At 53.6% G+C, this 56,959-nt stretch carries 56 protein-coding genes, 3 tRNA genes and 1 other RNA gene (1 of these 60 only partly in view); 20 read left to right on the top strand and 40 right to left on the bottom strand.

Annotated elements, in window-relative coordinates; all coding sequences use genetic code 11:
- The first annotated feature begins 641 nt into the window (after nt 1-641).
- Nucleotides 642-1,352, top strand: a complete 711-nt coding sequence (locus M2403_RS03255) for an ABC transporter ATP-binding protein (RefSeq protein WP_152325482.1) — start codon at nt 642-644, stop codon at nt 1,350-1,352.
- Nucleotides 1,353-1,361: 9 nt separating this feature from the next.
- Here M2403_RS03255 and bioD read toward each other — a convergent pair whose 3' ends face one another.
- The 4 genes from bioD to bioB form a co-directional block, all read right to left on the bottom strand.
- Nucleotides 1,362-2,051, bottom strand: a complete 690-nt coding sequence (gene bioD, locus M2403_RS03260) for a dethiobiotin synthase (RefSeq protein ID WP_152325481.1) — start codon at nt 2,049-2,051, stop codon at nt 1,362-1,364.
- 126 nt (nt 2,052-2,177) lie between these two features.
- Nucleotides 2,178-2,969: a malonyl-ACP O-methyltransferase BioC gene (gene bioC / locus M2403_RS03265; RefSeq protein WP_259228554.1), complete on the bottom strand. Its 792-nt coding sequence runs from the start codon at nt 2,967-2,969 to the stop codon at nt 2,178-2,180.
- Complete coding sequence (gene bioF, locus M2403_RS03270) at nt 2,953-4,104, bottom strand: 8-amino-7-oxononanoate synthase (protein ID WP_152325479.1); 1,152 nt, start codon at nt 4,102-4,104, stop codon at nt 2,953-2,955. The genes bioC and bioF overlap by 17 nt, the downstream gene beginning before the upstream one ends.
- 2 nt (nt 4,105-4,106) lie before the next feature.
- The gene (gene bioB / locus M2403_RS03275) at nt 4,107-5,144 is read right to left on the bottom strand and encodes a biotin synthase BioB (protein WP_259228555.1); all 1,038 of its coding nucleotides are present in this window, start codon (nt 5,142-5,144) and stop codon (nt 4,107-4,109) included.
- A gap of 136 nt (nt 5,145-5,280) precedes the next feature.
- On the opposite strand from bioB, the gene bioA reads away from it, so the two are divergent.
- Nucleotides 5,281-6,549 (top strand): adenosylmethionine--8-amino-7-oxononanoate transaminase, encoded by a 1,269-nt coding sequence (gene bioA / locus M2403_RS03280; RefSeq protein WP_259228556.1) that lies wholly within the window; start codon nt 5,281-5,283, stop codon nt 6,547-6,549.
- Here bioA and M2403_RS03285 read toward each other — a convergent pair whose 3' ends face one another.
- On the bottom strand, nt 6,550-7,512 hold the full coding sequence (locus M2403_RS03285; RefSeq protein WP_152325476.1) for a LysR substrate-binding domain-containing protein: 963 nt from the start codon (nt 7,510-7,512) through the stop codon (nt 6,550-6,552).
- 157 nt (nt 7,513-7,669) lie between these two features.
- Here M2403_RS03285 and M2403_RS03290 point away from each other — a divergent pair, with 157 nt between their 5' ends.
- Nucleotides 7,670-8,824 (top strand): methionine aminotransferase, encoded by a 1,155-nt coding sequence (locus M2403_RS03290; RefSeq protein WP_259228557.1) that lies wholly within the window; start codon nt 7,670-7,672, stop codon nt 8,822-8,824.
- A 35-nt stretch (nt 8,825-8,859) separates the two neighbouring features.
- Entirely contained in the window at nt 8,860-9,639 is a 780-nt protein-coding gene (locus M2403_RS03295) for an ABC transporter substrate-binding protein (RefSeq protein WP_208951617.1), read from the top strand.
- Between the two features lie 65 nt (nt 9,640-9,704).
- Here the strand turns inward: M2403_RS03295 and aphA are convergent, their stop codons facing one another.
- A complete protein-coding gene (gene aphA / locus M2403_RS03300) occupies nt 9,705-10,418 on the bottom strand; it encodes an acid phosphatase AphA (protein WP_208951616.1) in 714 nt (237 codons plus the stop codon).
- A gap of 270 nt (nt 10,419-10,688) precedes the next feature.
- Between aphA and M2403_RS03305 the strand changes: the two genes are divergently transcribed.
- The 3 genes from M2403_RS03305 to M2403_RS03315 all read left to right on the top strand — a co-directional run bounded on the left by M2403_RS03305 (nt 10,689) and on the right by M2403_RS03315 (nt 13,899).
- A complete protein-coding gene (locus M2403_RS03305) occupies nt 10,689-11,726 on the top strand; it encodes an NADP-dependent oxidoreductase (protein WP_208951615.1) in 1,038 nt (345 codons plus the stop codon).
- Nucleotides 11,727-11,753: 27 nt separating this feature from the next.
- On the top strand, nt 11,754-12,449 hold the full coding sequence (locus M2403_RS03310) for a type 1 glutamine amidotransferase domain-containing protein (protein WP_259228558.1): 696 nt from the start codon (nt 11,754-11,756) through the stop codon (nt 12,447-12,449).
- 169 nt (nt 12,450-12,618) lie between these two features.
- Nucleotides 12,619-13,899 carry a putative acyl-CoA thioester hydrolase gene (locus M2403_RS03315; protein ID WP_195814144.1) on the top strand — a complete coding sequence of 427 codons (1,281 nt, stop codon included), beginning with the start codon at nt 12,619-12,621 and terminating at the stop codon, nt 13,897-13,899.
- Nucleotides 13,900-13,972: 73 nt separating this feature from the next.
- On the opposite strand, the gene M2403_RS03320 is transcribed toward M2403_RS03315, so the two are convergent.
- Entirely contained in the window at nt 13,973-15,484 is a 1,512-nt protein-coding gene (locus M2403_RS03320; protein WP_195814145.1) for a methyl-accepting chemotaxis protein, read from the bottom strand.
- Between the two features lie 254 nt (nt 15,485-15,738).
- Nucleotides 15,739-16,740: a 6-phosphogluconolactonase gene (gene pgl / locus M2403_RS03325; protein WP_152325468.1), complete on the bottom strand. Its 1,002-nt coding sequence runs from the start codon at nt 16,738-16,740 to the stop codon at nt 15,739-15,741.
- A gap of 182 nt (nt 16,741-16,922) precedes the next feature.
- Between pgl and M2403_RS03330 the strand changes: the two genes are divergently transcribed.
- Nucleotides 16,923-17,744 carry a pyridoxal phosphatase gene (locus tag M2403_RS03330; protein WP_152325467.1) on the top strand — a complete coding sequence of 274 codons (822 nt, stop codon included), beginning with the start codon at nt 16,923-16,925 and terminating at the stop codon, nt 17,742-17,744.
- Between the two features lie 64 nt (nt 17,745-17,808).
- Here M2403_RS03330 and M2403_RS03335 read toward each other — a convergent pair whose 3' ends face one another.
- Nucleotides 17,809-18,081 (bottom strand): helix-turn-helix transcriptional regulator, encoded by a 273-nt coding sequence (locus tag M2403_RS03335; protein WP_217152996.1) that lies wholly within the window; start codon nt 18,079-18,081, stop codon nt 17,809-17,811.
- Between the two features lie 143 nt (nt 18,082-18,224).
- Between M2403_RS03335 and M2403_RS03340 the strand changes: the two genes are divergently transcribed.
- Nucleotides 18,225-18,479: a helix-turn-helix domain-containing protein gene (locus M2403_RS03340; RefSeq protein ID WP_152325466.1), complete on the top strand. Its 255-nt coding sequence runs from the start codon at nt 18,225-18,227 to the stop codon at nt 18,477-18,479.
- Here M2403_RS03340 and modC read toward each other — a convergent pair.
- The 4 genes from modC to M2403_RS03360 all read right to left on the bottom strand — a co-directional run bounded on the left by modC (nt 18,476) and on the right by M2403_RS03360 (nt 21,573).
- Nucleotides 18,476-19,537: a molybdenum ABC transporter ATP-binding protein ModC gene (gene modC / locus M2403_RS03345; RefSeq protein WP_152325465.1), complete on the bottom strand. Its 1,062-nt coding sequence runs from the start codon at nt 19,535-19,537 to the stop codon at nt 18,476-18,478. The genes M2403_RS03340 and modC overlap by 4 nt on opposite strands.
- A gap of 1 nt (nt 19,538) precedes the next feature.
- Nucleotides 19,539-20,228, bottom strand: coding sequence for a molybdate ABC transporter permease subunit (gene modB, locus M2403_RS03350; protein ID WP_104922867.1), 690 nt, complete (start codon nt 20,226-20,228; stop codon nt 19,539-19,541).
- Nucleotides 20,229-20,455: 227 nt separating this feature from the next.
- Nucleotides 20,456-21,229, bottom strand: coding sequence for a molybdate ABC transporter substrate-binding protein (gene modA / locus M2403_RS03355; protein ID WP_165059500.1), 774 nt, complete (start codon nt 21,227-21,229; stop codon nt 20,456-20,458).
- Nucleotides 21,230-21,414: 185 nt separating this feature from the next.
- Nucleotides 21,415-21,573, bottom strand: coding sequence for an AcrZ family multidrug efflux pump-associated protein (locus M2403_RS03360; protein WP_152325463.1), 159 nt, complete (start codon nt 21,571-21,573; stop codon nt 21,415-21,417).
- Nucleotides 21,574-21,761: 188 nt separating this feature from the next.
- Here M2403_RS03360 and modE point away from each other — a divergent pair, with 188 nt between their 5' ends.
- Both modE and modF read left to right on the top strand, forming a co-directional pair.
- On the top strand, nt 21,762-22,544 hold the full coding sequence (gene modE, locus M2403_RS03365) for a molybdenum-dependent transcriptional regulator (RefSeq protein WP_217152980.1): 783 nt from the start codon (nt 21,762-21,764) through the stop codon (nt 22,542-22,544).
- A 248-nt stretch (nt 22,545-22,792) separates the two neighbouring features.
- The gene (modF, locus tag M2403_RS03370; RefSeq protein WP_259228559.1) at nt 22,793-24,259 is read left to right on the top strand and encodes a molybdate ABC transporter ATP-binding protein ModF; all 1,467 of its coding nucleotides are present in this window, start codon (nt 22,793-22,795) and stop codon (nt 24,257-24,259) included.
- A 36-nt stretch (nt 24,260-24,295) separates the two neighbouring features.
- On the opposite strand, the gene M2403_RS03375 is transcribed toward modF, so the two are convergent.
- Entirely contained in the window at nt 24,296-25,060 is a 765-nt protein-coding gene (locus tag M2403_RS03375) for a hypothetical protein (protein ID WP_259228560.1), read from the bottom strand.
- A gap of 137 nt (nt 25,061-25,197) precedes the next feature.
- Here M2403_RS03375 and M2403_RS03380 point away from each other — a divergent pair, with 137 nt between their 5' ends.
- From M2403_RS03380 to gpmA, 7 genes are all read left to right on the top strand, one after another.
- The gene (locus tag M2403_RS03380; protein ID WP_217152977.1) at nt 25,198-26,103 is read left to right on the top strand and encodes a LysR substrate-binding domain-containing protein; all 906 of its coding nucleotides are present in this window, start codon (nt 25,198-25,200) and stop codon (nt 26,101-26,103) included.
- Nucleotides 26,104-26,346: 243 nt separating this feature from the next.
- Complete coding sequence (galE, locus tag M2403_RS03385; RefSeq protein ID WP_208951610.1) at nt 26,347-27,363, top strand: UDP-glucose 4-epimerase GalE; 1,017 nt, start codon at nt 26,347-26,349, stop codon at nt 27,361-27,363.
- Nucleotides 27,364-27,382: 19 nt separating this feature from the next.
- Complete coding sequence (gene galT / locus M2403_RS03390) at nt 27,383-28,435, top strand: galactose-1-phosphate uridylyltransferase (protein ID WP_152325457.1); 1,053 nt, start codon at nt 27,383-27,385, stop codon at nt 28,433-28,435.
- A complete protein-coding gene (gene galK, locus M2403_RS03395; protein WP_152325456.1) occupies nt 28,432-29,580 on the top strand; it encodes a galactokinase in 1,149 nt (382 codons plus the stop codon). Before galT ends, galK begins: the two co-directional genes overlap by 4 nt.
- On the top strand, nt 29,574-30,620 hold the full coding sequence (gene galM / locus M2403_RS03400) for a galactose-1-epimerase (RefSeq protein WP_259228561.1): 1,047 nt from the start codon (nt 29,574-29,576) through the stop codon (nt 30,618-30,620). The genes galK and galM overlap by 7 nt, the downstream gene beginning before the upstream one ends.
- Nucleotides 30,621-30,782: 162 nt before the next feature.
- Complete coding sequence (locus tag M2403_RS03405; RefSeq protein ID WP_152325454.1) at nt 30,783-31,115, top strand: PsiF family protein; 333 nt, start codon at nt 30,783-30,785, stop codon at nt 31,113-31,115.
- A gap of 205 nt (nt 31,116-31,320) precedes the next feature.
- Nucleotides 31,321-32,073: a 2,3-diphosphoglycerate-dependent phosphoglycerate mutase gene (gpmA, locus tag M2403_RS03410; RefSeq protein ID WP_259228562.1), complete on the top strand. Its 753-nt coding sequence runs from the start codon at nt 31,321-31,323 to the stop codon at nt 32,071-32,073.
- Between the two features lie 88 nt (nt 32,074-32,161).
- Here gpmA and M2403_RS03415 read toward each other — a convergent pair whose 3' ends face one another.
- Together M2403_RS03415 and aroG are read right to left on the bottom strand one after the other, a co-directional pair.
- Nucleotides 32,162-32,380, bottom strand: coding sequence for a hypothetical protein (locus M2403_RS03415; protein WP_152325452.1), 219 nt, complete (start codon nt 32,378-32,380; stop codon nt 32,162-32,164).
- 95 nt (nt 32,381-32,475) lie between these two features.
- The gene (aroG, locus tag M2403_RS03420) at nt 32,476-33,528 is read right to left on the bottom strand and encodes a 3-deoxy-7-phosphoheptulonate synthase AroG (RefSeq protein WP_152325451.1); all 1,053 of its coding nucleotides are present in this window, start codon (nt 33,526-33,528) and stop codon (nt 32,476-32,478) included.
- A 205-nt stretch (nt 33,529-33,733) separates the two neighbouring features.
- On the opposite strand from aroG, the gene M2403_RS03425 reads away from it, so the two are divergent.
- Both M2403_RS03425 and zitB read left to right on the top strand, forming a co-directional pair.
- Nucleotides 33,734-34,075, top strand: a complete 342-nt coding sequence (locus M2403_RS03425; protein WP_165059485.1) for a protein YbgS — start codon at nt 33,734-33,736, stop codon at nt 34,073-34,075.
- Nucleotides 34,076-34,195: 120 nt separating this feature from the next.
- Nucleotides 34,196-35,149 carry a CDF family zinc transporter ZitB gene (zitB, locus tag M2403_RS03430; protein WP_165059483.1) on the top strand — a complete coding sequence of 318 codons (954 nt, stop codon included), beginning with the start codon at nt 34,196-34,198 and terminating at the stop codon, nt 35,147-35,149.
- Nucleotides 35,150-35,210: 61 nt separating this feature from the next.
- Here zitB and pnuC read toward each other — a convergent pair whose 3' ends face one another.
- The 24 genes from pnuC to sdhD all read right to left on the bottom strand — a co-directional run.
- Nucleotides 35,211-35,933, bottom strand: a complete 723-nt coding sequence (pnuC, locus tag M2403_RS03435; protein ID WP_165059732.1) for a nicotinamide riboside transporter PnuC — start codon at nt 35,931-35,933, stop codon at nt 35,211-35,213.
- A gap of 41 nt (nt 35,934-35,974) precedes the next feature.
- The gene (gene nadA, locus M2403_RS03440) at nt 35,975-37,039 is read right to left on the bottom strand and encodes a quinolinate synthase NadA (RefSeq protein WP_217152973.1); all 1,065 of its coding nucleotides are present in this window, start codon (nt 37,037-37,039) and stop codon (nt 35,975-35,977) included.
- A 314-nt stretch (nt 37,040-37,353) separates the two neighbouring features.
- Nucleotides 37,354-37,474: non-coding RNA, RtT sRNA (locus M2403_RS03445), on the bottom strand.
- 14 nt (nt 37,475-37,488) lie between these two features.
- A tRNA-Lys gene (locus tag M2403_RS03450) sits at nt 37,489-37,564 on the bottom strand.
- 46 nt (nt 37,565-37,610) lie between these two features.
- A tRNA-Lys gene (locus tag M2403_RS03455) sits at nt 37,611-37,686 on the bottom strand.
- An 86-nt stretch (nt 37,687-37,772) separates the two neighbouring features.
- Nucleotides 37,773-37,848: transfer RNA gene (locus M2403_RS03460), tRNA-Lys, on the bottom strand.
- A 197-nt stretch (nt 37,849-38,045) separates the two neighbouring features.
- The gene (cpoB, locus tag M2403_RS03465; protein ID WP_152326500.1) at nt 38,046-38,840 is read right to left on the bottom strand and encodes a cell division protein CpoB; all 795 of its coding nucleotides are present in this window, start codon (nt 38,838-38,840) and stop codon (nt 38,046-38,048) included.
- 9 nt (nt 38,841-38,849) lie between these two features.
- On the bottom strand, nt 38,850-39,359 hold the full coding sequence (gene pal / locus M2403_RS03470) for a peptidoglycan-associated lipoprotein Pal (RefSeq protein ID WP_152326499.1): 510 nt from the start codon (nt 39,357-39,359) through the stop codon (nt 38,850-38,852).
- Nucleotides 39,360-39,406: 47 nt separating this feature from the next.
- Nucleotides 39,407-40,699, bottom strand: a complete 1,293-nt coding sequence (gene tolB / locus M2403_RS03475; RefSeq protein WP_104922885.1) for a Tol-Pal system beta propeller repeat protein TolB — start codon at nt 40,697-40,699, stop codon at nt 39,407-39,409.
- Nucleotides 40,700-40,829: 130 nt separating this feature from the next.
- Nucleotides 40,830-42,083: a cell envelope integrity protein TolA gene (tolA, locus tag M2403_RS03480; protein ID WP_217152817.1), complete on the bottom strand. Its 1,254-nt coding sequence runs from the start codon at nt 42,081-42,083 to the stop codon at nt 40,830-40,832.
- Nucleotides 42,084-42,198: 115 nt separating this feature from the next.
- Complete coding sequence (gene tolR / locus M2403_RS03485) at nt 42,199-42,630, bottom strand: colicin uptake protein TolR (protein WP_165059476.1); 432 nt, start codon at nt 42,628-42,630, stop codon at nt 42,199-42,201.
- 11 nt (nt 42,631-42,641) lie between these two features.
- Nucleotides 42,642-43,331 (bottom strand): Tol-Pal system protein TolQ, encoded by a 690-nt coding sequence (gene tolQ / locus M2403_RS03490; RefSeq protein ID WP_013576430.1) that lies wholly within the window; start codon nt 43,329-43,331, stop codon nt 42,642-42,644.
- Entirely contained in the window at nt 43,328-43,732 is a 405-nt protein-coding gene (ybgC, locus tag M2403_RS03495; RefSeq protein WP_165059474.1) for a tol-pal system-associated acyl-CoA thioesterase, read from the bottom strand. The genes tolQ and ybgC overlap by 4 nt, the downstream gene beginning before the upstream one ends.
- Nucleotides 43,733-43,883: 151 nt before the next feature.
- Nucleotides 43,884-44,177 carry a cyd operon protein YbgE gene (ybgE, locus tag M2403_RS03500; protein ID WP_152326497.1) on the bottom strand — a complete coding sequence of 98 codons (294 nt, stop codon included), beginning with the start codon at nt 44,175-44,177 and terminating at the stop codon, nt 43,884-43,886.
- A gap of 2 nt (nt 44,178-44,179) precedes the next feature.
- Nucleotides 44,180-44,293: a cytochrome bd-I oxidase subunit CydX gene (cydX, locus tag M2403_RS03505; RefSeq protein ID WP_101077375.1), complete on the bottom strand. Its 114-nt coding sequence runs from the start codon at nt 44,291-44,293 to the stop codon at nt 44,180-44,182.
- Nucleotides 44,294-44,303: 10 nt separating this feature from the next.
- Nucleotides 44,304-45,443 carry a cytochrome d ubiquinol oxidase subunit II gene (cydB, locus tag M2403_RS03510; RefSeq protein ID WP_165059472.1) on the bottom strand — a complete coding sequence of 380 codons (1,140 nt, stop codon included), beginning with the start codon at nt 45,441-45,443 and terminating at the stop codon, nt 44,304-44,306.
- Between the two features lie 15 nt (nt 45,444-45,458).
- Complete coding sequence (gene cydA, locus M2403_RS03515) at nt 45,459-47,027, bottom strand: cytochrome ubiquinol oxidase subunit I (protein WP_165059470.1); 1,569 nt, start codon at nt 47,025-47,027, stop codon at nt 45,459-45,461.
- A 720-nt stretch (nt 47,028-47,747) separates the two neighbouring features.
- Complete coding sequence (gene sucD, locus M2403_RS03520; RefSeq protein ID WP_101077378.1) at nt 47,748-48,620, bottom strand: succinate--CoA ligase subunit alpha; 873 nt, start codon at nt 48,618-48,620, stop codon at nt 47,748-47,750.
- A complete protein-coding gene (gene sucC / locus M2403_RS03525) occupies nt 48,620-49,786 on the bottom strand; it encodes an ADP-forming succinate--CoA ligase subunit beta (protein ID WP_101077379.1) in 1,167 nt (388 codons plus the stop codon). The genes sucD and sucC overlap by 1 nt, the downstream gene beginning before the upstream one ends.
- Before the next feature lie 96 nt (nt 49,787-49,882).
- Complete coding sequence (odhB, locus tag M2403_RS03530) at nt 49,883-51,112, bottom strand: 2-oxoglutarate dehydrogenase complex dihydrolipoyllysine-residue succinyltransferase (protein WP_259228563.1); 1,230 nt, start codon at nt 51,110-51,112, stop codon at nt 49,883-49,885.
- A gap of 45 nt (nt 51,113-51,157) precedes the next feature.
- Entirely contained in the window at nt 51,158-53,965 is a 2,808-nt protein-coding gene (sucA, locus tag M2403_RS03535) for a 2-oxoglutarate dehydrogenase E1 component (RefSeq protein WP_152326493.1), read from the bottom strand.
- A 392-nt stretch (nt 53,966-54,357) separates the two neighbouring features.
- Nucleotides 54,358-55,074, bottom strand: coding sequence for a succinate dehydrogenase iron-sulfur subunit (locus tag M2403_RS03540; protein WP_152326492.1), 717 nt, complete (start codon nt 55,072-55,074; stop codon nt 54,358-54,360).
- A gap of 19 nt (nt 55,075-55,093) precedes the next feature.
- On the bottom strand, nt 55,094-56,860 hold the full coding sequence (gene sdhA / locus M2403_RS03545; RefSeq protein ID WP_152326491.1) for a succinate dehydrogenase flavoprotein subunit: 1,767 nt from the start codon (nt 56,858-56,860) through the stop codon (nt 55,094-55,096).
- Between the two features lie 3 nt (nt 56,861-56,863).
- A protein-coding gene (gene sdhD / locus M2403_RS03550) for a succinate dehydrogenase membrane anchor subunit (protein WP_152326490.1) crosses the window boundary here: on the bottom strand, nt 56,864-56,959 show its 3' end. 252 nt of this gene lie beyond the right edge of the window; the window shows 96 of its 348 coding nt (coding positions 253-348); the start codon falls outside the window, past its right edge — the gene reads right to left on this strand; the stop codon is at nt 56,864-56,866.

Below are 56,959 nucleotides of genomic sequence, written 5' to 3' on the forward strand. Positions count from 1 at the left end.
CGGACGCCGGAGGGGGGATCAGCATCTTTTTTAGTTATTTTTTCCCTTTTTTCAGACTTTATTTATGCCTATTTTGCCTAGATTTCTGGTCGGATGTTTCTTGCAAAATCCAAAAGTGCATCTCATCAGGATTTTTTTGCTTCTTACTCCCCTTACGTTTGCACCAAAATCAGAGAGAGCGGCACTGGCAAAGTGCAGTTGCCCTTTTCCCGCGTCTGACCGGTTCTGTTAAAACCTGAGCAACACTAATGAATAATCCTAAATCGCCGTGCGCCCCGCTGTTAACACCCCTGTAACTTCTCTTTTCCCCGGCACTTTTACAAACTTGGCCTGAGAGTTGCAGTGTCACTGTAGGAAGCGTTTCCTGTAGCCGGAACCGCTTTTTTCACCTGAAAGTGAAATCTGATGATTACCCTGTTTTTTGCTAAGCAAAGTCATTTTTAGTGCAAGGAAAAAGCGGTTAACCCCATTTATCACTGGTTAATGGCTGTTTATCTATAATTGATGCTGAGAGGTTGGCCGGTAATCAACGGGATTTAATTCTGTGTTACGGCGTTAACAGCGGAACATAAATGTCAGAAATGTGACAGTGGCGGTCAAAGCGAAGTTCAGCGGAATGCTCCGTGCGGGAGGGAGGTCTGATGTTAAGTGTAAAATCAGTTAATCAGTATTATGGGCAAAAACATATTCTGTGGGATATCAATCTCGAACTGTACCGCGGTCAATGTACGTGTCTGATCGGCCGAAATGGCGTGGGGAAAACCACGCTGGTGAACTGCATTATGGGCCATCTTCCGGTGAAAAGCGGGGCGATCTCCTGGCAGTCGCGCGACGAAGAGCCTCAGAGTTTGTTAAATCTGCCAGTGGAAAGCCGTGCGCAAATCGGTATCGGTTATGTGCCACAGGGCCGGCAGATTTTTTCGCAGATGAGTGTCGATGAAAACCTGCAAATTGCCATGATGGCCAGCCGGAATAAGACGCGTCGCGTGCCTGAAGAGGTCTACGACCTGTTTCCGACGCTTAAGGAAATGGGAATGCGTAAAGCGGGAGAGCTCGATGAGAGCCAGCAGCAGCAACTGGCGATCAGCCGCGCGCTGGTTCAGGAGCCCGAACTTCTGATCCTCGACGAACCGACCGAACACACCAGCGCGTCAATGGCGGCGAATATGGGTAACATCATTCACCGCCTGAACCGTGACCTTGGTCTGACGCTGCTTCTGGTCGGGCATAAATTGCCGTTCATCCGCAGCGTCGCTGACCGGTTTTGTCTGGTGGACGGCGGGCGCAACGTAGCGCAAGGCACGCTGGCACAGCTTGACGAGACGTTAATCAAAAATTATCTGACGGTCTGACGTCGCGCTTCATTCACCACAAGGAAGCAGACGTTCGAGATCCAGATATTGCCCCAGATTTACGTCCAGACCGGCGATCAGGAACGGGATCTCGCCCAGCAGTGGCGCAGGCAACATACGCGTGAGCGTCTCCATGTATGCCGGATGATGCTTCCCCGTTTCCTGCACATCATTGGCAATCCAGCCCGCAAGATGCAACCCACTTTGCGCGATGGCCTGCGCCGTCAGCACGGCGTGATTGATGCAGCCCAGCCGCATTCCCACCACCAACACCACCGGCAGTTGCTCGGCAATCACCCAGTCCGCAAACGTGTAATCTGCGGTCAGCGGCGTGTACCAGCCACCCGCCCCTTCCACCACTACCCAGTCAGCCAGCGGTTCGAGATGGCGCAATCCGGCGGATAACACCTGCGGATCAATCGGGCGCTTTTCCAGCTCGCTGACGATATGCGGCGACGTCGGCTCGATAAACGTACACGGATTCACTTCGTCATAACGCAGTCCGACGGTGCTGTAAGCCTGAAGCGCCAGCGCGTCGCTGTTGCGCGGCCCTTCTGCCGTCATTTCACTGCCTGATGCCACCGGTTTGTATCCGGCGGTTTTGTGTCCGGCGCGCGCTGCCGCCTGCAAAAATGCGGTTGTGGCAACGGTTTTTCCGACTTCTGTGTCGGTGCCGGTAATAAAGTATTTTTGTTTCATGATTTATTTTAATAAAAGCCTGGTGTTGGTTCTGGCTCCCTTCCCGCAATGACATCGGATTTTGCTCCTCCCCCTGCGAAGGGGAGGGAGCAGACCGCGCCTGTTTCAAACCTGGGAGGAACTTTGTTAACGTGGGATAAGTTCTTCCACCTGCAAAATGCCGTAGACCAGCCGGTAGTTGAGCGGCAAAATGCCGTCGCGGCGAACGTAATGTTTTTCCAGCAATTGCAGACGCTCGCGCCCGCCCAGTCCGCCGAGGCGGCCATTTTTGATGTGCGTCGCGCCAATGCCTTTGAGCGAACGCATCAGCGACATCACGTCCGGGAATTCGGCGACGTGATCGCTGAAGGTCACTTCATGGCGATACGGCGCGCAGGCTTCGGCGATTTTGTCGGGCGTCAGGAACTGATTCACGTGACGGCGGCCATCGACTTTCATCCACGCCGCGGCCAGCTCATTGAGCGAACCTTCGGCCAACGTGGAGAAAATCACCAATCCGCCGTTGCGGGTGACGCGATGCATTTCTTCCAGCGCACGCGGCAGCGCGTTACACCACTGCACTGCCAGATTGCTGAAACAGATATCAAACGAGTTATCAGCAAACGGTAAACGCTCGATATCCCCCGGCACGTATTCATCGGCGGAATCCAGCTCTCGGGCACGGCTCAGCATGCCTTCAGAGAGGTCCAGCGCAATCACGTTTTTCCCCTGAGCGCGCCAGTAACGGCTGAAATAGCCCGTCCCGCAACCGGCGTCGACAACCGTTTTTCCAGCATTTTTCAGATAAGGTTCTGCCAGCGAAAGCAACGTTTCACCCACATCACGCTGCAATTGTGCGGCGTTTTCATAACTGACGGCGGCGCGACTGAACGCGTCGGCCACCGCTTGTTTATTCACTAATTCAGTGACTGCACCCATGAAGGGACTCCAGCAAAAAATCGATATCTTCCGGCCTGTGTGCTGCCGTCAGCGTAAGACGCAGCCGCGCGCTGCCCGGAGGCACCGTCGGCGGACGGATAGCACTGACCCACAACCCGCGTTCGCGCAATGTCGCCGCCAGATCTAAAGCAGGCTGATTTTCGCCTACGATCACCGGCTGGATTGCCGTTTGTGAAGCGGTCAGCCGGTAAGGCAATCCGGAAGCCCCGGCGCGGAAACGGGCAATATTGGCCGCCAGTTTATCACGCAGGCCGTCGTCCTGCCGGACTCGTGCCAGCGCGGCCTGTAACGCGCAAACCTGCGCCGCAGGCATCGCCGTGCTGTAAATAAGATGACGCGCGAACTGCACCAGATAATCCGCGGTGGCATCATCACACAACACCGCCGCGCCACTGCACCCGAAAGCTTTACCGAATGTGACCACCAGAAGCTCAGGCCGCACACCCTGCTGCCAGCAACTGCCGCGCCCTTCTTCACCCAGGACACCCACGCCGTGCGCGTCATCCACCATCAGCCAGCTATCGTGCGATTGCGCCAGACGATGCAGTTCCGCCAGAGGTGCACCGTCGCCGTCCATGCTGAATACCCCTTCGGTCACCACCAGCGTTTCACCGTCCACCGGTTTTTTCAGCAAGCGTTGCAGGGAATCCGGCTGATTGTGATGAAAGCGCCGCAGCTGCGAAGGCGCATGGGCAGCGGCTTCCAGCAAAGAAGCGTGACTGAGTTTATCCGCCAGCACGCGATCGTCGCCCTGCATCAGCGCGGCAAGAATGGCCTGATTTGCCGCAAAGCCGGAGATAAACAGCAGCGCGCGCGGATAGCCCTGCCACTGCGCCAGCTGCTGTTCGAATTCAGCGTGCACCACGCTGTAGCCGGTGACGTGCCCGGAACCGCCGCTGCCCACGCCGTATTTTTCAGCGCCCTTCTGCCACGCGGCAATGACGTCCGCGTCCTGACTCAGGCCGAGATAATCGTTACCGGAAAAATTCAGATACCGTTTGTCACCCTGTGTCAGAAACCGCGCGCTGCCACCGTTGTTAGGCTGACGCACACGAAAAGCCGCCGCTTCTTTGCGGGCGGCAACGGCATCGTTAATCCGCGTTTGCCAGCTCATGATCAGACGGCGGCGTTGTAGAACTGTGCGGTATCAGCATGAACTAGCTGTTCTGCCAGCGCGGCCTGTTGCTGGTTATCGCCCATTTCTGTTTCGAACACCTGCGGGTTCATCCCCAGTTTGCCAAACAGAATGAGATCTTTATCTTCCGCCGGGTTAGGCGTGGTCAGCAGCTTGCAGCCGTAGAAAATGGAGTTGGCACCGGCCATAAAGCACATCGCCTGCGTCTGTTCGCTCATCTGTTCGCGACCGGCGGAAAGACGGACATACGACTGCGGCATCATGATGCGCGCCACGGCGATAGTGCGGATAAAATCAAACGGATCGACGTCGTCGTTATCGGCCAGCGGCGTGCCTTTCACTTTCACCAGCATGTTGATCGGCACGCTTTCCGGCGGCACCGGCAGGTTCGCCAGCTGCATCAGCAGACCGGCACGGTCTTTGACGGTTTCACCTAAACCAACAATCCCGCCGGAGCAGACTTTAATGCCCGCGCCGCGCACTTCCGACAGCGTATCCAGACGTTCCTGATAGCTGCGGGTGGTGATGATGCTGCCGTAAAATTCCGGCGAGGTATCCAGATTGTGGTTGTAGAAATCCAGACCGGCATGCGCCAGACGCTGCGCCTGCGAGGTGTTCAGCGTGCCGAGCGTCATACAGGTTTCCATCCCCAGTTCTTTCACGCCCTGCACCATTTGCTCGAGGTACGGCATGTCACGGTCGTGCGGGTTTTTCCACGCCGCGCCCATGCAGAAACGGGTTGAACCGGCGGCTTTCGCCTGACGGGCGGATTCAAGCACCTGCTCGACTTCCATCAGACGTTCAGATTCCAGCCCGGTTTTGTAACGGGAACTCTGCGGGCAGTATTTACAGTCTTCCGGACAGGCACCGGTTTTGATCGACAACAGCGTACTGACCTGAACCTGACGCGGATCGAAGTGCTGGCGGTGAACCTGCTGCGCTTCAAACATCAGCTCAAGAAAAGGTTTGGAAAACAGTGCCTGAGTTTTTTCAAGCGTCCATTGGGTGCGGGTAGTCATGCGACAACTCCAAAATAAATGTTTCGTGAACGTTTTTATGGTCGGTATACTGTCAACCATTCTCAATTCGTTTTAGTTTACGGTCAACGAGAATTACATTTTTTAGTTTACAATTTACCGCCCGCAGGAATCCTTTATGAGCCCCGCCGATATCGAATTCGACCAGCGCCACATCTGGCATCCGTACACATCCATGACCAAACCGCTGCCCGCATATCCGGTGGAATCCGCGTCCGGCGTGCTTTTACATCTGGCCGACGGGCGTGAACTGGTGGACGGCATGTCGTCCTGGTGGGCGGCGATCCACGGCTACAACCACCCGCAACTGAATCAGGCAGCGGTTGAGCAAATTGGCAAAATGTCGCACGTCATGTTTGGCGGCATCACGCATCCATCGGCTATCGCGCTGTCGCGCCGTCTGGTGGAAATGACGCCTGCCGGGCTGGAATGCGTGTTTCTGGCGGATTCAGGTTCGGTCGCGGTGGAAGTGGCGCTGAAAATGGCGATGCAATACTGGCAGGCGCGCGGCGAGAAACGTCAGACGCTGCTGACGCTGCGCAACGGCTATCACGGCGATACCTTCGGCGCGATGTCGGTCTGCGATCCGCAAAATTCGATGCACAGTTTGTATCAGGGCTATCTGCCGCAGCATCTGTTTGCCGACGCGCCGCAGAGCCGTTTTGACGGCGAATGGGACGAAGCGGACATTGCGCCTTTCGCCAAAATGCTCGATGAAAACCACAGCAAAATTGCCGCAGTGATTTTAGAGCCGGTGGTTCAGGGCGCGGGCGGGATGCGGATTTACCATCCGCTGTATCTTAAACGGGTGCGTAAACTGTGCGATCAGTACGGCGTGCTGCTGATTGCCGATGAGATTGCCACCGGTTTTGGCCGCACCGGCAAGCTGTTTGCCTGTGACCATGCGAAGATTTCGCCGGATATTCTCTGCCTCGGCAAAGCGCTGACCGGCGGCTATATGACACTTTCCGCCACGCTGACCACGCGGCATGTCGCTGAAGTGATCAGCAACGGCGAAGCGGGTTGTTTCATGCACGGCCCGACGTTTATGGGCAATCCGCTGGCCTGCGCGGTCGCTAATGCCAGCCTGCGTTTATTGTCGGAAAACCGCTGGCAGGCGCAGGTGCTTAATATCGAGAAACAGCTGAAAAATGAATTACTGCCGCTGGCCGGACATCCGGCAGTGGCCGACGTGCGCGTTCTCGGCGCGATTGGCGTGGTGGAAATGCGCCAGCCGGTCAACATGGCGCAACTGCAAAAACATTTCGTGGAACAGGGCGTGTGGATCCGTCCGTTCGGCAAGCTGATTTACCTGATGCCGCCGTACATCATCACGCCGGAAGAACTCCGTAAACTGACCGGTGCCATTGCCAGCGCCCTCTATTGATCACACGGCGCTGACCAGCCGGTGCGATGTTGATAACAGCGCGCTCAGCTTTTCCCGGCTGAGACGCGCCTGTTCATTGAGAAAATCAATTGCCACTTTCAGCGCGGGCGTCGGGTTTTCCGGATACAACAACGTATAAGACGCGCCGCTCGCCACGCAAAGCGGAAACGGCGCAATCACCCTGCCCGCCTGCAAATCATCTTCAATTAACGTCAGATCGCCGATCGCCACGCCATAACCCTGAAGTGCCGAATTAATCGCCAGATCCAGCGTGTCGAAATGCTGTGATTTCTCCGAAGGCAACCCCTGCACGCCCTCTTCCCGCAGCCACAAAAGCCAGTCGCGGCGGTCGCGTGTCGGGTGCAGCAGCGTTTTATCCGCCAGATCGGCAACCGCAGTTTTCCCTTTATGGCGGGGCAAAAAATCCGGTGTACAGACCGGCGTCAGCACTTCGTCAAACAGATGATGCGCGCGGCGCTGCGATTCCGGTGGCCGCCCGAAAATCACGGCGGCATCAAAATGCTCATTGCTGAAATCCACGCCGTGCGCAATTGAGGCCGTCAGTTCGATGCGCATATCAGGCCGGTCGTTTTGCAGCTGGATCACGCGTGGCAATAACCAGCGCATCGAACATGTCGGGCATTTGATCCGCAGCGTATCCGGGTGTGAACCGACGCGTTTGAGCGCATCACCCATCAGCGACAGCGCCTGCTGTACGGGCGGTAATAGTTGCGCCCCGCGCGGGGTCAGCGTCAGCCCGCGGGCCTGACGTAAAAACAACGGATACCCCAGCGATGTTTCCAGCCCGGTTATCTGACGGCTGACCGCACCCTGCGTGATGTGCAGCAACGTGGCGGCATGCGTCAGATTCAGGGTTTGCGCGACGACGGCAAAGGTTTTTAGCACGTTGAGCGACGGTAAATTCAGTGCATTCAGATACGACAGTTCAGGCGAAAGTGTCACGGAGCCCCCGGTAAATTCAGCATTTAGCCATGACGGCTGATCATGGCGAGTATGACAAATTTTCCATTGTCGGCACAGGCGAACTGCTGCTTAATCGTTAAACACCCGTTTTAACCTTCTCATGGCCGCCCGGCCTGTTTCCTTTGGGGAAAATGCTATGAAAAGCGCGATGTCGCCGCAGTCTAAATTACCGGATGTCGGCACCACTATTTTCACCGTGATTGGCCAGCTGAGCGCCGAGCACAATGCCCTGAACTTATCGCAGGGCGCACCGAATTTCTCCTGCCAGCCTGCGCTTATCGACAGCGTTGCCAAAGCCATGCGCGACGGTCATAACCAGTATGCGCCGATGAGCGGCGTGGCCGCGCTGCGCCATGCGCTTTCCGCCAAAGTTGAAGCGCTTTACGGTTGCCATTATGACGCCGACAGCGAAGTCACCGTGATTGCCAGCGCCAGCGAAGGCTTGTATTCCGCCATCAGCGCGCTGGTGCATCCGGGCGATGAAGTCATTTATTTCGAGCCGTCGTTTGACAGCTACGCGCCAATTGTCCGCTTACAGGGCGCAAAACCGGTGGCGATTGGCCTGTCGATGGAGGATTTCAGCATCGACTGGGATCAGGTCGCGAGCGCCATCAACAGCCGCACGCGCATGATCATCATCAACAGCCCGCACAACCCAACCGGCGCAATTTTCACTGATTTCGACATCGAACGTCTGACGGCGCTTACCAAAGACACTGACATCGTGATTTTATCGGACGAAGTTTACGAGCACGTAGTTTTCGACGGCGAGCGCCACGAAAGCATGGCCTGCCATCCGCAGCTGGCCGGGCGCAGCGTCATTGTGTCGTCGTTCGGCAAGACCTATCACGTCACCGGCTGGCGCGTGGGCTACTGCCTGGCACCGGCGGAACTGATGGACGAAATCCGCAAAGTGCATCAGTTTATGGTGTTCTCCGCCGACACGCCGATGCAGGTTGCGTTTGCCGAAGCGCTGTCCGATCCGCAAAGCTATCTCGGTCTGGCGGATTTTTATCAGAAAAAACGCGATTTGCTGGCGGAAGCGCTGAGCGAATCCCGCTTTGAATTACTCCCAAGCCGTGGCAGTTTCTTTATGCTGGCGCGTTTTAGTCATTTCAGCCCGCTGACCGACGATGAATTTGTGCTGAGCCTGATCCGGGATCACCAGATTGCTACCATCCCGCTGTCGGCCTTTTACAGTAATAACAAACCCACCGGGCTTATCCGCCTGAGCTTTGCCAAAGATAACGACACGTTGTATGAAGGCGCACGCCGTCTGTGTCGCGTCTGAGCCTACTTTCTGATACCGCAGGGGAATTGTGAATAATGAAAAAATTGAAAATCGCATTGCTGTTAGGTTGTGCCGTGGCTTCTTTTTCTGCGCTGGCAGACGGTTCCACGCTGAAATTCGGTCTGGAAGCGCAGTATCCGCCGTTTGAATCCAAAAGCGCCACCGGCGAATTGCAGGGCTTTGATATTGATTTGGGTAATGCCGTTTGCGCCGCGGCCAGCGTGAAATGCGAATGGTACGACACCTCTTTCGATGGCCTGATTGCCGCCCTTCAGGCGCGTAAATTCGATGCAATCAACTCCGCCATGAACGTAACCGAAAAGCGTCGTCAGGCGATTGATTTCACCAACGTGATTTACCGCGTACCGACGAAGCTGATTGCCAAAAAAGATTCCGGCCTGTTGCCGACCGTTGATGCGCTGAAAGGCAAACATATCGGCGTGTTGCAGGGCTCGATTCAGGAAAGTTACGCGCAGGCGCACTGGGCACCGAAAGGCGTGGATATTGTTTCTTATCAGGATCAGAACCAGGTATATCTGGACTTGTCCTCAGGGCGTCTGGACGGCACGTTAGTGCTGGCTCCGGCGGGCCAGAGCGGATTCCTGTCACGTCCTGATGGTAAAGATTACGGCTTTGTCGGCGACGCCGTGCGCGACGATAAAATCCTCGGCAGCGGCATTGCCTTCGGCCTGCGCAAAGGTGATGCCGCGCTGAAAGAAAAACTCGACACCGCTATCGCCAAAGTACAGAACGACGGCGTAGTTAAGACGCTTTCGAAGAAATATTTCGGCGATATTGATGTGAGTGTGAAGTAATTATTTTCTGCGCCTCACCTGTATTCTGGTGAGGCGCAAATCCTGCCACAGCCTGTCTTTTCTTCTCAGTACTCAGAATTCACAATCACTTCTTCGCCAAAAATGCCGGCCTGCGGTAACGGTTTATAGCTGGAGTTTGACGCACGTAATACGCGGATGCCGCGCGCACCGGCGGCCTGTGCGGCGGTGATGTCGTTGTCCGAATCCCCGTAGAAAATCTTCATCTGCTTATCTTTCAGCCACTGCGTTTTGGTGTTCTGCCCGGCTTTGTCACCGGCAAAAATCACCGGATTTACTTTGTCTTGCGGGATCTGGAAATCATTCTGCAAGGTTTTGGTGACGGATTCGGTTTTGGTTTCACTGCGCCCGGTAACGAAATAAATACTGTCGCCGCGTTTGAGGTGCATGGCAATCAGGCTTTTCGCCACGTCTTTCGGCATGCTGAACTCGTCCCAGCCGTTATTCATTTTTTCCCAGAATTTCGGGTTTTTCAGATAGTCCTGTTTGCCCGGAGAAAACTCCAGTTGGCCGCGGTAAAAGCCCGGCGAAGAAAACAACACCGTGTCATCGATATCGAAACCCACCGCCAGCGGCGGACGGCCTTGCAGACTGTTTTCAATTTGCGCGACAGAAACCCAGTGAACCGGCGACTGTTGGGCGAGTTGTGCAACGTTAACGCCCGGATACAGCGGTGCGGGCGCAGCGTCTTTTGCCGTCGCCGTTTGGCCAAGGCTGAGCAGCAGGAAAACGGCACTGAGTGCCAGAGGTGTTTTATGCATCGGGATCCCTTTTTTATGCTTATTAATCTGAAAGATAAAACGGAGCAAGTGGTCAAAAACCTTACCGAACATACCTGCGCCCTTAACAGACTTAAAGGGATTTCTCGGACAAAGTCATAGGAAAAGATGAGGGTCACAGTTTGGGGATAAAACGCATGACTCATAAGAACATGGCATAAACCGCTTCATGCGAAAACAACTTCGCGTCCTATACTTATTCCCAATTACGTCGACTTTTAACTCTCTTATATGAAACGGGAAGGTATTGGTATGTCTCAATCTCAGTCTGAAAACCGCCGCATCGTTCTGGCGTCCCGCCCTCATGGTAAACCTGTTGATGACAATTTCCGTCTGGAAAAAGCCCCGCTGCCCGTGGCCAAAGAAGGCCAGCTTTTGTTGCGCACCGTCTGGCTTTCTCTTGACCCTTACATGCGCGGGCGGATGTCCGACGCGCCTTCGTATGCCGCGCCGGTGCAAATCGGTGAAGTGATGACCGGCGGCGGGGTGTCCCGCGTGGTGGAATCCCACAGCCCGGATTTTAAGACCGGCGATCTCGTCATGGGCAGAACCGGCTGGCAGGATTACGCCGTCGTGAACGCGGATGAAGTGAAAAAGCTGGAAGGCGCTGCGCTTAAGCAACCGTCTCTGGCATTGGGCGTGCTGGGGATGCCGGGCTTCACCGCGTTTATGGGGCTGCTGGATATCGGCGAACCGAAACCGGGCGAGACGCTGGTGGTCGCCGCAGCCACCGGGCCGGTCGGATCCCTGGTCGGACAAATCGGTAAAATCAAAGGCTGCCGCGTGGTGGGTATCGCCGGGGGTGAAGAGAAATGCCGCTACGCCGTGGAGCATTTCGGCTTCGACGAATGCTTAGATCACCGCGCGCCGGATTTAGATCAACGTCTCAAAGCCGCCTGCCCTGACGGCATCGACGTTTATTTCGAAAATGTCGGCGGCGCGGTGTTTGACGCGGTTCTTCCGTTGCTCAATACCAAAGCCCGTATTCCGGTATGCGGTCTGGTTTCGCAATACAACGCCACCGGCCTGAAAGAAGGTCACGACCGCCTGTCACTGCTTGCCAGCACGATTTTGAGAAAGCGACTGCGCATGCAGGGATTCATTATTTTTGATGATTACGGCCATCGTTATCCGGAATTTGCAAAGCAGATGGGCGAATGGTTTGAAGCAGGGAAAGTGAAGTTCCGCGAAGATGTTGTTGAAGGGCTGGAAAACGCACCGCAGGCGTTCTTCGGTCTGCTTGAGGGTAAAAACTTTGGCAAACTGGTCGTTCGTGTCGGGCAGGATTGATCCCTGACTGCGTCCACAGGAGGTAACATGAAATTACTGATTGTATTGACATCGCACGATAAACTCGGCGAAACCGGCAAGAAAACCGGTTTCTGGCTGGAAGAATTCACCGCGCCGTATTACGAATTTCTGGATGCCGGCGCGACACTCACGCTGGCGTCGCCGAAAGGCGGGCAACCGCCGCTGGATCCGAAAAGCGATGAGCCGGATGCCCAGACTGAAACCACGGCGCGTTTTCGTCAGGATAAAAGCGCTCAACACGCGCTCGCCACAACGGTGAAACTGGCGGAGGTGAATGCTGCTGATTTCGACGCTATTTTTTATCCCGGTGGCCACGGCCCGTTGTGGGATCTGGCGGAAGACGCGCATTCGGTGGAGCTGATTAAGGCGTTCTGGACGGCAGGCAAACCGATTTCCGCCGTTTGCCACGCGCCCGGCGTTTTGCGCAATGTGCTGCTTGACGATGGCACGCCGCTGGTCAAAGACAAACGCGTGACCGGGTTTAGCAACAGCGAAGAGGACGCCGTCGGGCTGACGGACATCGTGCCTTTCCTGGTGGAGGACGAGCTGAAAAAGCACGGCGGCGATTACAGCAAAGCCGCTGACTGGCGTCCGTACGTGGTCACCGACGGTAAGCTGATCACCGGGCAGAATCCGGCCTCGTCCAAAGCCGTCGCACAAGCCTTGCTGAAATTGCTGGGCGGCGCAGAGATCAGCAAATGATCTGACGCGGCTTGCGGCAAAGCATCACTGACAGTGATATACAGCTGATTCCTGTGGTATAAAAGACGCAGAAAAGGTGGTCAGTTTTACTGGCCGCCGTTTTTTTATTGCGGCAATGGCCGCGACATTGAAAAAAAGAATAACTTTCTTCATCAAGGAGTCAGTCACAGTGAAAATTTCCACCCTGTCACGCGCGTGCGCTATGTTGTCCGCCAGCCTGATTTTGGCGGCATGTAGCAGCAGCCATCAAGGCTTATCCAGCCAGGTTGCGCCGGGCACCGCGTCACTGCCCGTGTTATCAGCGGACGAAGCGGCCAACTTTACAGCGAAAAATTATCTGGCCTTTGGCGGCCCTTCTTTGCAGGTTCAGCAACAGGGCTGGTTCCCTAAACTGGCAAGCACTGACGCGGCTAAAACCAACTTTGTGGTTGGCCCGCAGTTAGGCACCGATGGCGCATCGTATTCCACCGTACAACAGGCGGTAAATGCCGCACTGGCCGTGCGTAACCACGGTGAGCGTATTTTCATTAAAATCCTGCCGGGCACTTATAACGGCGCGGTTTACATTCCGGCTGGCGCGCCGCCAGTGACCTTATTCGGGGCCGGTAACAGCTCTGCGGATGTCACGCTGACGCAAACGCTGGAAGCCTCTGCGGCACCAGCGGCGTACCGCGCAACCGTCAGCCCTAACGGCCAGTTCCTGCCGGGTGACCGCGCATTCTATATGTTCCAGAACTGTGCGAATCTGACGACCGAAACCATCGGCACAGGTTGTACGGCGACCGTCTGGTCACAAAGCAACGGCCTGCAAGTGCAGAACCTGACCATTGGTAACGCCCTGCTTGATACCGTTGACGGCGGCGATCATTCAGCCGTTGCTTTGCGTACCGACGGCGACAACGTGATTCTCGACAACGTCCGTCTGATTGGCCGCCAGAACACCTTTATGGTGAACACCGCCAACATCCACAACCAGACCGACAACAGCCGTTACAGCCGTGCTTACGTGCATAACAGCCTGATCGTGGGTGATGTGGATTACGTGTTTGGTCGTGCTAATGCCGTATTCGACCACGTTGAATTCCACACCGTCAGCAGCCGCGGCGTGAAACAGGCGTCCATCTTCGCACCGAATACGCCAGCCACAGCACCTTACGGTTTCCTGGTGATCGACAGCAATCTGACCGGCGACCGGGGTTTCGAGCAGGCAGCAAAAGCGAAAATGGGCCGCGCGTGGGATGCTAACGATGCCAGCAGCCAGCTGGTCATTCGCGACAGCAGCTTCGACAACAGCTACGACCAGATGAACCCATGGGGCGACGCCGTCTTCTCCGGTCATCCGTTTGTGGGCAACGTGCCGAAAGATGAAAAACAGCAGCGTAACCTGAATGACACCAACTTCAACCGCCTGTGGCAGTACAACAATGTGCTGACTCAGCCTGCGAAGTAATTCAGTCTGACGCAATAAAAATGCCGCAGGAGGAAACTCCGGCGGCATTTTTTTTACCTGAAAATCTTACCGGTTATGCCCTTTCATTGCCGAGACGGAATACCGAAACCGTGCGTTCCAGATTCAGCGCCTGTTCATCGAGCGACGCCGCAGCACTGGCGGACTGCTGAACCAGCGCGGAGTTCTGCTGTGTCACGGTGTCCATTTCGGCCACGGCCAGCGCAATCTGGCTGATCCCCCGGCTTTGTTCATCCGACGCCGACGCAATCTCATGAATGATCTGCGTAACGTGACGGACGGAACCGACAATCTCTTCCATCGTATCGCCTGCTTTTTCCACCAGCGTTGAGCCGTTATTCACGTTGGTCACCGATTTTTCGATTAACCCTTCGATCTCTTTAGCGGCCTGCCCGCTGCGCTGCGCGAGGCTGCGCACTTCGCTGGCAACCACCGCAAAGCCGCGGCCCTGTTCACCGGCACGCGCCGCTTCAACGGCGGCATTCAGCGCCAGAATGTTGGTCTGAAAGGCAATGCTGTTGATGACGGTGGTGATTTCAGAAATTTGCTTCGAACTGACGGCAATCTCTTTCATCACGCCCACCACGTCGGTGACCAGTTTGCCGCCGCGTGCTGCCGTCACGGCCGCATCGGACGCCAGCTGGCTGGCCTGCGTGGCGTTATCGGCATTCTGTTTCACCGTCGAGGTGAGCTGCTCCATGCTGGCCGCCGTTTGCCCCAGCGCTGCCGCCTGTTCTTCAGTACGCGCCGACAAATCAATGTTACCCGCTGCAATCTCACTCGAGGCACGCGTGACCTGAGTCACCCCTTCCCGGATATCACCGATGATGCCGTGCAGGTTTTTATTCATGCCTTCAATCGCACGGGTCAGTTGCCCCACTTCGTCATGACTGTGGCTGGTGGCGTGCGTTGAGAGGTCGCCTGCGGCAATCCGTTCAGCGGTGGCAAGTGTGCGGCGCAGCGGAAGTGTCAGCCCGCGCGTCGTGCGCCAGGAAATCAGCACGCCCACGATCACCGTCGCGGCGATAATCGCCAGCATTTCCTGAATGGTTCGGGTGACTTCTTCGTGCAGGTTGCCCATTTCATGATCGAGCAGCGTATTGGATGCGGACGTCAGCGCCAGCCCGGCCTGCGCCAGCTGTGCGGTGATTTGTTGCAGATCACTGCCAGCCGGAGGATTAAGCGTTTGCTGCCAGCTTTCGCGGTAACGGCGGATGTTTTCAGGCATGGCGTCCACCAGAGGCTGATCTTCGGCATCCCAGGAATAGGCCGCGACCTGCGCCTGCCGGGCTTCGAGCTTATCCAGCGCCTGGCGGTTTTCCTCAACATATTTTGGGTCTTTGCTGGCCATGTATGAAAGCCGGGAAAATTTTGCACCGCTGAGCAAATCGTTAACGGTTTTAAGCAGCGTGGCCTTTTCGGCGCGTTGGTTGATGCTGGTCAGATGATAAATACCCGACACAGCGATAAAGGATCCCAGCAACAGCACCAGTGCAAAACCGGCACCGAGTTTGCCAGCGATGGTGGCATGACGAACTTTGCCAGCGATCCCTGAAAGTACATTCATTTTCTTCTCCCTGATTTCCAAATGGACTGACTCTGAAGTGGCAATGCCACCGAAGAATGAGTGAATAACGGGAGAGTTATCGACCGGCAATGATTAACATTTAGAGAGAAGTTAAAATATTTCTTATCAATCGCCCGAAAGGTTCAGGCAATAAAAAAGCCCCTTATTACAGGGGCTTGATCATTATTCCGTGGCGGTATTATTGAGATGTTAAAACATAAACATTAGACAATCTCACTAATACACCAGAGTGATTAATCAATTTCCAGAATGCTTACCCACATCGGCGCTTTGCCCACCGGGTAGGTTTTCAGCGTGGTTAGCTGGCCGTTTTGCGGATTGATTTTCGCCACTTCAATGGCATCGGATTTCTGGCCCGCCGTGATCACGTACTGGCCGGTGAAGTCGATATTGAAACCCCGCGGCTGAGTTTGCGTCGCATGGTGCCCTGTGAGCGTAAGCTCGCTGCCATCTTCGGAAACCGACAGAACAGAAATCAGGCTGGCCGTACGGTCTGAGGCGTAGAGGAATTTTCCGTCCGGCGTGATGTGCAAATCGGCCGCCCAGCAGGTGCCGGTAAAATCAGCCGGCATCACGCCGAGTGTCTGAACCTGACGATATTCGCCGGTGCCGACGTCTTTCTGGTACACATCAACGCTGCTGTTGAGCTCATTTACACAGTAGGCAAAGTGATGATTCGGGTGGAATGCCATGTGGCGCGGACCGGCACCTTCAGCTGTCCGCAGCTCGCTGGAGGTCTGATGTGGTGTCGCTTCGCCCTTCTGGCTGAAATCGTACTGACGAATACGGTCCTCTTTCAGCGCCGGGATCATCAGCAACTGATTGGTCGGGTCGATATTGGCAGAGTGCGGCGCCTGGATGTTTTCCAGAACCTGAACCGGTGCCAGCGCATGACCTTTTTCATCCAGCGGATGAATGCTGACGTTGTTGAAGCTGTAAGAAGCCGAGAACACAAAACGCCCCTGAAGATCGATCCCCAGATGCGTCGGGCTGCCCGGCAGCGGAGCCATCGCGGCTTCTTCCAGTTTCCCTTCGTGGTCAATATGGTACGTCAGTACGCCAAACTCCGGGCGCACGCCGACATACAAACGATGACCGTCAGGATGGAGCACCATCGGCTGAACCTGTCCCGGCACTTCCACCGTTTGCAGCAGGCTCAGTTCACCATTATCCGCCAGATGAAAAGCGTGGATTTGCTGGCTATCAGGGCTGGCAACGTAGACGACTTGCTTCATCACATCTCCTTATTAAAAACCGAATGAGTGGGTAGACTTTTTAAAAGCGTAGCTCAGGTTAACACGATAACTCAACGCACTGGCGGCACTAAAGGTGCCGGATCCAAGGTTTAATTAGCAGGCTTAACACGGTAACATGATGATAATTTCTTCGATCCACCCACACTTACGATGGACTGCTCATGACTTATCGCATTATTGCGCTCGATCTCGACGGTACGCTGCTGGACCGTCAAAAACGTATTCTTCCTGAATCTCTTGCTGCGCTGGCCGATGCCCGCGCACAAGGCATTAAAGTGGTTGTCGTCACCGGTCGCCATCATGTGGCAATCCACCCGTTTTATCAGGCATTGGAGCTCGATACACCTGCTATCTGCTGTAACGGAACTTATTTGTATGATTATCAGGCACGTAAAGTATTAACTTCCGATCCGCTCGACAGCGTGAAAGCTAAAAAAGTCATCGACCTGCTGGATCATCACGGCATTCACGGCCTGCTGTATGTCGATGATGCGATGCTGTATCAGCAACCAAGCGGCCATGTGACCCGTTCGATTGCCTGGGGTCAGAGCCTGCCGGAACATCAGCGTCCGAACATCGTTCAGGTTAACAGCCTGCGTGAAGCCGCAGACGAGGCGCAGTCCATCTGGAAATTTGCCACGTCGCATCAGGATCTGGATGCGCTGCATACGTTTGCCGCACAGGTGGAAAACGATCTGGGTCTGGCCTGCGAATGGTCGTGGCACGATCAGGTAGACGTGGCGAAAGGCGGCAACAGCAAGGGCCGTCGCTTACAGGAATGGGTCGAATCTCAGGGCATGAGCATGCAGGATGTGGTCGCGTTCGGCGATAACTACAATGATCTGAGTATGCTGGAAAATGTCGGTCTGGGCGTGGCGATGGGCAATGCGGCGGATGCGATAAAAGAACGCGCGGCACTGGTCATTGGCGACCACGAAACCCCGGGCATTGCAGACGTTATCCGCACGAAAGTCCTCAACTAATCCCTGCGTTTTTTTCGCGCCTTCCCCTGCTACAGAGGAAGGCGTTTTTTCTGCCACAAAATCATCAGTCGGTCTTTAATTCGGGTTTGATTTTTACGGGCCGTATGAAGCGCGGAATCGATCGCATCTGTGCATCAAAATACCGGCTCGGCCAGATAGCCGACGGCGGAACTCCCAGTGCTTTAGCGATAATCATTTCGCCCTTTGCCCACGGACGCGCCAGCGCATTTGCCAGCGTCGAGGAACCTAAACCGGCTTCCCGCGATACCGCCGCCAGCGTGGTTCTTTTCTTACGTAACCCGGCGATGATATCTGCCGGGTGCCAGTCATCTTCCATTCTCATCGTTCATCCTTTGTTGTCTGTACGGCATTCAGAAAAGTGAACTACACTTTCACTTTACGATGTCTAGTAACTCTAAACAACAATGATGTTAAGTAATGCTAAACATAACGTCAATACTCTTTTTGTGGTTATTGACGATGATCTCATACAGACTGAAATCTGCCCGAACAAAGGCGAAGCTGACGCAGGAAAAACTGGGCGTTATGGCGGGAATTGATGAAAGCACCGCACGTTCGCGGGTTTCACAATATGAAAACGGCACCTACAGTCCGAACTTTGACACCATGTGTCATTTCGCCCGCGTGCTGAATGTGCCGGAGTGTTATTTCTATATTATCGATGACAAATTCGCCGAAAAAGTTCTGGCGCTGTATCACGCGTCAAAAGCTTAACGGTTCACCGACACGCTTTTAATCTGCGCATACAGCCACTGGCCTGAACGAACCATCAGTTCATCGCGCGCCCAAGGCGTAATGCGTGCCCAGAGAATGTGATCGGCCATCGCCAGTTTCACTTCCACCTGATTGCCCACGTCCAGACATTCCAGCACTTTCGCGGGCAAAATATTGCGGATGCTGCTGTTGTTGGCGGTCGGTTGCAGCACCAGCGAAACGTCGGTGGAATTCACGCGCACGCGCAGCGGCGTGCCGGGCGCTTCTTCCACTTTACTGATCCATAAACGCTGGTCGCCAATCGCCAGCGCCGTCATTTCGTAACGCGGATGATGTTCCAGCACGCTGACGTTCAGCACGCTGCTCTGCTCTTCTTTCGGCAGCCACGGACGCATGACGTTGCTCGCCCACACTTCCTCCAGCGCACCCATCGCCAGCACTTTACCGGCATCCAGCACCATCACTTTTTCCGCCAGACGCAGAATTTCATCCAGGCTGTGCGTCACATACAAAATAGGAATGCTGACTTCCTGCGCCAGACGCTCCAGATAGGGCATCAGCTCGCGTTTACGTGGAAGATCCAGCGCCGCCAGCGGTTCGTCCATCAGCAGAATTTCCGGTGCGGTCAGCAGTGCACGGCCAATCGCCACGCGCTGTTTTTCGCCGCCGGATAACGTCAGCGGGAAACGGTCGAGCAAAGCGCCGATGCCCAGCAGACGGACGATATTGTCGAACTGGCCGCGCATCGATGGCGCCATGCCATATTGCAGATTTCCCTGCACGCGATAATGCGGAAAGAGGCGCGCATCCTGAAAAACATACCCCACACGGCGTTTTTCCGGCTGCAGAAAAATGTTGTTCTGCGTGTCAGATAAAATTCGCCCGTTGAGCGCGATACGCCCTGAGTCCGGCCTGGTCAGCCCGCATATAGCGTTGATCAGGGAAGTTTTGCCCGCGCCGGACAAACCGAAAATCGCGGTGATGCCCTGCGCTGGCAGTTCCTGTGAAATCTGTAAATCCAGGTCACCCAGCTTCTGGCTGAAATTGAGTTCAAGCATTTCAGCCTCCCAGCCGTATGCGGCTGCGTTTTGCCAGCCAGTCAGAAATCAGTAACGCCGCCAGAGACAGCAGGATCGCCAGTACGCAAAGCCGTGCGGCGGCACTTTCTGCGCCGGGGGTTTCAATCAGGGTATACATCGCCAGCGGAATGGTGCGCGTTTCCCCCGGAATATTGGAAACGAAGGTGATGGTCGCGCCAAATTCACCCAGTGAACGGGCGAAGGCCAGCACGATGCCGACGATAACGCCGGGCACCGAAAGCGGCAGCGTGATGGTAAAAAACACCCGCCACGGCGACGCACCGAGCGTCCGGGCAGCAAGTTCAAGTTTGGGATCGACGGCCTCGAGCGACTGGCGGATAGCCCGCACCATCAGCGGAAACGCAACAACAGCGGACGCCAGCACGGCACCGTGCCAGCTAAAACTGAAACTGAAGCCGAACCAGTTATACAGCCACTGCCCCACCACGCCGCGTCGCCCCATCACCACCAGCAGCAAATAACCAATGACCACCGGCGGTAATACCAGCGGCAGATGGATAATACTGTCGAGCAGGGATTTGCCGGGGAAGCGGCAGCGGACCAAAATCCACGCCATCAGAATACCAAGCGGCAGACTGCAAACAACGGCCAGGCTCGAGACTTTCAAACTGAGAAGTACCGCCTGCCACTCATATTCACTCAACATCATGTCGGTTCATTTGTCCTGAATAAAATGTGAAGCCGCAAACATAAAATATCGGCAAAAAAGGTAAAGCCTTTAATCAGCCGCCACAGGGGGACGCAAGATTGGGTGCTCGGGGCATTTTGTATTCGCGACATCAGGAAAGAATCAACGCTTTAGTATTACATAACAACGTGGAACAAATATGAAGTCATCCCCGGAGGGATGACTTCAGGGTTTCGGCGATAAACGGATCATCCGCGCGGTGTGAAACCGTATTTCCTGAAGATTTCAGCGGCCGCTGGCGTTTTCAAATAATCATAGAAACCGCTGACGGTCGCATTTTCGTGGCCTTTCACAATCGCCATCGGATATTCAACCGGCTTGTGGCTGGTTGCCGGGAAGATGCCAACCACTTTAACTTTTTTGCTGGCAACCGCATCAGAGCCATACACGATACCCAGTGGCGCTTCTTCACGTTCTACCAGCGCCATTGCCGCACGAACGTCGCTGGCGCGCGCCAGTTTAGGTTCCAGCGTGGTCCAGGCACCCAGTTTTTGCAGGGCTTCTTTAGCATAAATACCGGCCGGAACGTGGTCCGGATCGCCCACTGCTAGCCGGCTGTCGCCCAGCAGTTTGGTCCATTCGGTTTTTTCAGTAATATCGACTTTATCGATTTTGCTGCTTTTCGCAGAAATCAGCACCAGTTCGTTGCCCAGCAAGGTGTAACGGGTGTTATCAACGATTTCCTGCTTGCTGATGGCGTAGTCCATCCACTGCTGGTCGGCAGAGATGAACATATCCGCCGGTGCGCCCTGTTCAATCTGGCGCGCCAGCGTTGAAGAGGAAGCGAAAGAGGAGACAACCTGCACGCCCTTCTCTTTCTGATATTGCGTGGCGATATCCTGCAACGCATTGGTCAGCGACGCGGCGGCAAAGACCGTAATTTTTTCAGCAGCCTGAGCCTGAACGCCCAGACCGGCGACCATGACGGTAGCAGTTAACAATTTGCCCCATGAGGTTTTCATCAGTTTTCTTCTTCCTTATAAGTAGATGTTACGTTATGTAAGCACCAATATAACGTCGAAAAAAATGATGTCATCCGTTTTATCCCCGCGGACATTAAGAACCTGCGGTTTCTTGATCTCACCCTGAAAATAGAAAGCCCGGCACAATGGCCGGGCTCTTCGGAAAGCGGTTTAAACCCCTTAACTCATTTTACAATCGGGGTATTTCGGGACTCTTTAGAGTGGCCGACGTTGGAAATAACGTTGAAAATTTCGCCCAGTCCCCAGATCAGACCCAGGATAACCGCGATGAAAATCGGTACCATGATGGCAGCGAAAAGCAAACTTTCTAATAATTCTAACATGATAGCCTCACTTAACTGGCTGAACGGCCCGAAGGCGTTGTAGGACTTCGTGCTTGAAGTCAAAACGAAAAATCAATCTGTTGCGGATAATAACAGTACGGGACTGTGATTACTTTAGCATTTAGCCAACTTGCCTGCCTGTGGGTTTAACGGCGACAATGAATAATGATTCTAATAAGGACGCTGCAATGCAAGCCGAAATTCTCTTAACCCTTAAACTCCAGCAGCGATTGTTCGCCGATCCGCGCCGCATCGAATTGCTGCGACAGGTACGGCATACCGGCTCAATCAGTCAGGGCGCGAAGCTCGCGGGCATCAGCTATAAAAGCGCATGGGATGCTATCAATGAAATGAATCAGCTGGCAGACCAGACCCTGGTTGAACGCAGCACCGGCGGTAAAGGCGGAGGCGGTGCCGTGCTGACGCCTTACGGCGAACGCCTGATTCAGCTGTATGAACTGTTGGCGCAAATCCAGCAAAAAGCCTTTGATGTACTGAAAGAAGACTCCCTGCCGCTCGACAGCCTGCTTGCGGCGATTTCGCGTTTCTCACTGCAAACCAGCGCCCGCAATCAGTTTTTCGGCAACGTTATTGACCGTTCGCATGAGATTGTTCAGCAGCATATCGACATCATGCTGGCCGACGGCAAAACGCAAATTCGTGCGGCGATCACCGAGCAAAGCGCCGACCGTCTGGCTCTGACGCCGGGCAAAGAAGTGCTGGTGCTGATTAAAGCGCCGTGGATCACTCTCGGCTATACGGCAGAAAATCCGCATAACGCGTTGCAGGGTGACGTCATCAGTATTCAGCGCGGTGAAAGTAACTGCGAGGTGCTGGTAAAATTACCCAGCAGCGAAACGTTGTGCGCCACGGTGCCTAACAGTGACGTTGACCGTCTGGCGTTGAAAACCGGCCAGAACGTCTTCGCGCAGTTTGATGATGACAAGGTGATCCTCGCCACGCTGTGCTGAAAAGATGATAAAAATCAAAATCTTGCAGAATTAGCGTTAACATTTTGCAGAATTGTCAATTGACTTAAGAGAGTGCAGCGCTTATCCCTTAATTTATCAATCAAAATTCATTTCCCTAAATAATTCGAGTTTCAGGCGGGCGGCAACAGAGTAAATCCCGATGAGCTTACACGAGTAAGTGATTCGGGTGAGTGAACGTAGCCAACTCACATGCAACTTGGAGCAGGACGGGAAAAAGGGATAGCAGAATGTCGTTGCATATCTCGCAAGGCGTTTTTCGCCTCAGCGATACCCGAACCCTCACACTTTCCGAGCTCAGTATTCATCAGACCGACAGTTGGGCATTCGTCGGCTCGAATGGCAGCGGTAAATCAGCGCTGGCCCGCGCGCTGGCGGGCAATATCACCCTGCTGAAAGGAACCCGTGAAAACCGTTTTCCGCACATCGTTCGCCTGTCGTTTGAGCAACTCCAGAAACTGGTCGCCGATGAATGGCAACGCAATAACACCGATTTACTGAGTGAAGGGGAAGACGATACCGGCCGGACGACGGCGGAAATCATTCAGGAAGAAGTGCGCGATCCTGCCCGTTGCGCCGCCCTTGCCGCGCAGTTTGGAATCGAAAAATTACTCGATCGCCGGTTCAAATATTTATCCACCGGTGAAACCCGCAAGACGCTGCTGTGTCAGGTGCTGATGCAACGGCCAGATCTGCTGGTGCTTGACGAACCGTTCGACGGGCTCGACGTCAATGCCCGGGCGCAGCTGGCGCAGTTGCTGGACACCCTTTCCGGCGAAGGCCAGACAATGGTACTGGTGCTCAACCGCTTCGACGATATTCCGCCGTTTGTGCAAAACGTCGGTGTGCTGGCGGATTGTACGCTGGCCTCCGTCGGCCCGCGCGAACAGGTCATGGCTGATGCGCTGGTCGCACAACTGGCGCACAGCGAAAGCCTCAGTGGCATGGCAGTGCCGGAAGCAGAAGATCCGACAGTGCGCGTTACGCCGCCACAGGATTCTCCGCTGATCGCGTTGCGCGACGGCGTGGTGCAATACAACGATAAACCGATCCTGCACAACTTAAGCTGGCAGGTTGATCACGGTCAGCACTGGCAGATCACCGGGCAGAATGGCGCAGGGAAATCGACGCTGCTCAGCCTGATCACAGGCGATCACGCGCAGGGTTACAGCAATGACCTGACGCTGTTTGGCCGCCGCCGCGGGAGCGGTGAAACCATCTGGGACATCAAGCGCCACATCGGTTATGTCAGCAGCAGCCTGCATCTGGATTATCGCGTCAGCACCAGCGTCCGCAACGTGATCACCTCTGGATTCTTCGACTCGATTGGCATTTATCAGGCGGTTTCTGATCGCCAGAGATTCCTCACAAATCAGTGGCTGGAATTGCTCGGCCTCGGCGGCAATGCCGGTGATACACCGTTCCACAGCCTGTCCTGGGGGCAACAACGTCTGGCACTGATTGCCCGCGCACTGGTGAAACATCCGGCACTGCTGATCCTCGACGAGCCGTTGCAGGGTTTAGATCCGATAAACCGCCAGCTGGTGCGCCGTTTCGTCGATATTCTGATTGGTGAAGGTGACACCCAATTGCTGTTCGTTTCGCATCACGCGGAAGATGCGCCGGCGTGCATTACTCACCGCCTGAGTTTTATTCCTGAGGGCGAAATTTACCGTTATCAGATTGACGCGCTCTGATTTTTCACCCGCCTTCCGCTCCATGGAGGGCGGTTTTTACGCCTCGGCCATCAGCGCCACCACCATGCCCGCCAGGGCAAAAATCCCCAACAGTGTGAATCCGTTTTCCAGTCCCGCGTAGCCCGGATAAATCGTCACAATCATTGTCAGCAACGCCAGTGAAACCACGGTGCTGGCGATGAGTGCCACGCCGTTGAGCCATCGTCCCTGCGCCGCAATCACCTGCAACCTGATATTTCTGGCGTGATTCACCATCCCGAGCCCCAGACCGCTGAGGATCATCGCGGGCAGCGGCGCCAGCCAGAACGCGCAGCCTTCCGACATCACAGCAATCATCCCTGTTCCGGCGGCGACCAGCGTAAAGCCCAGAAGCAGGCGTTTATCGCGGGTGAATTCAGCCTGAACCTTTTCACCCAGCACATGGCCCGCCCGGACCATCAGCAAGATCAGGGCAATGCTCAGGAGGATTTGCAGAAGACCAAACCCGTAACTGTTTTTCAGCAGCCAGGCCAGCAGGAAGAAAGCCGGTACGCAAAGGGCGGCAAAGAAAACGCTGGTCCAGAGGCTTATCTGCAATTCGGTGCAAGCCCGCAAGCTCTGCGGCAAAAGCGGCTGCGGGTTATAACGCTCGCTGATCATAAACAACGTGAAAAATATAGCCGCCGCGCCCGCAAAGCTGTGCGTTAGCGGCGTGTCCAGCCCCTGATGCGCCACACCCAGCAGCGTCATGGTCAGTGACATAATAAACAAAGCGCCGAGCGAACAGGCCAGCGCGGGCACCCGGAAATTAATGGCAGACATACAGAACTCCTTAACCGAAACCTTGCGATATCAGGATGAACTTTATTCATCCTCATCGTGTTGATAAAGGAGCTTACACCGCCTATTTTAGGAGACTCAAAGTCATAGATTTCAGCCACGGATGAAAATAACTCATCATGAAGAAAATCCGTTTACCGCCTCTGGGTTCACTGAAAGCGTTCGACGCGGTGGCGCAGCAGGCCAGCTTTAAACGCGCTGCCGAAGAAATCGGCGTCACGGCTACGGCGATCAGTCACCAGATCCGTGTTCTGGAAGAGGCGCTGGGCACCGCCGTTTTTGAGCGCAGCGCCCGCGAGGTGAAACTGACCGCCGCCGGGCAAATTTTGCGGCAGGCCACGCGCCAGGCTTTTGCCGGTTTACAGGCTGCCGTGGAAGAAATTCATCACGCCGGATTACCCCCTGCGCTGACGCTGACGACCACCTCGAATTTTCTGACGCACTGGCTGGTTCCGCGGCTGGCGGATTTAAAACAGGTGGCACCGGCCATGGATTTGCGGCTGCACACCGGCATTGAGCTGGTGGATTTAACGCGTAATACCGTGGATGTGGCGATCCGTTACAGCGAATCTGCCGATGAGTCGCTGGATTCCACACTGCTGTATCACGACACGTTTATACTGGTCTCCAGCCCGACGCTGGCGCTGAAAACCCCGGCAGACCTGAAGGACGTAACGCTGTTTCATGTGGAAAATCGTCACATTCCCCGCCCTTCACCCGACTGGGAAAACTGGCGTGCGCATTTCGGCCCGAAAGACCTCAACATCGACAACGGGTTGCGTTTTACCGACGAAACTCACGCCATTCAGGCGGCCATTGCCGGCCAGGGCGTGGCGATTGTCAGCAGTTTGCTGGCGCGGGATTTCATTGAAAAAGGCATCCTCACCGTTCCCTTCCCGCACCATCTCCCCGGTGCAAACTATTATCTGGTGACCACAAAAGAGAAAAGCGCACGCGACGATATCGGGATCCTGCGGAACTGGTTGCTGGATAAAATGTCGGCGTTCCCTCCGGCTGGAGTCTGAAAAATGAAGTAAAAGCCTGCCGCGGATAAATCACACCCCGGAATGTAAGCGATTACACTTAGCTATACTTCTGGCTTCCGGCACGCTCCCGCAGGCTTTCTGTACGGCGCACAGCACCTGTATAGCGGCATTGAAAGGTGATAAACTGTTTGTGTAAGCGATTCCATTTTATTGGGGATGGATCACCTTTTTCAGCCTTGCAGCGTGTTATCGTTGCATCATGATATTCATTGAGGAGCGATTATGTACGTCTTAGTCACAGGTGGTAGCGGTTACATTGGTAGCCATACATGCGTGCAACTGATTGATGCGGGCTATACGCCAATCATTCTGGATAATCTTCACAACAGTAAAGTCAGCGTTCTGGAGCGCATCAATACGCTCACCGGCAAAACGCCGCTGTTCTATGAAGGTGATATCCGCGACCGCGCACTCCTCGATAAGATCTTCAGCGAACACCACATTCATTCCGTGATTCATTTCGCGGGCTGGAAAGCCGTCGGGGAGTCCGTCGCCAAGCCGCTGGCCTATTACGATAACAACGTTTCCGGCACGCTGGTGCTGGTTGAAGCAATGCGCGCTGCGGGCGTTAAAAACCTGATATTCAGCTCGTCCGCGACGGTGTATGGCGATCAGCCGAAAACCCCGTATGTCGAAGATTTCCCGACCGGCAACCCTTCCAGCCCTTATGGCCGCAGCAAGCTGATGGTCGAACAAATTCTCGAAGACGTGCAACGTGCTGAACCGGAGTGGAGCATTACCCTGCTGCGCTATTTCAACCCGGTTGGCGCGCATCCGTCTGGCCTGATGGGTGAAGATCCGCAGGGCGTGCCCAATAACCTGATGCCGTTTATTGCCCAAGTGGCCGTGGGTCGCCGCGAATCTGTGGCGGTATTCGGCAACGATTATCCGACGCCTGACGGCACCGGCGTTCGCGATTACATCCACGTAGTCGATCTGGCCGACGGCCATATCGCCGCAATGAAAACCCTGCACAACAAAGCGGGCGTACACATTTACAACCTCGGCGCAGGCTTCGGCCAGAGCGTGCTGGAAGTGATTGAGGCCTTCAGCAAAGCCTGTGGCAAACCGGTGAACTACAAGTTTGCACCACGCCGCGAGGGCGACCTGCCAGCCTACTGGGCTGACCCGACTAAAGCCGAGAAAGAACTCAACTGGAAAGTGACACGCACGCTGGAAGACATGGCCAATGACACCTGGCTGTGGCAATCGAAAAACCCGCAGGGCTACCCGGATTAAGGCAGACCAAGGAAAGTTTATGACGACGTTTAACCCGATTGATCATCCACATCGCCGCTACAATCCGCTGACCGATCAGTGGATTTTAGTGAGCCCGCATCGGGCCAAACGCCCGTGGCAGGGCCAGCAGGAAGCCGTTTCGCAGGAGGTTCTGCCTTCGCACGATCCGGACTGTTTCCTCTGCCCGGGCAATACCCGCGTAACGGGCGATGTGAACCCGAAATACACCGGCACTTTCGTGTTCACCAACGATTACGCGGCGCTGATGCCGGACACGCCGTTTGCGCCGGAAAACGATGACCCGCTGATGCGGGTCCAGAGCGCACGCGGCACCAGCCGGGTTATCTGTTTCTCGCCGGATCACAGCAAAACGCTGCCGCAGCTTTCCGTAGAAGCCCTGACGGAAATCGTCAGAACCTGGCAGGAGCAAAGCGCGGATTTAGGGAAAACCTACCCGTGGGTGCAGGTTTTTGAGAATAAAGGCGCGGCGATGGGATGCTCTAACCCGCATCCGCATGGCCAGATTTGGGCGAACAGTTTCCTGCCTAATGAAGCCGAGCGCGAAGACCGTCTGCAACGCACTTATCTCGACGAGCAAGGTTCGCCGATGCTGGTGGATTACGTGCAGCGCGAGCTGGCAGACGGCAGCCGCACGGTGGTGGAAACCGAACACTGGCTGGCCGTGGTGCCTTACTGGGCGGCGTGGCCGTTCGAAACACTGCTGCTGCCAAAAGTTCACGTTAAGCGCATCACCGGGCTGACCGATGCCCAGCGCAGTGATTTAGCGCTGGCGCTGAAAAAACTGACCAGCCGCTATGACAATCTGTTCCAGTGCTCTTTCCCGTATTCCATGGGCTGGCACGGCGCGCCGTTTACCGAAGGCGACAACGAACACTGGCAGCTGCATGCCCATTTCTACCCGCCGTTGCTGCGTTCAGCCACGGTTCGCAAATTCATGGTCGGCTACGAAATGCTGGCTGAAACCCAACGCGACCTGACAGCCGAACAAGCCGCAGAGCGTCTGCGGGCGGTGAGTGATGTTCATTATCGTGAGGCCGGAGAAAAACAATGAAACTGAAAACCAAAACCCTGGAAATCTTTGCCGACAAATTCGGCTACCCTGCCACGATCACCATCAAAGCGCCGGGTCGCGTTAACCTGATTGGCGAACATACCGATTACAACGACGGTTTCGTTTTGCCTTGCGCCATCGATTATGAAACGGTGATCGCCTGCGCACAGCGCAACGACCGTGTGATCCGCGTGATCGCCGCCGATTACGACAACGAGGAAGATACCTTCTCTCTCGACGAACCGATCCTGCACAGCGACGCGCATCCGTGGGCCAACTACGTGCGTGGCGTGGTGAAACATCTGATGCTGCGTAATAAAGATTTCTCCGGCGCAGACATGGTGATCAGCGGCAACGTGCCTCAGGGCGCAGGGCTGAGTTCTTCTGCATCTCTGGAAGTCGCCGTCGGCCAGGCGCTGAAATCTCTTTATGATTTGCCGCTGGACGGCGTGGCGCTGGCACTGAACGGTCAGGAAGCAGAGAACCAGTTCGTCGGTTGCAACTGCGGGATTATGGATCAGCTGATTTCTGCTCTCGGCAAAGAAAACCATTCCCTGCTGATCGACTGCCGCTCACTTGAAACCCGCGCCGTGTCTATGCCGGAAAACGCAGCCGTGGTGATCATCAACTCCAACGTGAAACGCGGTCTGGTTGACAGCGAATACAACGCCCGTCGCGAGCAGTGCGAAGTAGCCGCCCGCTTCTTCGGTGTGAAAGCCTTGCGCGACGTAGACCCTGCCCTGTTCTTCTCCATTCAGGATGAACTGGATCCGGTGGTTGCACGCCGTGCACGTCACGTGATCACTGAAAACGATCGTACTCTGGCAGCGGCTGACGCACTGGCCAGCGGCGACCTGAAACGCATGGGCGAACTGATGGCGGAATCTCACGCCTCCATGCGCGATGATTTTGAAATCACCGTTCCGCAAATTGACAAACTGGTGGAGATCGTCAAAGAAGTGATTGGCGATAAAGGCGGCGTGCGCATGACCGGCGGCGGCTTCGGCGGCTGCATCGTGGCACTCGTTCCGACAGAGATGGTAGACAAAGTCCGTCACGCCGTTGAGCAGCAATATCACGCCTACAGCGGCCTGAAAGAAACCTTCTACGTTTGCACCGCTTCCCAGGGGGCTGGCATATGTTAAAACCTGAAAACACACAGCTGGCACCCGATGGCCAGCCGTTTGAACAGGTGACGCTACAGAATGCGGCGGGCGCAACCGCCACATTCATGGACTGGGGCGCGACCTGGTTATCCTTCACTTTCCCGCTGGCTGACGGCTCGACCCGCGAACTGCTCCTCGGCTGCCAGACACCGCACGACTATATGAATCAGAGCGCCTATCTTGGCGCGACCGTCGGGCGCTACGCCAACCGCATCGCCCGCTCGCAGTTTGAGATTGAAGGCAAACCACATCTGGTCGTCGCCAATCAGGGCGTACATCAGCTGCACGGCGGCCCGGAAGGTTTTCATGCGCGTCGCTGGAAAATTCTTGAGCAAAACGCGCAGAAGCTGACGTTCGGGCTGTTTTCAGCCGACGGCGATCAGGGTTATCCGGGCAATATGACGGCGAAAGTGCATTATCAGCTGACCGATGATAACCGTCTGGAAATCCGCTATGAAGCGACGATGGATAAGCTGTGCCCGGTCAATCTGACCAATCACGCTTATTTCAATCTCGACGGCGAAGGCACCGACGCGCGCCAGCAAAAGCTGCAACTGTTTGCTGACCGTTTCCTGCCGGTCGACAGCGACGGTATTCCGTGCGCCGATCCGACGCCGGTTGAACATACCGGTATGGATTTCAACGCCGCAAAAACGCTGGCGAAAGATTTCCTCAAGGATCGCGATCAGCAACGGGTGAAAGGTTATGACCATGCGTATCTGCTCAACCGCTCGTGCAATACCGGCAGCAATCCGGCTGCGCATTTGTGGTCAGCCGATGGCAAAGTCAAAATGACGATGTTCACGTCGGCACCGGCAGTGCAGCTGTACAGCGGCAACTTCCTCGGTGGCACGCCAAACCGCAGAGGCGGCGAATATGCCAGCTACAGCGGCGTTGCGCTGGAAAGTGAATTCCTGCCGGACAGCCCGAACCACGCGACCTGGCCGCAGCCAAGCTGCTGGATTAAACCGGGTCAGACGTACAAATCCGCCACCACTTATCAGTTCTTCGCGCTGTAATCTTCCCGGGGCAGGCTCATCCCAACCTGCCCTTCACGCTTTCCCTTCTGCAAATTTGTGACTGATGACGCATCTGCGTCAGCACTTTTTCAGCTAAAGCCGCCTCCCGCATCTACGCTTAGAGAGTGTCCTGCGAAAAGGACGTTCAAAAAGGAGTTCGTTATGCGTTTACCCGTTGTGTTATCCCTGCTGGCGACCTTGTGTGCGGCGGGTTCTGCTCTGGCCGCGGATCCCGTAAAAGTGCCTTCCCCCGCTCAGACTGAGCAGCGCCAGAAAATGACCGACTGTAATCAGCAGGCCACCACACAATCGCTTAAGGGCGATGAGCGCAAAAAATTCATGAGCAACTGCCTGAAAGCCGAGGCCAAAACAGACGATAAAATGAACCCTCAGCAGAAAAAGATGAAAACCTGTAATGCTGATGCTGCGAAACAAGAACTTAAAGGCGACGCCCGCAAAACCTTCATGAGTACCTGCCTGAAAAAAGCCAGCTAATCCGCTGTCCTTTTGCACAAAACGCGCTGTCCGGGTGACCGTCTGCGCGTTTTGTTTTACATCGCCACAGCAAATTCGTTATGTTTAAGACAAACGGGCGTCACGCATAGGTTTCCTGAATACATTCAGATTGCCGATCGGGATGCCCAGACCCTATAATGATAACTGTTATCATTGAAAATTCAGTTAACTGAGGAGTTTAGCTATGGCTGTAACCAAGCTGGTGCTGGTAAGACACGGTGAAAGTGAGTGGAACAAAGAAAACCGTTTTACCGGTTGGCATGATGTTGAACTGTCCGACAAGGGCCGTACTGAAGCAAAAGCTGCGGGTCAGCTGCTGAAAGACGAAGGCTTCCAATTTGACTTCGCTTACACCTCTGTGCTGAAACGTGCCATCCATACTCTGTGGAGCGTTTTGGACGAACTGAACCAGCCATGGCTGCCGGTTGAGAAATCCTGGAAACTGAACGAACGTCATTACGGCGCGTTGCAGGGTCTGGACAAAGCTGAAACAGCACAGAAGTACGGCGACGAGCAAGTTAAACAATGGCGTCGTGGTTTTGCTGTGACTCCACCAGAACTGGATCGTGCTGATGAGCGCTTCCCTGGCCATGACCCGCGTTATGCCAAACTGAAACCTGAAGAGCTGCCAACCACAGAAAGCCTGGCGCTGACCATCGACCGCGTTATTCCTTACTGGACTGATGTCATCAAACCTCGCATCGAAAGCGGCGAGCGTGTGATTATTGCTGCGCACGGTAACTCCCTGCGTGCGCTGGTTAAATATCTGGATAACCTGAGCGAAGACGAAATCCTGGAACTGAACATCCCTACCGGCGTTCCACTGGTTTACGAATTCGACGAAAACCTCAAACCAATCAAACGTTATTATCTGGGCAATGCCGATGAAATCGCAGCGAAAGCCGCGGCCGTGGCAAACCAGGGTAAAGCGAAGTAATTAGCGTTTTCTGAGCTCATCAGAAATGCAAAAAAGGCATGCGAAAGCATGCCTTTTTTAATGGGTCTGACCCGGCGCAAAACCAACATTACTCGATACGCCAGACGTCAGGATGCAATTCCGTCGCTGACTCGTGAAAAATATCGCCCAGCCAGCCGGGGATTTCCGCTTCAGTCATATCGTCAGGAATGATGATGTCGTAGAGGCGTGAGAATTTTCTCTCGGTCATCTCGGCACGAAAAACCTGCCAGCCCTCCGGCGTCTTTTTAACCCCCAGATACCGGCCAAAAACGTTATAAATAAGCATAGATATTCTCTTTTGGCATCACACGATGACAGCGTTCTTACAGCCACAAAAAAGCCCCGCCTTAACGGGGCTCAGCTCAGAATTGCTGTGACGGATTAACCGCGACGCGCTTTGACTGCGTTCGCAAGGCTACGCAGCAACACTTCGGTATCTTCCCAGCCAATGCACGCATCGGTCACGCTCTGGCCGTAAACCAGTGGCTCGCCGCTGTCGAGACTCTGATTGCCTTCGACCAGATGGCTTTCAACCATCACGCCCATAATCGCCTGTTCGCCACCGGCAACCTGACCGCAAACGTCTTCACAGACTTCCATCTGTTTTTTGAATTGTTTGCTGCTGTTGGCGTGGCTGAAGTCGATCATGATGCGAGCCGGCAGGCCGCCTTTTTTCAGGCCGTCTTTCACTTCCAGCACGTCCTGCGCGCTGTAGTTTGGTTTTTTGCCGCCGCGCAGAATGATGTGGCAGTCGTTATTTCCGCTGGTGTTGACGATTGCGGAGTGGCCCCATTTGGTCACAGACAGGAAACAGTGCGGCGCACCGGCTGCGTTAATCGCGTCGATCGCCACTTTGATGGTGCCGTCGGTGCCGTTTTTGAAACCTACGGGGCAGGATAAACCGGAGGAAAGCTCACGGTGAACCTGAGATTCTGTAGTACGTGCGCCAATCGCGCCCCAGCTCATCAAATCCGCCAGATATTGTGGCGTGATCATGTCCAGGAATTCACCCGCCGCAGGCAGACCGGTGTCGTTAATATCCAGTAACAATTTGCGGGCAATGCGCAAACCATCATTTATCTGGTAGCTGTTGTTCATGTGCGGGTCGTTGATCAGCCCTTTCCAGCCAACAGTCGTACGCGGTTTTTCGAAGTAAACGCGCATGACCACTTCCAGTTCACCCTGCAATTCTTCGCGCATTTTCAGCAGACGTGCTGCGTACTCTTTAGCGGCTTTAGGATCGTTAATTGAGCAAGGGCCGATGACTACCAGAAGACGATCGTCGTTTCCTTTCAGTATCTTATGAATCGCATTGCGCGCATGAGACACCGTCTTTGCCGCTTTGTCAGTGGCGGGAAACTTTTCCAGCAACGCTACAGGTGGCAAAAGTTCCTTAATTTCTTTGATACGTAAATCGTCGTTTTGATAATTCATAACTGTTCCATTGGGTGTTCATAAGAGACAAAGCGAAACGCTGACCGCGTTCAATCTAGCCGGATTGGGTGTCGGTGTAAATCTACTTTTACACTTACGAATAGTCTCATTTTGATTTAAGACATAAATTCATTAGCTAAGCTTTTATCTCAATGGAGACACATTACCCACAGCGAACAACAACCCGAAAATGGAGATAAAGGTTATGAAGAAACTCGCCATTATTTTACTGTCCGCAACAATGGCCCTGGCTTCAGGTGCAGCTTTTGCAGAAGGCGCTGATACCGGTTCAAACAATGGTTCTGCTAATCAATCTGACAGCCCGGGTTCAGTGCAGAAAATCGCACCTAACGGGGTCGATAACAGCAAAATCAATGAAACAGATAAGCCCGTGAATGAAGTTCACAAAAAGAAACACACGTCGACCACCAAAGCACATAAAGATATGAGCAAAAAAACAGTCGACCACAAAAAAGCCATGTGTAAGGACGGTCGTTGCCCGGATCAGGTTCCTGGCACCAATCAGTCTAAGGCCACCGGTAACTAATTTTAAAAGTACATAAAGGAGGAACATTCGTTCCTCTTTTTCCTTTCTGCTCCCTGTCTTGCAACATGCCATGATTACGCTATTGTTTCCTCTCTGTTCATACTTTTTGCGAATATAACTATGTCTTCTTCCCTGTTACCGCAGGATAAAAATAGCCGACGTCTGTTGCTGGCTTTCCTTGTGACCGTGGTTTTTATGGTTGCGGAAGTCATTGGCGGGCTGATTTCTGGCTCTCTGGCTTTGCTGGCAGACGCCGGCCATATGCTGACGGATGCTGCTGCGTTGCTGGTAGCATTAATGGCAGTGCGTTTTGCGAAACGTAAACCGAACTCACGCCATACTTTTGGCTATCTGCGCCTGACGACCATGGCGGCTTTCGTGAATGCCGCCGCGCTGTTAGTGATTGTGGTATTGATCGTCTGGGAAGCCATTGCCCGTTTCTTCAATCCGCAGCCGGTGATGGGCACCACGATGCTGGTGATCGCTATTGCCGGGCTGTTTGCCAATATTCTGGCATTCTGGTTGCTGCATCAGGGGCAGGAAAAAGCCAACATCAACGTACGCGCTGCGGCGCTGCACGTGCTGGGGGATTTGCTGGGCTCAATAGGTGCGGTGGCGGCGGCGCTGATCATCATGTATACCGGCTGGACACCCATCGACCCGATTCTGTCGGTGCTGGTTTCATGTCTGGTGCTGAACAATGCCTGGCGGCTGTTACGTGAAAGTTTTCATGAGCTGCTGGAAGGGACGCCGGAAGAAATTGATATCGATAAATTGCGCCGTGACTTGTCGATGAGCATTCCTGAAGTTCGTAATGTTCATCACGTTCACGTCTGGCAGATTGGTGAGCAGCGCCTGATGACGCTGCATGTGCAGGTCGTCCCGCCGCACGATCACGATGCGTTGTTAGATCGCATTCAGCATCATTTGCTGGAGAAATGCCGTATTGGACATGCGACGATTCAGATGGAATACGGTCGCTGTGAAACGCCAGATTGCGGGATAAATGAAACTCCGGCGACCAGCGCCGGACACGACCATCATGGTCACAGCCACGCACACCATCATCACTGATTGTTCATAGATTGCAGCAAGCAAAACGCCTCCGCGATGGAGGCGTTTTGTTGAAGCGGATTCAGGCCGTTTGCAGTGGCTGCGAGCCGTTTTGCTTCGCGCTTTTGATCCATAGCCACGAACCGTTCAGCGCAATCAGCGTCAGCAGAACATATTCCAGCGCCATGGCATAAACGCCCTGATAGGCAAAAATCGCTACGCTTATCACGTCAATCACTACCCACAGCAGCCAGTTTTCAACATATTTGCGCGTCATCAGCAGCATCGCCACAATCGACAACACCATCATGGATGAATCCCAGAACGGGAACGCATCGGGCTGAAGCTCTGGCATACTGACATTAAGCCCCAGCGCCTGCATCACATTCACCGCCACCAGTGTGAGCGCGGCAAATACGCGGTCGATGTTAAACGTCATCAGCAGAATTCCCGCGACACACACTGCGCCCCAGATGAGCGCTTTGCCACGAGGCAACCAGCGAATTTGCAACTCGGCTTGCTGATCGGCGGTCTGACGGCTCCACGCATACCAGCCATAAATGTTGGCAGCAAAGAAAAAGATCTGCAGCAACAGGCTGGCGTAAAGCTGGATCTGGAAGAAGATGATCGCAAACAAAGTGACGTTGATCAGACCGAACGCATAGTTGATCAGCTTTTCTTTGCTGGCATACCAGATGCAAAGCAGACCAAAAATGGTGCCAACGGCTTCGATCCATGACAGGTCATATCCGCCTTTTCCAAGAGGAATATGGACCAGAATATTGCTGGTACTGAAGAAATCCATCATCACGTCCTTCCCTTAATTGTTCTGAAAATGCCTTCGGCTTAAAGCGCTTTGATTTGCGCCCGTAATTTCAGCTGAGCCGCGAAATCCAGCATCCGGTTCAGCGGGATCAGTGATTTCACTCGCAGCGCTTCATCGACTTCGATCGCATGTGCTGCCCCACCATGCTCCAGCCCTTCAGCAATAGCTTTCAGGCCGTTCATCGCCATCCATGGGCAATGTGCGCAGGTACGGCAACTGGCGCCTTCACCAGCTGTCGGCGCTTCGAACAATTCTTTATCCGGACACGCCTGCTGCATTTTGTAAAAAATACCGCGATCTGTTGCCACAATAAGCTGTTTTTGCGGCAACGTTTTTGCGGCCTGAATCAGCTGGCTGGTGGAACCGACGGCATCCGCCATATCGACGATCGCCTGAGGGGACTCAGGATGTACCAGTATGGCCGCATCCGGGTACAAACCTTTCATCCGGGTCAGCGCCTGGGTTTTAAACTCGTCATGGACGATACAGGCGCCCTGCCAGCAGAGTACATCCGCCCCGGTCTGCTTACGCACGTAATTTCCGAGATGACGATCCGGAGCCCAGATGATTTTTTCACCCAAACTATCGAGGTATTCAATCAGTTCTACCGCAATGCTTGAAGTGACGACCCAGTCCGCCCGGGCTTTTACTGCCGCCGAGGTATTAGCGTAGACCACAACGGTGCGATCGGGGTGGCTGTCGCAGAAATCCGAGAATTCCTGTTCCGGGCAACCTAAGTCCAGAGAGCACTCCGCGTTGAGTGTCGGCATCAGAACCGTTTTTTCAGGGCTGAGGATTTTGGCCGTTTCCCCCATAAACCGGACACCCGCCACCAACAGCGTTGACGCCGGATGCTGGCTGCCGAAACGGGCCATCTCCAGTGAATCCGCGACGATACCGCCGGTTTCTTCTGCCAGCGCCTGAATTTCAGGGTCAGTGTAATAATGCGCGACCATAACGGCGTCGCGTTCTTTCAGCAGTTTCTTAATCTTCTCTTTATAGAAGGTCTTTTCGTCTGCATTCAGAACTGCGGGTTTAGGCGGGAAAGGATACACCGTCGCATTCAAATCCAAGGTTTCGCTCATACTCTTCATCTCATTCTGTCAGGCAATGCGCCTGAAGGCCGGGAGCCACAGCCGGTTTAACAGATTAAACCCACTGGTTTTGTATGCTAAACAAAATACCGTAAAAAACGAGGTAAGTCGTCCAAATTTTGTTCTTAAGGCTTTAAATGTTTACTGGACTTAAAAGAGAGGTGTATTGGGATTATGTGGATAAAGGCAGGTTAAGATAATGTGAGAAATACAGGGGTATGAATGCGAAAAAAGCGCCTAAAGGCGCTTTTTTCTGAATTTGATGAAGTAGACATCTTTGCAATTTAGATGGCTCACTTTAAAAGTGGTGGGCTGTGCTGGATTGATTCGGTCTGCTACCTCACCCTGCGGGCAACGCTGCGCGTTGTCGTCTCGCTTCGCTCGGCTCGAACCAATGGTTCTCATCCATCACTGATTCACTACATACATCCACTTAAAGATGGTGGGCCGTGCTGGATTCGAACCAGCGACCAATTGATTAAAAGTCAACTGCTCTACCAACTGAGCTAACGGCCCATCTAAATGCTTTGTACTACTTATTCAGGACTAACCACTTAAAGAGTGGTGGGCCGTGCTGGATTCGAACCAGCGACCAATTGATTAAAAGTCAACTGCTCTACCAACTGAGCTAACGGCCCTTCCTGAATACTTCTGACTGCCTTTGTGTCTTGCAGTTGGTGTGCAAGCCACTTTGCCTGTTTGTTTAGAGGGTACACTTTAAAAGTGGTGGGCCGTGCTGGATTCGAACCAGCGACCAATTGATTAAAAGTCAACTGCTCTACCAACTGAGCTAACGGCCCTTCTAAACCTACTGCAAATTGCCTAAATCTCTAACAGCGTTAGCCGTTTGGAGTTGTCTGGGCAACGGCGGCATATATTACTTATTTAACTTTTCAGTGCAACTTTAATTTTCACAAAGATGCTTAACTGCTGGACTTTCACACACTCAAGCCCAGAAAATGCACGATATGTACATTTTCCGGTCCTGAATAGGGAACTACTTCGCAGATAAACGTTTTTGAGCTTGTTTTGCCGCGTCGGTGTTTGGGTACTGTTTAATGACCTGCGCATAGACGGCTTTGGCTTTATCGGCCTGCCCTTTCTCCTGCATAATCACCCCAACTTTGAACATCGCGTCAGAACTTTTTGGAGACTTCGGATAGTTTTTGACCACAACTGCAAAATAATAAGCAGCGTCGTCTTTTTTACCCTTGTTGTAATACAACTGGCCTAACCAATAGTTGGCATTAGGCTGGTATGTAGAATCCGGGTATTTTTTTACGAAACTCTGAAAGGCAGCGATCGCCTCATCATACTGTTTCTTTTCCAGCGCCAGAGAAACAGCGGCGTTGTAGTCGCTGTTCACATCGCCTGTGCTTGCAGGGGCTTGTGCAGCACCTGCATCAGACGTGGCGGCCGCAGCATTACCAGACGCGTCGCCAGTGGCTGCTGCAGCGCCCGTACTGGCGGCTCCGGCGGCACCCTGACTCAGGCTGTCCATCTGGTTAAAAATCTGCTTCTGACGATCAGCAAGCTGACTCAACTGATACTGGTTCTCCTGGATTTGACCACGAAGAGTATCCATATCACGTTGGGAATCAGAAAGTTGTTGCTGGAGTTGAGTTAATAGCTGGCTGTGAGCGTTAGAAATACGCTCCAGAGAGGTGACCCGATCTTCTATCGAGCCTGAGCCGACATCACTGATTGGCGCTTGGGCAGTAGCGGCCCATGGGACCGCTACGCCAACCAGTAACGACAGACTCAACAGGTGAGTTCTGAAGTTACTGCTCATACTATTCTCTTAGTAAACCAGTACGGCACGACGGTTTTTAGCGTAAGCCGCTTCGTCATGGCCCAGTACAGCTGGTTTTTCTTTACCGTAAGAAACGATAGAGATCTGGTCGGCAGAAACGCCTTTACCTTGCAGGTACATTTTAACAGCAGTAGCACGACGTTCGCCCAGGGCGATGTTGTACTCTGGAGTACCACGTTCGTCAGCATGACCTTCTACAGTCACTTTGTAAGACGGGTTGCTACGCAGGAATGCTGCGTGCGCGTCTAACATCTGAGCGAATTCTGAAGAAACATCGTATTTGTCCAGGCCAAAGTAAACGATGTTGTTTTTCTGCAGTTCTTGCATCTGCAGACGAGCTTGCTCTTCAGAAGACATGTTGCCGCTTTCTGCGCCAGTGCCAGAGTTCAGACCCATACCTGATTGGTCGTTGTCCGCGTTTTTGTGAGAACTACACGCAGCGACTGCCAGAACAGGCAATGCCAGCATCAGCCCTTTCAGCACTTTATTCAGTTGCATCTATTCGATCCTTTTATAATTTTTTGCCATACATAGTTTTCTATGCATTACAGATACGGCGACCAGGCAGGGAATTTGACCTGTCCATCAGTTGCCGGAAGACGCGCTTTGAAGCGCCCATCAGTCGATACCAGTTGCAATACAGAACCCAGTCCTTGAGAGGAGCTGTAGATAACCATAGTGCCGTTTGGTGCGAGGCTAGGCGTTTCATCCAGGAACGTGTCCGTCAATGTTTGAACGGCTCCCGTTGCCAGATCTTGTTTAGCGATGTGCTGTGTACCGCTGGCGCTGCTCACCATGACCAGGAATTTACCATCTGCACTGACGTCAGAGTCCTGATTCTGTGAGCCTTCCCATGTCAGACGCTGTGGCGCACCGCCATTAATATTAACTTTATATACCTGAGGACGACCGCCCTGATCCGACGTGAACGCCAGGTTCTGGCTGTCCGGGAACCAGGTTGGTTCAGTATTGTTGCTACGGCCATTAGTGACCTGAGAGATCTGACCTGAACCCAGGTTCATCACATACAGGTTAAGGCTACCATCTTTAGACAACGCGAATGCCAGTTTAGACCCGTCCGGAGAGAACGCCGGAGCACCGTTGTGGCGTGGGAAAGAGGCAATCTGTTTGATGGCACTGTTTGCCAGTGTCTGTACAACCAACGCTGAACGACCACTTTCGAAGGTCACGTAAGCCAGTTTGCTACCGTCCGGAGACCAGGCCGGAGACATCAGAGGCTCTGGTGAACGGTGAACAACAAACTGATTGTAACCATCGTAATCCGCTACACGCAGTTCGTACGGGAATTTGCCGCCGTTAGTCTGCACGATGTAAGCAATACGGGTGCGGAATGCACCTTTAACACCGGTCAGTTTTTCGAAAACTTCATCACTGGCTGTATGGGCAGAATAACGCAACCATTGTTTGGTCACTTTATACTGGTTTTGTGCCAGCACAGTGCCCGGAGCACCAGAGGTGTCAACCAACTGGTAAGAAACAACATAGCTGCCATCGGCTGCAGGCTGAACCTGACCGATAACAACGGCATCGATGCCCAAAGCAGTCCAGGCAGCAGGTGTGACTTCTGCCGCTGAAGTTGGCTGTTGTGGCATGCGCGATGCATCAATAGGGTTAAATTTACCACTGTTGCGTAAGTCAGCAGCAACAATACCGCCAACATCTTCAGGTGGAGTACCCGGGCCCGCCCATTTGAATGGCACAACGCCAATCGGACGAGCGGTATCTACGCCCTGAGTAATTTCAATGCGAACTTCTGCATGTACTACAGATGCCCACATCATCAAAAGGCCGAACGCTACTCGAAATGCCTGCTTCATTGTATCTCCCTTATCTGGACGTATCTGCCCGCGATAATTTAGCAGAATTTTAACAAACCAACGCATACAAAACTAGAATTACACCCTGCAATCTATCGTAAAATTCTGAAAAGAAATTATTTTCATCTTTCTACGGTTTAAAATCTATCGGAGCATTTTTAAATACTTCATAGACTGCTTCAGAAGGCGGTTTCGGGAATTTCGCCTGTCGGGCCGCGGCAAGCGCTGCCTGACAAAGTGCTGGATCCCCACCTTCTGCTGACACGCTGATAAGCGAGCCATCCGGGTTCATTTTAACGCGCAACGAACAGGTTTTACCCGCATACGATGACGCGTCATAGAATCTGCTCTCAATAGCCGCCTTTATCTGGCTGCCATAGTTAGCAATATCGGCACCTGATGCACCCGCCTTTTTCTGTGTTCCTTTACCTGCCGGAGCAGAAGCCCCACCGCCCGTTGACCCTTTCGGCGCATTTTTAGAATCGGCCAGCCCGTCAAATAAGTTATTGGCGTCAGCAGATTCTTTTGCGGCAGCGGCAGCGGCCGCTTTCTTATCGGCTGCGGCTTTCTTGGCAGCTGCAGCCGCTTCAGCTTTCTTCTCAGCGGCAGCGGCGGCTTTCGCATCCGAAGCAGCTTTGGCGTCTGCATCAGCTTGCGCTTTCGCATCGGCGGCAGCCTGAGCTTTAGCCTCTGCGGCAGCTTGTTTCTTCGCCTCAGCAGCCGCTTCTTTCTTCGCGTCAGCCTCGGCCTGTTTTTTCGCGGCCGCAGCCGCTGCGGCGGCTTCAGCTTCAGCCTGTTTCTTCGCTTCGGCTGCGGCTTTTTTCTGTGCATCAGCCTGCGCTTTTGCAGCTTCTTTCGCTGCATCGGCCTTCGCCTGAGCCGCTTCTTTTGCCGCTTCAGCTTTCGCCTGTGCGGCAGCAGCTTCGGCCTGCTTCTGTTGTTCTTTCGCCTGCTCGGCAGCCTGCTGCGCTTGTTTCTGTTGTTCAGCGGCTTGTTTCTGCTGCTGAGCCTGTTCCTGCGCCTGCTGCTTCGCATCTTCCTGTGCCTGAAGACGCTCTTTCTCAAGTTCTTTCAGGTGTTGCTGTTCTGCGGCCTGTTTCTGCTGAAGCTCTTCAGCCTGTTGCTCTGATTTTTTCTGACGCGCTGCGGCAGCACGTTGGGAATCAGCCTGTTGCTGTTGCTGACGGTTGTACTGATCGACCACGGCACTGGGATCAACCATTACGGCCGAGATATCGCTACCGCCGCCGCCACCGCTCATGCTGGTATCTTCGTCCAGCGATCCCCAAATCAACAGGGCTATAATGATGATATGCAGAACGACCGAAACAATAACGGCGCGTTTGAGCTTATCGTTTTGTTCAGTTGCAGTTGCCTTTACCAAAATAGATTTCCCAAGACAGGATTACTAAAAACCCGGGATCCTGTAGCGCCTGACTTACTCTTTTAGCAAGCCAGCGAATGCCGGGTTTCAAATAAGTGTTACAAATTACCTATCCTCAGATAGGTTGTGTCATCAATCCGACTGACTTCACGCCAGCCTGATGCAGCATATTCAGCGCCTTGATGATTTCATCATAAGGCACATCTTTCGCGCCGCCGATCAGGAATACCGTCTTCGGATTGGCCTGAATACGGCTGGTCGCTTCTGCAATAACCTGTTGTTCAGGCAGTTGTTCCATACGCTGATGATCCACCACAATGGTGTATTGACCGACGCCTGAAACTTCAACAATCACAGGCGGGTTATCATCGCTGGACACTGTTTTAGAATCCGTCGCATCAGGTAAGTCAACTTCCACACTCTGGGTAATGATCGGTGCTGTCGCCATAAAAATCAGTAACAGAACCAGCAGTACGTCCAGCAGCGGAACGATGTTGATTTCCGACTTACCTTCGCGCCGGTTACGACGACCTCGTGTACGAGCCATACTCTCCCCCTTTAGTTACTGCTGGTTTCGCGAGAGAAAGCCTGACGGTGCAGGATAGCCGTGAATTCTTCCATGAAGTTATCGTAGTTTTGCTCAAGCTTATTCACACGCTGGTTAAGGCGGTTATACGCCATAACGGCCGGAATAGCGGCGAACAGACCAATCGCCGTAGCAATCAGTGCTTCTGCGATACCTGGAGCAACCATTTGCAGGGTCGCTTGTTTCACGGAACCTAAACCGATAAAGGCGTGCATGATCCCCCAGACCGTACCGAATAAACCGATATACGGGCTGATGGAACCGACGGTGCCAAGGAAAGGAATGTGTGTTTCAAGGGATTCGAGTTCACGGTTAAAGGAGATGCGCATTGCACGTGAAGACCCTTCAATCACCGCCTCTGGCGCGTGGCTGTTGGCACGGTGTAAACGGGCGAATTCTTTAAAACCAGAATGGAAGATTTGCTCTGCCCCGCTCAGGGTTTCGCGACGGCCCTGGCTTTCCTGATACAGACGGGAAAGCTCAATACCGGACCAGAATTTATCTTCGAACGCTTCTGCCTCGCGGGTGGCGGCATTCAGCACTTTCGTGCGTTGAATGATGATCGCCCAGGACGCGATAGAAAAGCACACCAGGACAAGCATAATCAGCTTGACCAGGATGCTGGCCTTCAAAAATAAATCAAGAATGTTCATGTCAGTCACTGCTTAAACTCCGCGACAATAGACTTAGGAAGCGCTCGGGGCTTCATTTGGTGTGGATCAATGCATGCAATCAACACTTCTGCAGAACTCAGAAGGTTTCCATGCGAATCAAGAATTCGTTGTGCAAAAGTAAGAGAAGCTCCGCGAATGGACGTAATCTCACTCTGAACATCCAGCAAGTCATCTAAGCGAGCTGGTGCAAAGTATTCGACCGTCATGCGGCGGACAGCAAAAGCGACGTGTTCTGCCAGCAACTGCTGCTGGTGAAAATTGCGTTGGCGCAACATCTCTGTGCGAGCCCTTTCAAAAAAGGCGACGTATCGGGCATGGTAGACCACACCTCCCGCGTCTGTGTCTTCGTAATAGACACGAACCGGCCATCGGAACAACGAATTACTCACTCTACATCCCGTAATGCAATTTGACGGCACTACTATACGCAAGAGAATTGGGGTTGGGAATGGGTTGCAATGCTGGAACGAAAATAATTATGGGCCGGAGCGGCCCATAGGAAGATTACTGTAAATCTGTGTATTTTTAAGACGATAAAAGTCAGCTGAAGAAGTAAAACAAACCCGCAGCCAGTGCAATCATCGCCAGTAACGGTGAAAAAAATGATTTCCACACCGAATTTCTCGGACGAAAACCCAGACCGTGAATAACACCGCTACAAACAGCCCATATCAGAATGAGCCCGTGCCACACTTCCAGCTGGCTGGTCGACGAAGCAAACATGCCCGGTTTCCAGAAAACACAACCGGCAAGCAGCAGCGACATCACAAGGGAAAGGGCCCGCAAGGGGCCCTTGTCTGTGACGGCGTAAACTTTATCCGCGATCACACTCATTGTTACTTCTCTTCTTTTGCAGCTTTGTTGGCTTCGCTGTGCTCAAGCGCCAGCGCGGTCATGATACCAAATGAGCAGGCCAGCAAGGTGCCGAGGATCCAGGCAAAATACCACATGGTTTTCTCCTTAATACAGCGAATGCTTGTTGTTCTCGATGTACGTTTTATCGAGGCGACCGAACATCTTGTAATACGCCCATGAGGTGTAAATCAGGATGATTGGCACAAAAATACACGCTACGACGGTCATCACTCTCAACGTCAGTAAGGTAGACGTTGCGTCCCACATGGTCAGGCTGACGTTAGGATCAGTGATTGACGGCATGACGAACGGGAACATAGTGATACCGGCCGTCAGGATCACACAGGCGATAGTCAGTGAGTTACTGACGAAAGCCAGAGCCGCTTTATTCAAACGGGAGAACAGGATTGTCAGCAGCGGCAGAATCACACCCAGTGCAGGAATAGCCCACAGAGCAGGGATCTTGTTGAAGTTAGCCAACCATGCGCCCGCTTCATGAGAAACCGTTTTGTGCAGCGGATTTGACGGGCCCGCGTGATCCAGTACGGAAGTCACGGTGAAGCCATCAATCCCTTTAACCAGCCAGATGCCCGCCAGCAGGAAGCAAACCATCATGATCAGCGCAGAAATCTGCGAGGCATTACGGGTACGCAGATGCAGTTCGCCGACAGTACGCATTTGCAGATACGTTGCGCCCTGCGTAATCAGCATGGTCAGGCTGACCAGACCGGCCAGAATACCAAACGGATTCAGCAGCTGAATCAGGTTACCGGTATAGAACAGACGCAGGTCGGTATCAATGTGGAACGGCACGCCCTGTAACAGGTTACCGAAGGCCACACCAAAGACCAGCGATGGCACGAAGCTACCAATGAAGATGCCCCAGTCCCACATTCCACGCCAGCGCGCGTTATCCAGTTTTGAACGGTAGTCAAAGCCCAGCGGACGGAAGAACAATGCGCACAGCACCAGAACCATCGCCGCATAAAAACCCGAGAACGCTGCTGCATAAACCATCGGCCACGCAGCAAATAACGCACCACCGGCGGTGATCAGCCAGACCTGGTTACCGTCCCAGTGCGGGGCGATCGCATTGATCATGATCCGGCGATCTGTATCGGTTTTACCGATGATCCGCACCAGAATCCCCACACCCATATCAAATCCATCGGTGACCGCGAAGCCGATAAACAGCACGCCAATCAGCGCCCACCAAATGAACCGTAAACTTTCATAATCGAACATAGTCGGACTCCCTAATTACTGAGCTTGCTCAAGCGGGGCTGAAGGTTTTTCAAAATGATAGCGCCCTGTTTTCAGGCTGCTTGGCCCCAGGCGTACATATTTGAACATCAGGAACATCTCAGCGACCAGGAACAGGGTGTACAAGCCGCAGATCAGGATCATTGATGACAGCACATCACCGACGGTCAAAGAAGAGTGCGCAATGGCCGTTGGTAAGACCTCACCAATTGCCCATGGCTGACGGCCGTATTCCGCAACGAACCAGCCAGACTCAACCGCAATCCATGGCAGTGGCAGGCCAAACAACACGGCACGATGCAGCCAGCGTTTTTCGCCAATTTTGCCCCGAACCACTGCGAAGAATGACAATCCAATCAGAACCAGCATCAGGATGCCGCAGGCAACCATGATACGGAATGCGAAGTACAGAGGCAGAACGCGCGGAATAGAATCTTTCGTCGCTTTCTGGATTTGTGCGTCTGTCGCATCAGTCACTTTGTCGGTATAGCGTTTCAGCAACATACCGTAGCCCAAGTCTTGCTTGGTTTTTTCAAAGTCACTGCGAACGGTTGGATCAGTATTCCCTGCGCGTAACTCTTCCAGCAGGTTGTACGCTTTCATCCCGTTACGGATACGGACTTCGTGTTGCGCCATCAGGTCTCTCAGACCAGTCACCGGCGTATCCACAGAACGCGTTGCAATCAGGCCGAGCAGGTAAGGAATCTGGATGGAGTATTCATTTTCCATTTTGTCCTGATTTGGCAGGCCGAACAGCGTGAAGCTGGCCGGTGCAGGTTGGGTATCCCACTCTGCTTCGATTGCCGCCAGTTTGGTTTTCTGTACGTCACCCATTTCGTAACCGGATTCATCACCCAGCACGATAACAGACAGTACAGCCGCCAGACCAAAGCTTGCCGCGATTGCAAAAGAGCGTTTTGCAAAGCCCACATCGCGACCTTTCAGCAGGTAGTAAGAGCTGATAGCCAGAACGAACATCGCACCTGTCACATAACCGGATGCAACGGTGTGTACGAATTTAACCTGCGCAACCGGGTTCAGAACCAGCTCGGAGAAGCTGACCATTTCCATGCGCATGGTTTCGTAGTTGAAGGTAGAAGCAATCGGGTTTTGCATCCAGCCGTTCGCCACCAGGATCCACAAAGCAGACAAGTTTGAGCCAAGGGCAACAAACCAGGTAACCGCCATGTGCTGAACTTTAGACAGGCGATCCCAACCGAAGAAGAAGAGGCCGACTAGTGTTGATTCCAGGAAGAACGCCATCAAACCTTCAATCGCCAAAGGCGCACCGAAGATATCACCGACGTAATGTGAGAAATATGACCAGTTAGTCCCGAACTGGAATTCCATGGTTAAACCGGTAGCAACGCCAATTGCAAAGTTAATTGCAAAAAGCTTGCCCCAGAATTTGGTCATATCTTTATAGATTTGTTTGCCGGAAAGCACATACACCGTTTCCATAATTGCCAGTATAAACGCCATACCCAGCGTTAATGGGACAAATAGGAAATGGTACATGGCTGTTAAAGCAAACTGTAAACGCGACAGTTCAACGATATCAAACATCTTGACCCCTTGCTCCTCGGAGGAAGACCCCAAATTGCGATCTTTGACGAACCGGTTGCCGGAACGCCTCATGACTACCAGTATTTAAATGTGTGTAGAACAGAAATGCAGAGTTCAGCTGAGTGAAGCCGTTCAAGGCATTCTGATACCCGGAAAAGACGCGGCCAGCGAGCCTCTAAGAGGCTGATGAACGGGAAAATCTCGGGGAAAAGTAAACATACAAAAAACTGATGTTACAGAACCATTATGTTACGCCAGTAATCCCACACATTAAATAGGTTTTTTAGTGACCCAAAGCGGATTTCCGCGTACAGGTCAATTTAACGACAAAACAGTGCAAGTTGCCGTAATTGATCTGACGCAATTTAAGCCTATCTCATTGTTTATTTCTATAATATCTACATCAATTTCTGAAAAAATATTTCAGGATGTTAACCGTTGGTTTCACTGATCTTTAATGGTGTATTTATTGTTAATTTGTTGTGTTTTTATGGTTGTGCTAAATATCTAAATCGCTACCTTTTAAAACCCATTTATTAACTTTTTATTTCCAATGAACCTATCGTGCTCTGTTAATAAATATAGCTCATATCGGCGATTGTTAAATATTTAGCTTAAAAATAAAAAAGGCCACCCGAAGGTGGCCAACATGTCGAATCATTAAGTCATATGAAATGACTCAGGTCACGCCGGAACATGGCCCGGCGCGAGGGACAATACTTACTGTGGCAGAACGGATTTCACGGCTTCGCCGATATCGGCCAGGCTGCGAACAGTCTTCACGCCAGCAGCTTCCAGTGCTGCAAACTTCTCGTCAGCCGTGCCTTTACCACCGGCAATGATGGCGCCTGCGTGGCCCATACGTTTGCCTTTAGGCGCAGTCACACCCGCGATGTAGCCTACAACCGGTTTGGTTACGTGTGCTTTGATGTACGCAGCCGCTTCTTCTTCAGCATTCCCGCCGATTTCACCGATCATGACAATCACTTCAGTCTGCGGATCTTCCTGGAACAGTTTCAGGATATCGATGAAGTTAGAGCCCGGGATCGGGTCGCCGCCGATACCGACGCAGGTAGACTGACCGTAGCCGTAATCTGTAGTCTGTTTAACGGCTTCATAGGTCAGCGTACCAGAGCGTGAAACGATGCCCACTTTGCCCGGCAGGTGAATATGGCCAGGCATGATGCCGATTTTGCATTCGCCAGGGGTGATCACGCCCGGGCAGTTTGGCCCGATCATCACGGCATCGCTTTGATCCAGTTTCACTTTAACCACCAGCATATCCAGCGTCGGGATGCCTTCTGTGATACAGATGATCAGTTTGATGCCTGCATCCAGCGCTTCCAGAATGGAATCTTTGCAGAATGGCGCGGGAACATAAATAACAGAAGCCGTCGCGCCGGTAGTCTCAACCGCTTCGCGAACGGTGTTGAACACTGGCAGACCCAGATGCTCGGTGCCGCCTTTGCCTGGCGTCACGCCGCCAACCATTTTTGTGCCGTAAGCGATGGCTTGTTCGGAGTGGAAAGTCCCCTGGCTACCGGTGAAACCCTGGCAGATAACTTTGGTGTTCTTGTTGATTAAAATCGACATTATTTCCCCTCCACTGCCGCGACAACTTGTTGAGCCGCATTCGTCAGGCTGGTCGCTGCAATGATGTTCAAACCGCTGTCTGCCAGTTTTTTGGCACCCAGCTCGGCATTGTTACCTTCAAGACGCACCACAACCGGCACGCTGACGCCCACTTCTTCCACCGCACCGATGATACCGTCGGCGATCAGGTCGCAACGAACGATACCGCCGAAGATGTTCACGAAGACGGCTTTCACTTTTTCATCGGACAGGATGATTTTGAAGGCTTCTGTTACGCGTTCTTTGGTCGCACCGCCGCCAACATCCAGGAAGTTAGCCGGTTCGCCACCGTGCAGTTTCACGATGTCCATGGTACCCATTGCCAGACCGGCACCGTTCACCATGCAACCGATATTGCCGTCAAGCGCAACGTAGTTCAGTTCCCACTGCGCTGCCTGAGATTCGCGGGCATCTTCCTGGCTGTAATCGCGCATTTCACGCAATTCTGGCTGGCGGAACAAGGCGTTGCCGTCTGCGCCCAGTTTGCCGTCGAGGCAGATCAGGTCGCCAGCAGTGGTCACTACCAGCGGGTTGATTTCGATGAGCGCCAGGTCGCGTTCTAAGAAGATGTTCGCCAGGCCCATGAAGATCTTGGTGAACTGCTGAACCTGCTTACCGGTCAGACCCAGTTTGAATGCCAGTTCACGGCCCTGATAAGGCTGCGGACCTGCCAGCGGATCCAGTGCAACTTTGTGGATCAGGTGTGGCGTTTCTTCAGCCACTTTCTCGATTTCCACGCCGCCTTCAGTAGACGCCATGAACACCACGCGTCGTGAGCTGCGGTCTACCACAGCGCCGAGGTACAATTCTTTGTCGATGTCTGTCGCGGATTCAACCAGGATCTGGTTAACCGGCTGACCCAGTGCGTCTGTCTGGTAAGTCACCAGACGTTTACCCAGCCAGTGTTCAGCGAAAGCACGAATTTCTTCTTTGCTTTTCACGACTTTCACGCCGCCCGCTTTACCGCGGCCACCGGCATGAACCTGACATTTTACCACCCACGGACCGGCACCGATTTTCGATGCAGCCTCTTCCGCTTCACGCGGCGTGGAACAGGCGAAGCCCGTTGGTGCTGGCAGGCCGTAGCGCAGGAACAGCTGTTTCGCCTGATACTCGTGTAAATTCATGATGTTCTATCCATTCTTTAGTAGGAAGGCTTATCAGGGCACAGCGGGCTGTGCCACAGATTTTTACGATCTCTATTTCTTTCGTTCCGCCGGGGACTAAACGTCCAGCAGCAGACGAGCCGGATCTTCCAGCATTTCTTTAATGGTCACCAGGAAGCCGACCGATTCCCGGCCATCAACCAGACGGTGATCGTAGGACAGTGCCAGATACATCATTGGCAAGATCACAACCTGACCGTTCACCGCCATCGGACGATCTTTAATGGCATGCATGCCCAGAATTGCACTCTGCGGTGGGTTGATAATCGGGGTCGACATCAGTGAGCCGAAGACGCCGCCGTTGGTCACAGTAAAGTTACCGCCGGTCAGTTCTTCCACTTTCAGTTTGCCGTCACGGCCCTTGATCGCCAGCTCTTTGATTTGCTTTTCGATGTCAGCCATACCCAGCGTATCCACATCGCGCAGAACCGGCGTTACCAGGCCGCGAGGCGTAGAAACGGCGATGCTCACGTCGAAGTAGTTGTGGTAAACCACATCTTCGCCATCAATAGAAGCGTTCACTTCCGGGTAACGTTTCAGCGCTTCAACCACAGCTTTCAGATAGAAAGACATGAAGCCCAGGCGTACACCGTGACGTTTTTCGAAACCATCACCGTACTGCTTACGCAGATCCATGATTGGCTTCATGTTGATTTCGTTGAAGGTTGTCAGCATTGCGGTGCTGTTTTTCGCTTCAAGCAGACGCTCAGCAACACGCTTACGCAGACGGGTCATCGGGACGCGTTTTTCGCTGCGTGAACCCAGAGCCGGTGCGGCGCTGGTCGCGGCAGGAGCCACGGCTGGTGCAGCCGCAGGTTTCGCGTCTTTGGCTTTCGCCAGGTGTTGCTCGACATCTTCACGGGTCAGACGACCACCGACACCGCTGCCTTTGATCGCGTTGGCATCCAGAGAATGCTCGGCAATCAGACGGCGGATTGCCGGGCTGAGTGCGTCGTTGCTTTCTTCTTCCAGAGCGGCGGTATGGCGTGCAGCAGGAGTCGCTTCTTTATCGGAGCTTTTCTCAGTGCTTGGCTTGCCGGAACTGTTACCCGGACGAATGCGCGCCAGAATCTGACGGGAAATGACCGTTGCGCCTTCATCTTCGATAATGCTGTCCAGAATACCGGCTTCACTTGCCGGCACTTCCAGTACCACTTTATCGGTTTCAATTTCTACCAGTACATCGTCACGCTCAACGCTGTCGCCCGGTTTTTTATGCCAGGTTGCAACCGTCGCATCTGCCACGGATTCAGGAAGGTCAGGGACCAGAATATCTACGCTACTCATTATAAATCCTTCTTATGTTCCATAGTGTTAACTCACGCCAACGCGTTATTTAACGTTCAGCGCATCGTTAACCAGATCTTGCTGTTGCTTCTGGTGAACGGACATGTAACCCACTGCCGGAGAAGCAGAGGCCGGACGTCCTGCGTAACGTAAAGAAGCCCCGAAAGGAATCACTTCACGGAAGTTGTGCTGGCTGCAATACCACGCGCCCTGGTTCAGCGGCTCTTCCTGACACCAGACGAAATCATGAACGTGTGAGAATTTCTCAAGCACTTCCTGAATCGCTTTGTGCGGGAACGGGTACAGCTGCTCGATGCGGACAATCGCCACGTCGGTTTGCTCGTTTTTGCGACGCTGTTCCAGCAGGTCGTAGTACACCTTGCCTGAGCACATCACCACGCGCTTAACCTGTTTTGGATCCAGTTCGTCTACTTCACCAATCGCTGGCAGGAAGCTGCCGTTGGCCAGTTCATCGAGCGTAGAAACCGCCAGAGGATGACGCAACAGAGACTTCGGCGACATGACGATCAGAGGACGGCGCATACCGCGCAACGCCTGACGACGGATCATGTGGTAAACCTGCGCCGGGGTCGACGGGATACAAACCTGCATGTTTTGCTCAGCGCAAAGTTGCAGATAGCGTTCCAGACGCGCGGAGGAGTGCTCCGGCCCCTGCCCTTCGTAACCGTGCGGCAGCAACATCACCAGACCACACATGCGGCCCCATTTCTGTTCGCCGGAGCTGATGAACTGGTCGATAACCACCTGCGCACCGTTGGCGAAATCGCCGAACTGCGCTTCCCAGATGGTCAGCGTACGCGGCTCAGCCGTGGCATAACCGTATTCAAACGCCAGCACCGCTTCTTCGGAAAGAACGGAATCCCATACGTTGAACTCGCCCTGGCTGTTATGGATATTAGCCAGCGGCACGTATACGGAACCATTTTTCTGATTGTGGATCACAGCATGACGGTGGAAGAAGGTGCCGCGACCGGTATCTTCACCCGACAGACGGATTGGAATGCCTTCATCAACCAGCGTAGCGTACGCCAGATTTTCCGCGCCGCCCCAGTCGAATTTCTTATTACCTTCGGCCATCTCGTTACGGTCGCCGTAAATCTTGGCAACGCGTGACTGCATTTCGATAGCATCCGGCACATGGCTGACGCGGCGCGCCAGTTCCTGCAGGCGTTTCAGCTCAACCTTGTTCGGGTAAGCTTCATCCCACTCGTGGTTCAGATACGGTGACCAGGTGAACGTGTGCATGTCATTCTGACGCCACTCTTCCACCACACACTCTCCCGCATCCAGCGCATCACGATACAAATTGACCATTTCCGTGGCATCTTCGAGACTGGCCACGTTTTGCTCGGTCAGAATGTCAGCATAAATTTTACGCGGCGTCGGGTGCTTCTTGATCTTGTTATACATCAGTGGCTGGGTTGCGCTCGGTTCGTCGGCCTCGTTATGGCCGTGGCGACGGTAGCAAACCAGATCGATCATGACGTCACGTTTAAAGGTGTTACGGAAATCCAATGCCAGGCGGGTCACGAAAGCCACCGCTTCAGGGTCATCGGCATTGACGTGGAAAATCGGCGCCTGCACCATTTTCGCGATATCAGTACAGTAATCGGTGGAACGCGCATCTTTCGGATTCGAGGTGGTAAAGCCCACCTGGTTATTGATGACGATACGCACGGTACCGCCCACTTCATAACCGCGTGCCAGCGACATGTTCAGGGTTTCCTGAACCACACCCTGACCGGTAATCGCCGCATCACCGTGAATGGTGATTGGCAGAACCATATTGCTGCGCGCTTCGTCCAGACGATCACGACGGGCACGAACAGAACCGATCACCACCGGGCTCACGATTTCCAGGTGCGACGGGTTAAACGCCAGCGCCAGGTGAACCATTCCGCCTTCGGTTTCCACATCGGACGAATAGCCCATGTGGTATTTCACGTCACCGGTGCCCAGATGTTCTTTATGTTTGCCGGAGAATTCGTCAAACAAGTCCTGAGGTTTTTTCCCCAGTACGTTGATCAGCACGTTCAGACGGCCACGGTGCGCCATACCCAGCACCACTTCACGCGTTCCGTTTTTGCCTGCATGACGGATCATGTCTTTCAGCATCGGAACCAGCGCATCGCCACCTTCAAGAGAGAAGCGTTTTGCACCGGGGAATTTCGCGCCCAGATAACGCTCCAGACCTTCTGCTGCGGTCAGTTCTTTCAGGAACGTTTTCTTCTCGTCATTGGTGAATTTCGCACGACCGGCCACGGATTCGACGCGCTGTTGGATCCAGCGTTTCTCTTCGGTGTTGGTGATGTGCATGTATTCCACACCAATGGAACCGCAATAGGTTTGCTTCAGGGCTTTATACAGCTCGCCGAGCTGCATGGTTTCCTTGCCAATGGCAAAAGAACCGACGTTGAAGGTTTCCTGGAAATCAGCTTCAGTCAGATGATGGAACGCAGGATCCAGATCCGGTACATCGTCCAGTTTCCACAGGCCGAGGGGATCAAGGTTCGCGTTCTGATGACCACGGAAGCGGAAGGCATTGATTAACTGCAGCACCTTGACTTGCTTGGCATCCGTTTCAGGATCGCTGATGGAGGAATTGTAACGTGACGCATCTTTCGCCAGGCGGCGGAAGTAGTCGCGAGTTTGAGAATGGAGTTGCTCTGGTTTCACACCCACTGTTGGTAGCTGTTTAAAAATCGAACGCCAGCTATCGTCAACGGAACCAGGATCGGTTAAGTAGTCTTCATAGAGTTGTTCTATGTAAGACTGGTTCGCACCCGCCAGATAGGAGGAATCCAGCCAGGCCTTCATTGCGCCGTTCTGCATCGTGATCCCTTAAGCTTTGAAGCTTTAGTTTTCGCCGTGGTTAATAATATTGACCGTGATACACCGCGGTAAAACGGTTTTCCATACTAAAACAGTTCGTTGGTTGAGCGTTTGGCTCTTCAAGGAACCTTCAGAAATCCGCCAGATGCGTGACTGATTTTTGAAGTTGCCCTGCTTCTTTATCCCTTTTTTCCATCCCCCTGATTTTTACCCGGCTATCTTACTCCTGTCAGGCGCAACTTTGTTGCACTTGTTGCTACTTTGTTATTAAAAAATTACTTATTTGCTATCAAAGCCTCAGTTACGGCATTTGTAACTAAAGAAAGCGAAACCAAAAGCGGGTAAATAACAGCGGGAACCTGAGTTCCCGCTGATGGCATCACCTTATGAACTCAGGCGCCCCGCTGTAGCAGCATCGATTTGATATGGCCGATCGCTTTCGTCGGGTTCAAACCTTTAGGGCACACACTCACACAGTTCATGATGCTGTGGCAGCGGAATACGCTGAAAGCATCGTTCAGATCGTCGAGGCGCGGTTGCGTTTCGGTATCGCGGCTGTCGATGAGGAAACGGTAAGCGGCCAGAAGGCCAGCCGGACCGACAAATTTGTCCGGATTCCACCAGAACGAAGGACAGGAGGTTGAGCAGCAGGCGCAGAGAATACATTCGTATAATCCGTCGAGCTTTTCACGGTCATCCGGCATCTGCAAATGCTCACGCGCCGGAGGATTTTTCCCATCATTCAACAGGTAAGGCTTAATCTTCTCATACTGCTTATAGAATTGTCCCATGTCCACAACAAGGTCACGCACAACAGGCAACCCAGGCAACGGACGGATAACAATTTTCTTGTTGCCATTACGCAGCGTCGAAACCGGCGTGATACACGCCAGACCGTTTTTACCGTTCATGTTCACGCCGTCAGACCCGCAAACACCTTCACGGCATGAGCGGCGGAAAGCCAGCGTCGGATCCTGTTCTTTCAGCAAAATCAGCGCGTCGAGCAACATCATATCGCGCCCTTCTTTGGCTTCCAGCACGTAATCCTTCATGTACGGAACATCATCGACGTCCGGGTTGTAGCGATAAATCGAAAATTCAATTTTCATAATCTGTTTCCGCTCCGCCCTAGTAAGTACGCGCTTTCGGCGGGAACGCCGCGCGAAGCTTAGGCTGCATGTTCACCTCACGGCGGGTCATGCTTTCTGTTTCCGGCTGATACAGCGTATGGCACAGCCAGTTCGCATCATCACGTTCAGGGAAGTCGAAGCGGCTGTGAGCGCCACGGCTTTCTGTACGGTAGTTTGCGGAGACAGCCGTTGAGAACGCAGTTTCCATCAGGTTATCCAGCTCCAGACACTCGACGCGCTGGGTGTTGAATTCTGAGGAGGTATCATCCAGACGCGCGCTTTTCAGGCGTTCACGGATTACTTTCAGCTCTTCCAGACCTTTCGCCATCGCATCCCCTTCGCGGAAGACCGAGAAGTTATTCTGCATGCACGATTGCAGGTCTTTACGGATAGCCACCGGATCTTCACCCGAACGGGTGTTGTTCCAGCGGTTCAGACGCTCGAGAGACACATCGATATCGTCCTGAGACGCATCGCGGCTTGCGCCCTGCTCCTGAATGGATTCCTGCAAGTGCATACCGGCTGCACGGCCAAAGACCACCAGATCGAGCAGTGAGTTACCGCCGAGACGGTTGGCACCGTGAACGGAAACGCAGGCAATTTCGCCGACCGCGAACAGGCCGGGGATCACTTCATCCTGACCCTGTGCGTTCACACGCAGCGCCTGACCAGTCACTTTGGTCGGAATGCCGCCCATCATATAGTGGCAAGTTGGGATAACAGGGATCGGCTCTTTAACCGGATCGACGTGCGCAAAGGTACGCGACAATTCCAGAATACCCGGCAGACGGGATTCCAGAACGTCTTTACCCAGATGATCGAGTTTCAGTTTGGCGTGCGGGCCCCACGGACCTTCGCAGCCACGGCCTTCACGGATTTCGATCATGATGGAACGCGCCACCACGTCACGACCCGCCAGGTCTTTGGCATTTGGCGCATAACGTTCCATGAAACGTTCGCCGTCTTTATTGAGCAGATAACCACCTTCACCACGGCAGCCTTCTGTTACCAGAACGCCGGCACCGGCAATGCCGGTCGGGTGGAACTGCCACATTTCCATATCCTGCACCGGCACACCTGCACGCAATGCCATGCCCACGCCGTCGCCGGTATTAATGTGCGCATTGGTGGTGGACTGATAAATACGGCCTGCACCGCCGGTTGCCAGCACGGTCGCTTTGGCTTTGAAGTAAACAACTTCACCGGTTTCGATACAAATTGCGGTACACCCGACGATCGCGCCGTCCTGGTTTTTCACTAAATCCAGTGAATACCATTCGGAGAAAATCGTGGTGTGGTTTTTCAGGTTTTGCTGATACAGCGTGTGCAGCAAGGCGTGACCGGTACGGTCGGCTGCTGCCGCGGTACGTGCCGCCTGCTCGCCGCCGAAGTTCTTCGACTGGCCGCCAAACGGACGCTGATAAATACGGCCATCATCAAGACGGGAGAAAGGCAATCCCATGTGTTCGAGTTCCAGAATCGCTTCCGGCCCGGTTTTACACATATATTCAATGGCGTCCTGATCACCGATGTAGTCGGAACCTTTTACGGTGTCGTACATATGCCATTCCCAGTCATCCTCATGCGTGTTACCCAGCGCAACGGTAATACCGCCCTGAGCAGACACCGTATGGGAGCGGGTCGGGAAGACTTTGGAAATCAGGGCGCAGGACAGGCCCTGTTGTGAAATCTGTAACGCGGCACGCATACCGGCGCCACCTGCACCGATAACGACAGCATCAAACTCTCTGACTGGCAGATTCATTTACTACGCTCCCCAAACAACAATTGTTCCGTAAAGTAGGTAAACCACTAACGTGACGACGATGGCCAGTTGCAGCACCAGTCGGACAGCCAGCGGTTT

Origin of the sequence: Rahnella sp. BIGb0603 (genome assembly GCF_024808755.1) — a bacterium.
Lineage (GTDB): Bacteria > Pseudomonadota > Gammaproteobacteria > Enterobacterales > Enterobacteriaceae > Rahnella > Rahnella contaminans.

Excerpts from the sequence above, each read along its gene's own strand:
- M2403_RS03320 (WP_195814145.1), bottom strand. The coding sequence starts at position 15,484 with ATGAATGTACTTTCAGGGATCGCTGGCAAAGTTCGTCATGCCACCATC.
- cydA (WP_165059470.1), bottom strand. The coding sequence starts at position 47,027 with ATGTTTGATATCGTTGAACTGTCGCGTTTACAGTTTGCTTTAACAGCC.
- modF (WP_259228559.1), top strand. The coding sequence starts at position 22,793 with ATGTCGTTGCATATCTCGCAAGGCGTTTTTCGCCTCAGCGATACCCGA.
- galE (WP_208951610.1), top strand. The coding sequence starts at position 26,347 with ATGTACGTCTTAGTCACAGGTGGTAGCGGTTACATTGGTAGCCATACA.
- tolB (WP_104922885.1), bottom strand. The coding sequence starts at position 40,699 with ATGAAGCAGGCATTTCGAGTAGCGTTCGGCCTTTTGATGATGTGGGCA.
- M2403_RS03335 (WP_217152996.1), bottom strand. The coding sequence starts at position 18,081 with ATGGAAGATGACTGGCACCCGGCAGATATCATCGCCGGGTTACGTAAG.
- M2403_RS03360 (WP_152325463.1), bottom strand. The coding sequence starts at position 21,573 with ATGTTAGAATTATTAGAAAGTTTGCTTTTCGCTGCCATCATGGTACCG.
- galT (WP_152325457.1), top strand. The coding sequence starts at position 27,383 with ATGACGACGTTTAACCCGATTGATCATCCACATCGCCGCTACAATCCG.
- sucA (WP_152326493.1), bottom strand. The coding sequence starts at position 53,965 with ATGCAGAACGGCGCAATGAAGGCCTGGCTGGATTCCTCCTATCTGGCG.
- nadA (WP_217152973.1), bottom strand. The coding sequence starts at position 37,039 with ATGAGCGAAACCTTGGATTTGAATGCGACGGTGTATCCTTTCCCGCCT.
- M2403_RS03295 (WP_208951617.1), top strand. The coding sequence starts at position 8,860 with ATGAAAAAATTGAAAATCGCATTGCTGTTAGGTTGTGCCGTGGCTTCT.
- gpmA (WP_259228562.1), top strand. The coding sequence starts at position 31,321 with ATGGCTGTAACCAAGCTGGTGCTGGTAAGACACGGTGAAAGTGAGTGG.
- pal (WP_152326499.1), bottom strand. The coding sequence starts at position 39,359 with ATGCAACTGAATAAAGTGCTGAAAGGGCTGATGCTGGCATTGCCTGTT.
- M2403_RS03415 (WP_152325452.1), bottom strand. The coding sequence starts at position 32,380 with ATGCTTATTTATAACGTTTTTGGCCGGTATCTGGGGGTTAAAAAGACG.
- M2403_RS03340 (WP_152325466.1), top strand. The coding sequence starts at position 18,225 with ATGATCTCATACAGACTGAAATCTGCCCGAACAAAGGCGAAGCTGACG.
- M2403_RS03330 (WP_152325467.1), top strand. The coding sequence starts at position 16,923 with ATGACTTATCGCATTATTGCGCTCGATCTCGACGGTACGCTGCTGGAC.
- ybgE (WP_152326497.1), bottom strand. The coding sequence starts at position 44,177 with ATGAGTGTGATCGCGGATAAAGTTTACGCCGTCACAGACAAGGGCCCC.
- modB (WP_104922867.1), bottom strand. The coding sequence starts at position 20,228 with ATGATGTTGAGTGAATATGAGTGGCAGGCGGTACTTCTCAGTTTGAAA.
- M2403_RS03310 (WP_259228558.1), top strand. The coding sequence starts at position 11,754 with ATGAAATTACTGATTGTATTGACATCGCACGATAAACTCGGCGAAACC.
- M2403_RS03380 (WP_217152977.1), top strand. The coding sequence starts at position 25,198 with ATGAAGAAAATCCGTTTACCGCCTCTGGGTTCACTGAAAGCGTTCGAC.
- M2403_RS03375 (WP_259228560.1), bottom strand. The coding sequence starts at position 25,060 with ATGTCTGCCATTAATTTCCGGGTGCCCGCGCTGGCCTGTTCGCTCGGC.
- aroG (WP_152325451.1), bottom strand. The coding sequence starts at position 33,528 with ATGAATTATCAAAACGACGATTTACGTATCAAAGAAATTAAGGAACTT.
- modE (WP_217152980.1), top strand. The coding sequence starts at position 21,762 with ATGCAAGCCGAAATTCTCTTAACCCTTAAACTCCAGCAGCGATTGTTC.
- M2403_RS03425 (WP_165059485.1), top strand. The coding sequence starts at position 33,734 with ATGAAGAAACTCGCCATTATTTTACTGTCCGCAACAATGGCCCTGGCT.
- zitB (WP_165059483.1), top strand. The coding sequence starts at position 34,196 with ATGTCTTCTTCCCTGTTACCGCAGGATAAAAATAGCCGACGTCTGTTG.
- odhB (WP_259228563.1), bottom strand. The coding sequence starts at position 51,112 with ATGAGTAGCGTAGATATTCTGGTCCCTGACCTTCCTGAATCCGTGGCA.
- M2403_RS03405 (WP_152325454.1), top strand. The coding sequence starts at position 30,783 with ATGCGTTTACCCGTTGTGTTATCCCTGCTGGCGACCTTGTGTGCGGCG.
- bioC (WP_259228554.1), bottom strand. The coding sequence starts at position 2,969 with ATGGGTGCAGTCACTGAATTAGTGAATAAACAAGCGGTGGCCGACGCG.
- M2403_RS03305 (WP_208951615.1), top strand. The coding sequence starts at position 10,689 with ATGTCTCAATCTCAGTCTGAAAACCGCCGCATCGTTCTGGCGTCCCGC.
- pnuC (WP_165059732.1), bottom strand. The coding sequence starts at position 35,933 with ATGGATTTCTTCAGTACCAGCAATATTCTGGTCCATATTCCTCTTGGA.
- bioD (WP_152325481.1), bottom strand. The coding sequence starts at position 2,051 with ATGAAACAAAAATACTTTATTACCGGCACCGACACAGAAGTCGGAAAA.
- bioF (WP_152325479.1), bottom strand. The coding sequence starts at position 4,104 with ATGAGCTGGCAAACGCGGATTAACGATGCCGTTGCCGCCCGCAAAGAA.
- pgl (WP_152325468.1), bottom strand. The coding sequence starts at position 16,740 with ATGAAGCAAGTCGTCTACGTTGCCAGCCCTGATAGCCAGCAAATCCAC.
- sucD (WP_101077378.1), bottom strand. The coding sequence starts at position 48,620 with ATGTCGATTTTAATCAACAAGAACACCAAAGTTATCTGCCAGGGTTTC.
- modC (WP_152325465.1), bottom strand. The coding sequence starts at position 19,537 with ATGCTTGAACTCAATTTCAGCCAGAAGCTGGGTGACCTGGATTTACAG.
- cydX (WP_101077375.1), bottom strand. The coding sequence starts at position 44,293 with ATGTGGTATTTTGCCTGGATCCTCGGCACCTTGCTGGCCTGCTCATTT.
- M2403_RS03290 (WP_259228557.1), top strand. The coding sequence starts at position 7,670 with ATGAAAAGCGCGATGTCGCCGCAGTCTAAATTACCGGATGTCGGCACC.
- bioB (WP_259228555.1), bottom strand. The coding sequence starts at position 5,144 with ATGACTACCCGCACCCAATGGACGCTTGAAAAAACTCAGGCACTGTTT.
- bioA (WP_259228556.1), top strand. The coding sequence starts at position 5,281 with ATGAGCCCCGCCGATATCGAATTCGACCAGCGCCACATCTGGCATCCG.
- galK (WP_152325456.1), top strand. The coding sequence starts at position 28,432 with ATGAAACTGAAAACCAAAACCCTGGAAATCTTTGCCGACAAATTCGGC.
- galM (WP_259228561.1), top strand. The coding sequence starts at position 29,574 with ATGTTAAAACCTGAAAACACACAGCTGGCACCCGATGGCCAGCCGTTT.
- aphA (WP_208951616.1), bottom strand. The coding sequence starts at position 10,418 with ATGCATAAAACACCTCTGGCACTCAGTGCCGTTTTCCTGCTGCTCAGC.
- modA (WP_165059500.1), bottom strand. The coding sequence starts at position 21,229 with ATGAAAACCTCATGGGGCAAATTGTTAACTGCTACCGTCATGGTCGCC.
- M2403_RS03540 (WP_152326492.1), bottom strand. The coding sequence starts at position 55,074 with ATGAAAATTGAATTTTCGATTTATCGCTACAACCCGGACGTCGATGAT.
- cydB (WP_165059472.1), bottom strand. The coding sequence starts at position 45,443 with ATGTTCGATTATGAAAGTTTACGGTTCATTTGGTGGGCGCTGATTGGC.
- sucC (WP_101077379.1), bottom strand. The coding sequence starts at position 49,786 with ATGAATTTACACGAGTATCAGGCGAAACAGCTGTTCCTGCGCTACGGC.
- tolR (WP_165059476.1), bottom strand. The coding sequence starts at position 42,630 with ATGGCTCGTACACGAGGTCGTCGTAACCGGCGCGAAGGTAAGTCGGAA.
- M2403_RS03255 (WP_152325482.1), top strand. The coding sequence starts at position 642 with ATGTTAAGTGTAAAATCAGTTAATCAGTATTATGGGCAAAAACATATT.
- cpoB (WP_152326500.1), bottom strand. The coding sequence starts at position 38,840 with ATGAGCAGTAACTTCAGAACTCACCTGTTGAGTCTGTCGTTACTGGTT.
- sdhA (WP_152326491.1), bottom strand. The coding sequence starts at position 56,860 with ATGAATCTGCCAGTCAGAGAGTTTGATGCTGTCGTTATCGGTGCAGGT.